General features: G+C 38.9%; 48 protein-coding genes and 1 pseudogene (2 of these 49 cut by a window edge). 18 read left to right on the top strand and 31 right to left on the bottom strand.

Annotated features, from left to right (window positions below; all coding sequences use genetic code 11):
- Positions 1-1,364, top strand: partial view of a phospholipase D family protein gene (locus MKL38_RS03155; RefSeq protein WP_270902455.1) — the 3' portion only. It extends 202 nt beyond the left edge of the window; only the last 1,364 of its 1,566 coding nucleotides appear in the window; the start codon falls outside the window, past its left edge; the stop codon is at positions 1,362-1,364.
- 17 nt (positions 1,365-1,381) lie between these two features.
- Here the strand turns inward: MKL38_RS03155 and MKL38_RS03150 are convergent, their stop codons facing one another.
- The 3 genes from MKL38_RS03150 to adeR form a co-directional block, all read right to left on the bottom strand.
- Positions 1,382-1,969 carry a uracil-DNA glycosylase family protein gene (locus tag MKL38_RS03150; RefSeq protein WP_270902454.1) on the bottom strand — a complete coding sequence of 196 codons (588 nt, stop codon included), beginning with the start codon at positions 1,967-1,969 and terminating at the stop codon, positions 1,382-1,384.
- 116 nt (positions 1,970-2,085) lie between these two features.
- Positions 2,086-3,153, bottom strand: a complete 1,068-nt coding sequence (gene adeS, locus MKL38_RS03145) for a two-component sensor histidine kinase AdeS (RefSeq protein WP_270902453.1) — start codon at positions 3,151-3,153, stop codon at positions 2,086-2,088.
- Positions 3,143-3,874 (bottom strand): efflux system response regulator transcription factor AdeR, encoded by a 732-nt coding sequence (gene adeR, locus MKL38_RS03140; RefSeq protein ID WP_017390702.1) that lies wholly within the window; start codon positions 3,872-3,874, stop codon positions 3,143-3,145. The genes adeS and adeR overlap by 11 nt, the downstream gene beginning before the upstream one ends.
- A 143-nt stretch (positions 3,875-4,017) precedes the next feature.
- On the opposite strand from adeR, the gene MKL38_RS03135 reads away from it, so the two are divergent.
- The gene (locus MKL38_RS03135; RefSeq protein WP_270902452.1) at positions 4,018-5,184 is read left to right on the top strand and encodes an efflux RND transporter periplasmic adaptor subunit; all 1,167 of its coding nucleotides are present in this window, start codon (positions 4,018-4,020) and stop codon (positions 5,182-5,184) included.
- Positions 5,181-8,288 (top strand): efflux RND transporter permease subunit, encoded by a 3,108-nt coding sequence (locus tag MKL38_RS03130; protein WP_270902451.1) that lies wholly within the window; start codon positions 5,181-5,183, stop codon positions 8,286-8,288. The genes MKL38_RS03135 and MKL38_RS03130 overlap by 4 nt, the downstream gene beginning before the upstream one ends.
- A gap of 83 nt (positions 8,289-8,371) precedes the next feature.
- Here MKL38_RS03130 and MKL38_RS03125 read toward each other — a convergent pair whose 3' ends face one another.
- From MKL38_RS03125 to pqqA, 8 genes are all read right to left on the bottom strand, one after another.
- A complete protein-coding gene (locus MKL38_RS03125; RefSeq protein ID WP_209830784.1) occupies positions 8,372-8,608 on the bottom strand; it encodes a hypothetical protein in 237 nt (78 codons plus the stop codon).
- 240 nt (positions 8,609-8,848) lie between these two features.
- On the bottom strand, positions 8,849-9,025 hold the full coding sequence (locus MKL38_RS03120) for a hypothetical protein (RefSeq protein ID WP_003651752.1): 177 nt from the start codon (positions 9,023-9,025) through the stop codon (positions 8,849-8,851).
- A 575-nt stretch (positions 9,026-9,600) separates the two neighbouring features.
- Positions 9,601-10,653, bottom strand: a complete 1,053-nt coding sequence (locus MKL38_RS03115; protein WP_270902450.1) for a dipeptidase — start codon at positions 10,651-10,653, stop codon at positions 9,601-9,603.
- A 17-nt stretch (positions 10,654-10,670) separates the two neighbouring features.
- Positions 10,671-11,825: a pyrroloquinoline quinone biosynthesis protein PqqE gene (pqqE, locus tag MKL38_RS03110; RefSeq protein ID WP_270902449.1), complete on the bottom strand. Its 1,155-nt coding sequence runs from the start codon at positions 11,823-11,825 to the stop codon at positions 10,671-10,673.
- Positions 11,822-12,106, bottom strand: coding sequence for a pyrroloquinoline quinone biosynthesis peptide chaperone PqqD (gene pqqD / locus MKL38_RS03105; protein ID WP_270902448.1), 285 nt, complete (start codon positions 12,104-12,106; stop codon positions 11,822-11,824). Before pqqD ends, pqqE begins: the two co-directional genes overlap by 4 nt.
- Entirely contained in the window at positions 12,103-12,861 is a 759-nt protein-coding gene (gene pqqC, locus MKL38_RS03100) for a pyrroloquinoline-quinone synthase PqqC (RefSeq protein ID WP_092705809.1), read from the bottom strand. Before pqqC ends, pqqD begins: the two co-directional genes overlap by 4 nt.
- Before the next feature lie 8 nt (positions 12,862-12,869).
- Complete coding sequence (gene pqqB / locus MKL38_RS03095) at positions 12,870-13,781, bottom strand: pyrroloquinoline quinone biosynthesis protein PqqB (RefSeq protein ID WP_270902447.1); 912 nt, start codon at positions 13,779-13,781, stop codon at positions 12,870-12,872.
- A gap of 74 nt (positions 13,782-13,855) precedes the next feature.
- Positions 13,856-13,930, bottom strand: coding sequence for a pyrroloquinoline quinone precursor peptide PqqA (pqqA, locus tag MKL38_RS03090; protein WP_001982218.1), 75 nt, complete (start codon positions 13,928-13,930; stop codon positions 13,856-13,858).
- A 248-nt stretch (positions 13,931-14,178) separates the two neighbouring features.
- On the opposite strand from pqqA, the gene MKL38_RS03085 reads away from it, so the two are divergent.
- Positions 14,179-15,954, top strand: coding sequence for a bifunctional metallophosphatase/5'-nucleotidase (locus MKL38_RS03085; RefSeq protein ID WP_270902446.1), 1,776 nt, complete (start codon positions 14,179-14,181; stop codon positions 15,952-15,954).
- A gap of 58 nt (positions 15,955-16,012) precedes the next feature.
- Here MKL38_RS03085 and MKL38_RS03080 read toward each other — a convergent pair whose 3' ends face one another.
- Positions 16,013-16,414 carry a transcriptional repressor gene (locus MKL38_RS03080; RefSeq protein ID WP_127491786.1) on the bottom strand — a complete coding sequence of 134 codons (402 nt, stop codon included), beginning with the start codon at positions 16,412-16,414 and terminating at the stop codon, positions 16,013-16,015.
- 139 nt (positions 16,415-16,553) lie between these two features.
- On the bottom strand, positions 16,554-18,506 hold the full coding sequence (locus tag MKL38_RS03075; protein ID WP_198078509.1) for a TonB-dependent receptor plug domain-containing protein: 1,953 nt from the start codon (positions 18,504-18,506) through the stop codon (positions 16,554-16,556).
- A gap of 217 nt (positions 18,507-18,723) precedes the next feature.
- Here MKL38_RS03075 and MKL38_RS03070 point away from each other — a divergent pair, with 217 nt between their 5' ends.
- Positions 18,724-21,885: a multidrug efflux RND transporter permease subunit gene (locus tag MKL38_RS03070; RefSeq protein ID WP_270902445.1), complete on the top strand. Its 3,162-nt coding sequence runs from the start codon at positions 18,724-18,726 to the stop codon at positions 21,883-21,885.
- 57 nt (positions 21,886-21,942) lie between these two features.
- Here MKL38_RS03070 and MKL38_RS03065 read toward each other — a convergent pair whose 3' ends face one another.
- The 5 genes and pseudogenes from MKL38_RS03065 to MKL38_RS03045 form a co-directional block, all read right to left on the bottom strand.
- Positions 21,943-22,131 carry a phosphopantetheine-binding protein gene (locus tag MKL38_RS03065; RefSeq protein ID WP_371864194.1) on the bottom strand — a complete coding sequence of 63 codons (189 nt, stop codon included), beginning with the start codon at positions 22,129-22,131 and terminating at the stop codon, positions 21,943-21,945.
- 30 nt (positions 22,132-22,161) lie between these two features.
- Positions 22,162-22,812, bottom strand: a pseudogene (locus tag MKL38_RS03060) (isochorismatase family protein); the annotation flags it as partial.
- A 21-nt stretch (positions 22,813-22,833) separates the two neighbouring features.
- Positions 22,834-24,498: a (2,3-dihydroxybenzoyl)adenylate synthase gene (locus MKL38_RS03055; RefSeq protein ID WP_270902444.1), complete on the bottom strand. Its 1,665-nt coding sequence runs from the start codon at positions 24,496-24,498 to the stop codon at positions 22,834-22,836.
- Positions 24,495-25,733, bottom strand: coding sequence for an isochorismate synthase (locus tag MKL38_RS03050; protein ID WP_270902443.1), 1,239 nt, complete (start codon positions 25,731-25,733; stop codon positions 24,495-24,497). The genes MKL38_RS03055 and MKL38_RS03050 overlap by 4 nt, the downstream gene beginning before the upstream one ends.
- A 44-nt stretch (positions 25,734-25,777) precedes the next feature.
- Positions 25,778-26,548: an SDR family oxidoreductase gene (locus MKL38_RS03045; protein ID WP_198495824.1), complete on the bottom strand. Its 771-nt coding sequence runs from the start codon at positions 26,546-26,548 to the stop codon at positions 25,778-25,780.
- A 266-nt stretch (positions 26,549-26,814) separates the two neighbouring features.
- On the opposite strand from MKL38_RS03045, the gene fes reads away from it, so the two are divergent.
- Genes fes through entS form a run of 4 tightly spaced genes read left to right on the top strand, consistent with a single transcriptional unit; the run spans position 26,815 to position 36,673 of the window.
- Positions 26,815-28,017: an enterochelin esterase gene (gene fes, locus MKL38_RS03040; RefSeq protein WP_270902442.1), complete on the top strand. Its 1,203-nt coding sequence runs from the start codon at positions 26,815-26,817 to the stop codon at positions 28,015-28,017.
- A gap of 29 nt (positions 28,018-28,046) precedes the next feature.
- Positions 28,047-28,262, top strand: coding sequence for an MbtH family protein (locus MKL38_RS03035; protein WP_003651732.1), 216 nt, complete (start codon positions 28,047-28,049; stop codon positions 28,260-28,262).
- A gap of 12 nt (positions 28,263-28,274) precedes the next feature.
- Entirely contained in the window at positions 28,275-35,426 is a 7,152-nt protein-coding gene (locus MKL38_RS03030) for a non-ribosomal peptide synthetase (RefSeq protein WP_270902441.1), read from the top strand.
- Positions 35,423-36,673 carry an enterobactin transporter EntS gene (entS, locus tag MKL38_RS03025; RefSeq protein WP_270902440.1) on the top strand — a complete coding sequence of 417 codons (1,251 nt, stop codon included), beginning with the start codon at positions 35,423-35,425 and terminating at the stop codon, positions 36,671-36,673. Before MKL38_RS03030 ends, entS begins: the two co-directional genes overlap by 4 nt.
- A 42-nt stretch (positions 36,674-36,715) precedes the next feature.
- Here entS and MKL38_RS03020 read toward each other — a convergent pair whose 3' ends face one another.
- Complete coding sequence (locus MKL38_RS03020; protein ID WP_270902439.1) at positions 36,716-37,459, bottom strand: 4'-phosphopantetheinyl transferase family protein; 744 nt, start codon at positions 37,457-37,459, stop codon at positions 36,716-36,718.
- Between the two features lie 167 nt (positions 37,460-37,626).
- Between MKL38_RS03020 and MKL38_RS03015 the strand changes: the two genes are divergently transcribed.
- From MKL38_RS03015 to MKL38_RS03005, 3 genes are read left to right on the top strand one after another with little or no spacing between them, the layout of a single operon-like run.
- The gene (locus MKL38_RS03015; RefSeq protein ID WP_270902438.1) at positions 37,627-37,863 is read left to right on the top strand and encodes a hypothetical protein; all 237 of its coding nucleotides are present in this window, start codon (positions 37,627-37,629) and stop codon (positions 37,861-37,863) included.
- Positions 37,860-38,150: a hypothetical protein gene (locus MKL38_RS03010; protein WP_003651724.1), complete on the top strand. Its 291-nt coding sequence runs from the start codon at positions 37,860-37,862 to the stop codon at positions 38,148-38,150. Before MKL38_RS03015 ends, MKL38_RS03010 begins: the two co-directional genes overlap by 4 nt.
- A gap of 3 nt (positions 38,151-38,153) precedes the next feature.
- On the top strand, positions 38,154-39,758 hold the full coding sequence (locus MKL38_RS03005; RefSeq protein ID WP_270902437.1) for a PepSY-associated TM helix domain-containing protein: 1,605 nt from the start codon (positions 38,154-38,156) through the stop codon (positions 39,756-39,758).
- Between the two features lie 46 nt (positions 39,759-39,804).
- Here MKL38_RS03005 and MKL38_RS03000 read toward each other — a convergent pair whose 3' ends face one another.
- The 4 genes from MKL38_RS03000 to MKL38_RS02985 all read right to left on the bottom strand — a co-directional run bounded on the left by MKL38_RS03000 (position 39,805) and on the right by MKL38_RS02985 (position 42,743).
- A complete protein-coding gene (locus MKL38_RS03000; protein WP_270902436.1) occupies positions 39,805-40,425 on the bottom strand; it encodes an ATP-binding cassette domain-containing protein in 621 nt (206 codons plus the stop codon).
- A 4-nt stretch (positions 40,426-40,429) separates the two neighbouring features.
- Positions 40,430-41,122 carry a molybdate ABC transporter permease subunit gene (gene modB / locus MKL38_RS02995; RefSeq protein ID WP_198078522.1) on the bottom strand — a complete coding sequence of 231 codons (693 nt, stop codon included), beginning with the start codon at positions 41,120-41,122 and terminating at the stop codon, positions 40,430-40,432.
- Positions 41,119-41,904, bottom strand: coding sequence for a molybdate ABC transporter substrate-binding protein (gene modA / locus MKL38_RS02990; protein WP_198078523.1), 786 nt, complete (start codon positions 41,902-41,904; stop codon positions 41,119-41,121). Before modA ends, modB begins: the two co-directional genes overlap by 4 nt.
- 491 nt (positions 41,905-42,395) lie before the next feature.
- Entirely contained in the window at positions 42,396-42,743 is a 348-nt protein-coding gene (locus MKL38_RS02985; RefSeq protein WP_270902435.1) for a winged helix-turn-helix domain-containing protein, read from the bottom strand.
- Between the two features lie 222 nt (positions 42,744-42,965).
- Here MKL38_RS02985 and antA point away from each other — a divergent pair, with 222 nt between their 5' ends.
- The 4 genes from antA (at position 42,966) to MKL38_RS02965 (ending at position 47,433) form a co-directional block, all read left to right on the top strand.
- Complete coding sequence (antA, locus tag MKL38_RS02980; protein WP_270902434.1) at positions 42,966-44,381, top strand: anthranilate 1,2-dioxygenase large subunit; 1,416 nt, start codon at positions 42,966-42,968, stop codon at positions 44,379-44,381.
- Between the two features lie 2 nt (positions 44,382-44,383).
- Positions 44,384-44,875: an anthranilate 1,2-dioxygenase small subunit gene (gene antB, locus MKL38_RS02975; protein WP_003651713.1), complete on the top strand. Its 492-nt coding sequence runs from the start codon at positions 44,384-44,386 to the stop codon at positions 44,873-44,875.
- 5 nt (positions 44,876-44,880) lie between these two features.
- Positions 44,881-45,915: an anthranilate 1,2-dioxygenase electron transfer component AntC gene (gene antC, locus MKL38_RS02970; protein WP_132069917.1), complete on the top strand. Its 1,035-nt coding sequence runs from the start codon at positions 44,881-44,883 to the stop codon at positions 45,913-45,915.
- Between the two features lie 465 nt (positions 45,916-46,380).
- The gene (locus MKL38_RS02965; RefSeq protein ID WP_270902433.1) at positions 46,381-47,433 is read left to right on the top strand and encodes an AraC family transcriptional regulator; all 1,053 of its coding nucleotides are present in this window, start codon (positions 46,381-46,383) and stop codon (positions 47,431-47,433) included.
- Between the two features lie 57 nt (positions 47,434-47,490).
- Here the strand turns inward: MKL38_RS02965 and MKL38_RS02960 are convergent, their stop codons facing one another.
- Genes MKL38_RS02960 through MKL38_RS02940 form a run of 5 tightly spaced genes read right to left on the bottom strand, consistent with a single transcriptional unit; the run spans position 47,491 to position 52,379 of the window.
- Complete coding sequence (locus MKL38_RS02960) at positions 47,491-48,438, bottom strand: SphA family protein (RefSeq protein WP_270902432.1); 948 nt, start codon at positions 48,436-48,438, stop codon at positions 47,491-47,493.
- A 53-nt stretch (positions 48,439-48,491) separates the two neighbouring features.
- Positions 48,492-49,022: a flavin reductase family protein gene (locus tag MKL38_RS02955; RefSeq protein WP_014206712.1), complete on the bottom strand. Its 531-nt coding sequence runs from the start codon at positions 49,020-49,022 to the stop codon at positions 48,492-48,494.
- A gap of 26 nt (positions 49,023-49,048) precedes the next feature.
- Positions 49,049-50,287 carry a styrene monooxygenase/indole monooxygenase family protein gene (locus MKL38_RS02950; RefSeq protein WP_270902431.1) on the bottom strand — a complete coding sequence of 413 codons (1,239 nt, stop codon included), beginning with the start codon at positions 50,285-50,287 and terminating at the stop codon, positions 49,049-49,051.
- A gap of 43 nt (positions 50,288-50,330) precedes the next feature.
- Positions 50,331-51,116, bottom strand: coding sequence for an SDR family oxidoreductase (locus MKL38_RS02945; protein WP_270902430.1), 786 nt, complete (start codon positions 51,114-51,116; stop codon positions 50,331-50,333).
- 12 nt (positions 51,117-51,128) lie between these two features.
- Positions 51,129-52,379 carry a dienelactone hydrolase family protein gene (locus MKL38_RS02940; RefSeq protein WP_270902429.1) on the bottom strand — a complete coding sequence of 417 codons (1,251 nt, stop codon included), beginning with the start codon at positions 52,377-52,379 and terminating at the stop codon, positions 51,129-51,131.
- A 367-nt stretch (positions 52,380-52,746) separates the two neighbouring features.
- Here MKL38_RS02940 and MKL38_RS02935 point away from each other — a divergent pair, with 367 nt between their 5' ends.
- Positions 52,747-53,958 (top strand): OprD family outer membrane porin, encoded by a 1,212-nt coding sequence (locus tag MKL38_RS02935; RefSeq protein WP_442866683.1) that lies wholly within the window; start codon positions 52,747-52,749, stop codon positions 53,956-53,958.
- Between the two features lie 17 nt (positions 53,959-53,975).
- A complete protein-coding gene (locus MKL38_RS02930) occupies positions 53,976-55,319 on the top strand; it encodes an MFS transporter (RefSeq protein ID WP_270902427.1) in 1,344 nt (447 codons plus the stop codon).
- Positions 55,320-55,391: 72 nt separating this feature from the next.
- On the opposite strand, the gene MKL38_RS02925 is transcribed toward MKL38_RS02930, so the two are convergent.
- The 3 genes from MKL38_RS02925 to MKL38_RS02915 all read right to left on the bottom strand — a co-directional run.
- Positions 55,392-56,378 (bottom strand): AraC family transcriptional regulator, encoded by a 987-nt coding sequence (locus tag MKL38_RS02925; RefSeq protein WP_005047199.1) that lies wholly within the window; start codon positions 56,376-56,378, stop codon positions 55,392-55,394.
- 323 nt (positions 56,379-56,701) lie between these two features.
- Positions 56,702-57,487, bottom strand: a complete 786-nt coding sequence (locus MKL38_RS02920; protein WP_056479927.1) for a 3-hydroxybutyrate dehydrogenase — start codon at positions 57,485-57,487, stop codon at positions 56,702-56,704.
- 33 nt (positions 57,488-57,520) lie between these two features.
- Positions 57,521-57,671, bottom strand: partial view of a GntP family permease gene (locus MKL38_RS02915; RefSeq protein ID WP_056479924.1) — the final stretch only. 1,271 nt of this gene lie beyond the right edge of the window; only the last 151 of its 1,422 coding nucleotides appear in the window; the start codon falls outside the window, past its right edge; the stop codon is at positions 57,521-57,523.

The raw sequence follows: 57,671 nt of genomic DNA, 5'->3' as shown, positions 1-57,671 counted from the left end.
TTAGCATAGCTTCTCGTATGTATCTCATTAGAAATGCAAAAGAAAAAATCGATTTACAATATTATATTTGGACAAATGATTTTGTTGGAAACTTAATGCTGCATGAGTTACTAACGGCGGCAGATCGTGGCGTAAAAATCCGCTTACTCATCGATGATCAAAATGGAGTAAAGCTTGATGGAGTTCTAAGAAGCCTTCTCCACCATCCTAATTTTGAAATTCGATTATTTAATCCATATAAATTTAGATATTTAAGAATTTTAGACTATATTTTTCGTTTCAAAAAAGTAAACCATCGCATGCATAATAAATTAATTATTGCAGATGGAGCGATTGCTGTAACAGGTGGTCGAAATATCAGTAGTGAATATTTTGATGCAAGTAGTAAGTTTCAATTTACTGACCTAGATATTTTATTTTATGGACATACGGTACAGCATGCCCAGACTGTCTTTAATGATTTCTGGCAAAGCGAGCTAAGCCAAGATGCTACTGAGCTTATCGGAACTTGTGCTGTCCACCACCTACAATCGTTACGACAGCACTATCATGATTTAATTCATGAAAGTGAAAATCATACTCAAACCGAAGATAAGCTTTACGATGCTCAAACCTATTTAAAAGAACTTCTTGAGCACTATCCAATTCAGTGGGCAAAAGCGTATTTTGTTGCGGACTCACCCAAAAAAATCTTGGGAACAGCCTCTAAACAAGACATGCTTTATGGACAAGTTCTGGCCATTATGGGTGAACCGAAGCAGCATATAGAATTAGCTTCTGCTTATTTTGTTCCTACACAACAGGGCGCGTATTATTTAAAACAGCTAAAAGTACAAGGAGTTAAAGTCAGGGTTTTAACCAATTCTTTTGCTGCAAATGACGTGGCGATTGTGCATGCATTTTATAGTCAATATCGAGTCGAAATGCTCAAAAGCGGTGTAGAACTATTTGAGTTTAAGCCATTTTTAGAACGTAGACGTAGAACATGGTATGAAGTTGTGACTGGAAGCGTGATCCCTGCAAAAGGCAAAAATAAATCGAGTTTACATGCCAAGTTTTTTGACGTAGACGGTAAAGTATTTATTGGTTCATTTAATTTTGATCCGCGTTCGACTTACTTAAATACTGAAGTGGGTCTTGTTATTGAGTCGAGTCAATTACAGGCTCAAGTTTCGGTGATGCTTGATCAGCATTTACCACAAGTTGCTTATCAGCTTAAGTTAAATAGTGAAGGAAAAATTATTTGGTTAGATTATCAATCTAATGGAAAAGTTATTGAATATGAAAAAGACCCAGATACCAGCCTTTTCCAACGCACAATGATTAAAGCCGTTTCATATTTGCCAGTTGAATGGATGATGTAACAGCACTTCAATTTTATTTATAAGATACCAATCTCTTTAAAGAATTTTTGATAAGCCTCTGCTTTTTTCTCTAATGCCAATGGATAAGCTCTAGAAGAGGATGGTAAGCGGTATAAACTAATATCCCGCCCTACAAAGCGAGTTGATGTAGATGTTCCTATAAGTGGTTTTTCAGTGTGCTCTGGTAAAACAGAAATTAAAGTATCAGTCGCTTTATCACCTGTGGTCATGATGGTCTGACATAACGGAATCTGCTGAAGTAACACAGCAAGATCTGTCGGCGTTACTATTTCAAGAAACTTATCTGCGGCATTCCCCTTCAATCGCTTAATTTGGTAAGCCGTATCAAAGATTGCAATACCTGTTTCAATCAAGAAATTTCGAATACGTTCTTCATTAAAATTTTTCTGGTTTTCACTTAAAAAGTAGGTTTTGTCTTGGAAAAAGATCAGACCAAAAATACGCCACATGTCATTTTGGAAATTTGGATAGTAAAAATCCATCTTCCATTTATTACGTGGTGGTGGAAAACTACCTAACATTAATAAACGGGCATTTTCGGGTAAAAATGGTTCAAGTGGATGTGTTTCTATCTCAATTGTCATAAAAAATCAGTATTTACTTAAAATTTTATAAATAAATTAACCTATTTTCGAGTTAATCACGAGTCAATAAATGCAATTTCTCTTCATTAAAGCGTTAAGGGAAATTACTAAAGCGATCATTCTTGAGGAATGCTTATTTTAAAAATACTATGTGAATGTTGATTGAGATAGTCGACCTGACCTTTATGGGCAATAACAAGGGCTTGTACAACTGAAAGCCCCAAGCCAGTACCGCCTAACTCTTTATTTCTTGATTGTTCTAACCTAAAGAAAGGGTTAAATAAATCTTTGCGATGCTCCGCTGAAATGCCCGGCCCTTCATCTTCTATTTCAAGAATCCAGTTATATTGGTCTTGTCTTGTTGAAACAAGTAGCTTCCCCGGATTTGCATATCGGGTAGCATTATCAAGTAAAGCAATTAAAACTTGTTCTATACGCCTTTGATCACACTTAACGTCTGGTGCTTGAATGTCAAAAATGACTTCAAGCTGAGCTTTTTCTAATTTTTCTTGAAACATATGCACGACTTTGTGAGCAGTTTCATTAAAATTAATAATTTCAAGATAAAGCCTGAGTTGTTGGTTTTCAAAAAGGCTTAATGTACGTAAGTCTTCAACTAGATTTGACAGACCTTCAACTTGATTAAGTAAGTTCTTAAATAAGATCGGATCTGCTTCAAAAACACCATCAATAATCCCCTGTAACCTGCCTTGCAAAATAGTGACTGGAGTTCGTAACTCATGTGCAATTGCAGCATTCCAGACATGAGCGTTTTCAACGGAGGTTTCGAGCTTTTGAGCCATATCATTAAAATTGTCCATCAACTCTGCAATTTCAGAAGAATGATGCGTCGGTTTTTCTACTCGTGCAGTTAAATCCCCATGGCTAATTTTTTTTGCTGCATCTGCTAATAGATTAATAGGCACAATAAAACGTTGAGCAAGCTTTATGCCTAAAATAATTGATAATGCTGTGCCAAACAGAAGCACAGCAAATAACCATATGCCATCTAAATAGTGGAAAAACTCATCACTTTCTTTGAGTTTTTCAAGAGAAATAAGACCCACTTCAATTGCAATATAATAGGTGCCGTAGCCTAAAATGAGCGAACTCAATGTAACACTTAGACTGGTAAAGCTCAGTGCAATAATAAGTTGTTTACTAATTCCCGTTTTATTTTTCATGAGGATTGTCCAGCCTATAACCTACACCACGAACATTAATGAGCATATTGTGTAAGCCCAGATCTTCTATTTTCTTTCGTAGCTTACTGACGTGGCTATCGACCGTGCGTTCTAATGCATCTCGATCTGGTAAGCATTGATTCATCAGTTCAGAGCGGGTAAAAACTTTATGAGGATGGGGTAACATCAACAACAAAATTTTGTACTCAGTCAGAGTTAAGTTAAGTGCTTGTTGTTTGTCATCCGAATAAATATAGGCTGTATGAATTTCTGTATTCACTTCAATATTTTTATAAATTAAGTTCCGGTTGGGCGTTTGCTGATTTTGTTGAGTACGTCGTAATACTGCTTGTACACGTGCGACCACTTCATTTGGGTTAAATGGTTTTACCACAAAGTCATCCGCACCAATTCGTAAAGCCATGACTTTATCGATTTCTTGATCTAAAGCAGTCAGCATAATTACAGGTGTAGCTGCTTTTTGCCGAATTTTATTCAGGACTTCCCACCCACTCAATTCGGGCATTTTGATATCGAGTATGACCAGATCAATGGGCTGCGTTGCATGTATTTCAATCGCCTGCTTACCATTCATGGCCCGTACAACACGCATGCCTTCGCGCTTAAGATAATGTTCAATAATATCGCCAATATCATATTCATCTTCTACGACAAGAATAAGCTTATCCTGACAGTTGAATGTAAAGCTTGGCTCGAACATATGAATAAAACGCGAGAAAAATTTGATTTATCATACGCGTATTTTTTGATAAATCTCCACACTTTTTCCACATATTCGTGATTTTCGTTACACACATATCAAAAATAATGTCAGCATCTAGAAGTCCATTAGGTGTTATAAAAGTGCAAAAGCATTTTTTAGTTCCATTTGTTTTATCTTTCAGTCTTGTGTTACATGGTTGTGGGACAGAACAAGCAAGTGATCAAACACAGGTATCTACAGCTAAAGTTACCGTTCTTTCAGTTCAACCACAGCTGATTAATTTTAGCGAAAACTTACCCGCTCGCGTTCAAGCTTTTAGGACTGCCGAAATTCGCCCTCAAGTTGGTGGCATTATCGAAAAAGTTTTATTTGCTCAAGGTAGTGAAGTTAAAGCTGGGCAACCGCTATATAAAATAAACTCAGAGACATTTGAGGCAGATGTAAATAGTAATCGAGCTGGGCTAAATAAAGCTGAAGCTGAAGTTAATCGTTTAAAAATACAACTCGAACGCTATCAGCAACTTTTACCAAGTAACGCTATTAGTAAGCAAGAAGTGAGTAACGCCGAAGCGCAATATCGACAAGCGATTGCAGATGTTGCCCAAATGAAAGCTTTGTTGGCTCGCCAAAATCTTAATTTACGGTATGCAACAGTACGAGCACCCATTTCAGGACGCATTGGTAAATCGTTTGTGACTGAAGGTGCATTAGTTAGCCAAGGTGATAGCAATACTATGGCTACAATTCAACAAATTGATCGTGTGTATGTCGATGTAAAACAGTCTATTGGTGAATATGAGCGTTTACAGGCAGCTTTACAAAGTGGAGAGCTATCTGCCAACAATCAAAAAGATGTACAGATTCTAAATAGTTTAGGACAACCCTATAACGTCTCGGCAAAAATGCTTTTTGAAGACATTAATGTTGATCCAGAGACTGGTGATGTCACCATCCGTATTGAAGTAAATAACTCTGAAAGAAAATTACTTCCGGGTATGTATGTGCGCGTCACTATTGAACGTGCTTCGGTTCCTCTGGCTTTACTCGTTCCAGAGCAAGCAATTCAGCGCAATATGAACGGCGATCCGCAAGTCTACGTGGTAAATGCTAAAGGTGGTGCAGACATTCGCGCTATAGAATTAGGGCAACAATATGAGCAATTTTATCTCATCAATAAAGGGCTCAAAGCAGGAGACAAAGTTGTTGTTGAAGGTATAGAACGTATTCAGCCAAACCAGAAGCTGGCGATTTCCGTATGGAAAGCAGCTTCAGCAGAAAATACGGCGAAGCAAGGAGACACGAAATGATGTCTCAATTCTTTATTCGCCGTCCTATTTTTGCATGGGTCATTGCGATTTTTATTATTTTATTTGGTGTACTGAGTATTCCAAAGTTACCTATTGCCCGCTTTCCGAGTGTTGCACCACCTGAGGTTAACATTACAGCAAGTTATCCAGGCGCTACTCCAAAAACTATTAATGATAGCGTCATTACCCTCATTGAACGAGAAATGTCAGGGGTAAAAAACCTACTCTACTATAGTGCGACAACCGATTCATCTGGTACTGCCGAAATTACCGCGACTTTTAAACCCGGTACCGATGTCGATATGGCTCAAGTCGATGTACAGAATAAAATTAAGGCTGTTGAAGCGCGCTTACCGCAAGTGGTTCGTCAACAAGGTTTATCTGTAGAAGCATCTTCATCAGGCTTTTTAATGCTTGTAGGCTTAAATTCACCTAATCACCGCTATTCAGAAGTAGATTTGAGTGACTATTTGGTACGCAATGTGGTCGAAGAGCTTAAACGTGTTGAAGGTGTTGGAAAAATTCAGTCCTTCGGTGCTGAGAAAGCAATGCGGATTTGGGTAGATCCAAACAAGTTAGTGTCTTATGGACTCTCAATAAGCGATGTAAACAATGCAATCCGGAATAATAATATTGATATTGCACCAGGTCGGCTTGGTGATAGGCCTTTAATTAACGGTCAACTAATTACCATACCTTTGTCAGCTCAAGGGCAGCTTGAAAATGTTGAGCAGTTCAAAGATATTAGTCTAAAGAGCAACATTAGTGGTGCCAATATTAAGTTGTCTGATGTAGCCGATGTAGAAATGGGTGCTCAGTCATATAACTTTGCCATTTTAGAAAATGGTAAACCTGCAACTGCTGCGGCGGTTCAACTTAGCCCTGGTGCAAATGCGGTAAAAACAGCGGAAGGTGTCAAACAGAAACTCGAAGAATTAAAAGTAAATTTACCCGAAGGTATGCAGTTTAGTGTTCCATACGATACAGCGCCTTTTGTTAAGGTTTCGATAGAAAAAGTAGTTCATACATTAATTGAAGCCATGGTTTTGGTTTTTATTGTGATGTATCTATTTCTTCATAATGTTCGCTATACCTTAATTCCTGCGATTGTGGCTCCAATTGCCCTGCTTGGTACCTTTACCATCATGCTTTTGACGGGTTACTCAATTAATGTGTTAACCATGTTCGGTATGGTGCTTGCGATCGGGATTATTGTTGATGACGCGATTGTGGTCGTTGAGAATGTTGAACGGATTATGGCAACCGAAAGTTTAGCGCCTAAAGAAGCGACTTCAAAGGCCATGACCGAAATTACTAGCCCGATTATTGGTATTACTTTGGTGTTAGCAGCAGTGTTTTTACCCATGGCTTTGGCGAGCGGTTCGGTCGGCATTATTTATCGCCAGTTTACTATTACCATGTCGTTTTCAATTTTATTCTCGGCATTTTTAGCACTCACTCTCACACCTGCTCTTTGCGCAACCTTATTAAAACCGATTGATGCACATCATCAAAAGAAAGGGTTTTATGCATGGTTTGATCGTAGCTTTGACAAAGTCACAAAAAAATATGAAGTTCTTCTACTAAAAGTCGTTAAACATACTATTCCGACTTTAATCATTTTTGTGGTGATTACGGGACTAACTTTTGCAGGAATGAAATATTGGCCAACTGCTTTTATGCCTGAAGAAGATCAGGGCTGGTTTTTGACTTCATTCCAGTTACCATCCGATGCAACAGCTGAACGAACTCAGAAAATCGTCAAAGAATTTGAAGACCATTTAAACGAGCGGTCAGATGTAAAAAGTAATATTTCAATTATGGGCTGGGGATTTAGTGGCGCTGGACAAAACGTAGCACTCGCTTTTACAACCTTAAAAGATTTTGGTGAACGTGATAAATCCACGACCGACTATACAAACTTCATTAATGCAGAAATGGCGAATAGTAAAGAAGGTACAACGATGTCTGTACTTCCTCCTGCCATTGATGAATTAGGTACATCTTCAGGCTTTAGCTTGCGCTTACAAGACAAAGCAAATTTAGGAATGCCTGCCTTAATTTCTGCACAAGAAAAACTTATGGAAATGGCTGCTCAAAACAAAAAGTTTTATATGGTTTATCCTGAAGGTTTGCCCGACGGTGACAATATTAGCTTGAAAATAGACCGTGAGAAGTTAAGTGCTCTAGGTGTAAGTTTTGCTTCAGTTTCAGATATTATTTCGACTTCAATGGGGTCAATGTATATCAATGATTTTCCGAACCAAGGACGAATGCAGCAAGTTATTGTTCAAGCCAATGCAAAATCACGAATGCACTTAAAAGATATTTTAAGTTTGAAGGTTGCGGGCGCAAATGGACAACTGGTTTCTCTATCTGAGGTTGTAACTCCTCAGTGGAACAAGTTGCCTCAGCAATATAATCGCTACAATGGCCGTCCTTCATTAAGTATCGCTGGTGTTCCTAACATGGGTGTATCTTCTGGCGATGCGATGCGAGAAATGGAAAAACTAATTGCCAAGCTTCCTCAAGGAATCGGTTATGAGTGGACAGGTATTTCTTTGCAAGAAAAACAGTCTGAATCTCAAATGGTATTTCTTATTGCGTTATCAATGTTGGTCGTGTTTTTAGTGTTAGCTGCACTTTATGAAAGTTGGTCAATTCCGTTATCAGTTATGCTGGTTGTTCCTTTAGGAATCTTTGGTGCAATTTTAGCCATTATTTTAAGAGGAATGCCAAATGATATTTTCTTCAAAATTGGTCTAATTACCATTATTGGTCTATCTGCCAAAAATGCGATCTTAATTGTTGAGTTCGCAAAAATGCTCAAAGAAGAAGGAATGAGTTTAGTTGAAGCAGCCGTTGCAGCAGCGAAATTACGCTTACGCCCAATTCTAATGACTTCCCTTGCCTTCACTTGTGGTGTGATTCCATTGGTGATTGCAAGTGGAGCGAGTTCAGAAACTCAACATGCGCTAGGTACAGGCGTATTTGGAGGGATGATATCTGCCACTATTTTGGCAATCTTTTTTGTCCCAGTATTCTTTATATTTGTGTTGGGAGCAGCAGAAAAATTCTTCTCTAAGAAGAAAATTAGCTCTTAGTTAAATGCATTGAGGCGAAACTTATCTGTGTTTCGCCTCAATAACTTAGAAATATAAAACTGTATTAGAGAACTAAGAATCGATTAAGAGTTAAGGACTTTAAAGACCTTGCCTGTTCTTGGATGAGCAAAGGTATTATCTTGATCTAAATTAATGACTTTATCCGAAATCACAATTTTAGAAAGTGGTAACCAGTTTTGCTCTATTCCAGCTTCGACAAAGCTTTTCTCATTAATATTTTCATAAATTTGTTCAACCACAATTTCCATACCACACATACTTTTGGCATTTACTTCTTTTAAAATATGGCGCTTTGACATTCTAGTCTCCATTTTTATTATTCGTATCAAAAATAATAAAGATTCCTCTGATACAATATGTAAATTTTAATAATGAAAGTGTTTTTTTATTTTAATCATACTTTTGAAATAATTAAATGAATAGTTGAGTGATTATTTAATTTAAATATTATATTTAAGTTAATCTATTCAAAATAATTATTAATCTTTATTTTTAATAAAAATTAAAGGGTTCATTATCTGAACCCTTTTTATTTAACTCTAAACTTTTACAGCGTTATCAAGCTGGCCATCATCTTGATTTTTAGCACTGTCTTTACTAATCACTGAGTCAGTATCGCTATCTGTGTTAAAACTCTTACTGTTTTTTTGCTTTTTCTTGTACACACACATCCCAATCGCAATACCTGTTCCCAATACTATAATTGACTTTAACATTTTGCACCTCTTCGACTAACGGAGTATTTTTTGAAAAATCAACTTAAATTAATAGCACATAATTTGTTATTTAACGGCTTTCATTTGCTCCGCTTTTGTAAGGTATTTAATTTTTATGTTAATTGAATAGTGCAATAGTTAAAAAAATAAATTTTGATACAAAGTAAAAAGCCTATTCTGTTTTTGAATAGGCTTTTACTGTATTTCAGGATTAAGCAGTATTATGAATTGCTTTAAGCAATCTTATTATCTTTAAATACACTACAAATGTATTTAATGCTGAACTTTTAGTCAAGATGGGATTGAAGGGTTTTACCAATAATTAGTAATTATTGTGATGGAAATCACGTTTATATAATTTAGATAAGAAAAACCCATTTCTACTTCTCATGAAGAAATGGGTAATGTGAAAACCACAAAAGACCTGAAATACTAAATGTTCTTACATTCAGTAAGGTTGAGTTTAGTGAATTTACCGAATTGTTGACAATTAAACCATTTGTATTTTTTTTAGTCATTTCAGCCAATCAAAAAATGCAAATAATTAGTTATGTTCAATACGTTTAGCTCTAAAACTATTCACCCAGAATCCGATAAAGCACATTTATCCAATTCGTAAAACATAGTTTTTCAATGAGTTCGCTTGAGTAGGCTCGCTGTTGCATGCGATGAATAAGTTTATGTAAGCCCATAACATCTTCAAGCTCAGTCCCGATGAGTGCACCGTCAAAATCGGAACCAAAAGCTACATGCTCTTCGCCAAGTCGATCTAACAAATAATCAAGATGGTCTAAAATGACATCTATAGATGTATTTGCATTACGTTGCCCATCCGACCGTAAAAAAGCGACATCGAAATTCACCCCGACGATACCTTTACTTTCTCGAATAGCTTTAAGCTGCTGGTCAGTTAAATTGCGGGCTTGAGGACATAAAGCATGTGCATTAGAGTGTGTTGCTACGATTGGCTGTTGCAATAGATCTACAGTATCCCAAAAAGCCTGTTCATTCATATGAGAAACATCAATCACCATTTTTTTATCAGCACATCGCTTGATAAAGGCTTTGCCATCTTGTGTGAGGCCTGCTCCTGTGTCAGGTGAGTGAGGAAACTTAGCATTTAAACCATGTCCAAACCGACTGGGCCTATTCCAAAGTGGGCCGATACTACGTAGACCTTTATCATAAAACAGATCAAGTAAATCGGGGTTTTGTTGTAAAGCTTCTGCCCCTTCCATATGCAGCACAATGCCCAGTTTCTGCGTGTTTACACAGCTCTGAATATCCTGAACTGATGTGCAAATTTGAATGTCCGTAGAACGCTGCGCGAGTTGGTGTGCTAAATCGAGTTGTTCTAAACAAATCTGTTCAATTTGCTGCTGGGTAAAATCAGAAGCATTTTGATCAAAAAGTTTATTGGGATGATGTTGTTGCACATAGCTAAATGGAGGTAAAAAAATGGCAAAAATTCCACCAACAAAGCCTGCTTGCTGGCAGCGTTTTAAGTCAAGATGGCCTGCTAAGCGTTCGTGCAGAAAAGCATGTACAGGATCTGCATGATCACTTAGCCATAAACGCGTTAATGCATCATTATGTCCATCAAAAACTGGAATATGGCTAGGCTTCATGAGATTCCCGCTGCTTGCTATTTATCTGTAATCGTGTGGACTGGAATATTTTGTGTAGCACTTAAAGATTTAGAATTTCTACTGTTCCGAAACACAAGTTGTTGTAGTGGAGCTGCTACATGACTTTCTGTACGTGCTTGCTCAATCATTTGATGATACGGCGATTTCCCACATACAGGATCAGCATTGGCAGCATCGCCGGTCAACATATAGGCCTGACAGCGGCATCCACCAAAATCTCGGTCTTTATCAGGGCAACTGCGGCAGCCCTCTGGCATCCATGCATCGCCACGGAAATGATTAAATCCAGTTGATTTGTACCAGATATCGGACAATGTATGTTCACGGACGTTTGGAAACGAAATTGGTAATTGTCGTGCTGCATGGCAAGGCAGCGCCATACCATCTGGAGCAACTGTAAAGAAGATTTTACCCCAGCCATTCATACAGGCTTTTGGTCTTTCTTCATAATAATCAGGCACTACAAAAATGAGTTTGCAAGGATGATTTTGCGCTTTTAATTTTTCGCGATATTCATTGGTAATCCGTTCCGCACGTATCAGTTGTTCTTGTGTTGGTAGCAAACCTTGGCGGTTTAAAAAAGCCCAACCGTAAAACTGACAAATTGCTAACTCGACTGTGTCTGCATTGAGCTCTAGGCAAAGTTCAATAATTTGTTCAATCTGGTCAATGTTATGTCGATGAATTACAAAATTGAGCACCATCGGATAATCATATTTTTTAACTAGTCGGCACATTTCATACTTTTGTTCAAAAGCATGTTTTGAACCTGCCAAGGCATCATTTACCACAGGGTCACTAGCTTGAAAGCTCACTTGAATGTGGTCTAAACCCGCTTGTTTTAGATCGGCAATTCGTTGTTCGGTGAGTCCCATTCCCGAGGTAATTAAGTTGGTATAAAACCCTTGTTGGTGAGCATGTGCAACCAGCTCTTCTAAATCTTGGCGTACCAGCGGTTCACCGCCAGAAAAACCCAGTTGAACAGCACCCATCTGACGTGCCTGATCAAAAACATCGAACCACTCTTGAGTGGTCAGCTCATTTTTATGTTGAGCGTAGTCCAATGGGTTTGAGCAATATGGGCATTGTAGCGGACAACGATAAGTTAACTCCGCTAATAACCATAAAGGTAGGCCAACACCTTCTGTCATACCAAGTCAATCCAGTGCCGCTGCTTTGCGACCAGCATGTAATCTATTACATCCTGATCAATCTCAGCAATATCACCAAATTTTTGCTTTAACTGCGCAATAATCGCGGAAACATTTTGCTGCCCATCAATATATTGCCCGATTGCCCCAGCACTTTCATTTAACTTGATCATGCCTTCAGGATATAAAATCACAAAACCATTTTGAGCTGGTTCGAACTGAAAACGGTAACCTTGTCGCCACGTCGGCACAAGGTTTAAATCAAACTGTTCTTTATTCATTTAAATAATCCTTTGTGCCAAACCCGTTTGCTAGTCACACTGTGATACGGTGCTTCATTGTGAACATATGCCAGCGTTAAAGCATCTAAAATGCTCCATAAAATATCCAGCTTAAACTGCAATATTTCAAGCATTCGTTCTTGTTGCTCATGAGTCGTAAATGAATCAAGCGTAATCGTTAAACCATGTTCAACATCACGGCGGGCCTGACTTAAGCGTGAACGGAAATACTCATAGCCTTTATCATCAATCCATGGATAGTGCTGTGGCCACGACTCTAGACGTGATTGATGAATTTTTGGAGCAAACAACTCAGTTAAAGAACTACTTGCTGCTTCCCGCCATGAGGCACGACGTGCAAAGTTCACATAGGCATCTACAGCAAATCGAACCCCTGGTAATACCAGTTCTTCAGAAATCACTTGTTCACGACTCAAACCCACAGCTTCGGCTAACCGTAACCATGCTTCTCGACCACCGCCATCAGGATATTCACCATCTTGATCGATCATGCGTTGAATCCATTCTTGACGAACGCGTTGGTCTGGGCAATTCGCCATAATGGCTGCATCTTTAAGCGGAATATTAATTTGATAGTAATAGCGGTTTGCAACCCAAGCCTGAATTTGTTGTTGAGTTGCTTTGCCTTCATACATCATCACATGAAATGGATGATAGATATGATAATACTGACCTTTATCAATAATCGCTTGTTTAAATTGTTCGGTCGTTAAAGCTTCAGGTGTTTGAGTCATGGTTCACCTTAGAGTTCAATCTGCATGCCATCATAGGCAACTTCTACACCATTTGCTTTAAGCTCAGCAAACTGGCTAGAGTTTTCATTTAAAATTGGATTTGTATTGTTAATATGAATCAGCACTTTTTTAGGTGTACTCAGCTGATTTAAATAAGAGAGTGAACCACCTTCGCCACTAATATATAAATGACCCATTTCACGACCAGTTTTTTTACCGACCCCTGTTTGTTGCATTTCATCATCTGTCCAGAGCGTTCCATCAATCATGACGCAGTCTGAACTCTGCATAATCTGCATGATGTGATCATCAATTTTTCCAAGACCCGGCGCATAGAACAACTGTTTTTGTGTCTTATGATCTTTGATAATTAAGGCAATGTTGTCGCCGTCATGGGGGTCATTTCGATGTGGAGAATATGGTGGTGCAGCACTTTTAATAATTAAAGGTAAAAATTCTAAATTTTCAAAACCATCAATTTTAAAAGCTTGTTTAGGGTTAATCTCGTGATATTGAAGACCACCATTCCAGTGTTTTAGCATATTAAAAACTGGAAAGCCGCTCGTTAAATCTTGGTGGACCATTTCTGTACACCACACATTCATTGGGCAACCTTCACGTAAGGTCAAAAGCCCAGTCGTATGGTCTAACTGACTGTCCATTAAGATAACGCTCGTTATTCCTGTATCACGCAATTTACGGGCTGGTTGAGCTGCTTTAAATTCGAAAAGCTGCTGACGAATATCAGGCGATGCGTTTAATAAAACCCAGTCTGTTCCATTTTCAGAAATAGCAATTGATGATTGAGTACGGGGTTTGGCATTAATCGTACCTGTACGGACACCATGACAATTTGGGCAATTACAATTCCACTGCGGGAACCCGCCTCCGGCAGCTGAACCTAAAACATAAATATACATAAATTAATATCTTATTAGAAAGAGATAAGCCCTAGAACAAGACTAGGGCTTATGACATATTTGGATGAAGCTGATTAACGTGCTTCGAAGTACATTGTAACTTCAAAACCAATGCGTAAATCAGTGAAAGCGGGTTTAGTCCATTGCATAAATTATCTCCGGTTCATATTAATCTTGTGAAATGAATCACTTGATTAAATCTTATAAGGCAATTAAAAATTTATTCTAAATAAAAAATTGGGGTTTGTAGACAACCTCTGGCTAAGATATTGTTCGATAATTGTGTTTTTTGTCCAAATTTTAATATTTCGAACATATTTGCTTATTGAACGTTTCATCAAATATTCATACTAAAAGCGTATTTTTTATCCGTCTTAATTGATCAAATGATAAAAAAATGACAAATTTAACAACACTTTTTAAAGTAACAACACTTTCTCTGACAATAACGTTATTAGCTGGTTGTAATGACGATGATAATGACACAGCACCCGCCCAAAGAAGCAATCAGACGGTAAATATTTTAGCTTTTAATGACTTTCACGGAAATCTTGAGCCACCTAAGCGTTACGTCGAAGCACCAAATCCAAATGATGCTGCTCAATCTGTTCGTATTCCTGTGGGTGGGGTGAGTTACTTTGCCGATGCAATTAAAAAACTTAAAGCAGAAAATCCAAATAATGCTGTTGTTTCTGCTGGCGATTTAATTAGTGCTTCCCCACTGACCTCTTCTTTATTTTTAGATGAACCGACCATTGAAGTAATGAATGATATTCAAATTGACTTTAATGCTGTGGGTAATCATGAATTTGACCGTGGTACAGATGAGTTACGCCGCTTAAAAAACGGTGGATGTCAGCAATATACCAGCACTGCACCTTGCCAAATTAATAAAAACTTTAGTGGTGCAAAATTTGATTTCCTTGCTGCTAACGTCGCAATGAAAAATGATGCGAGCAAAACGATCTTTCCTGCATATAAAGTTAAAACTTATGGTGGAATTCCAGTTGCATTTATTGGTTTAACCCTTAAAGCAACACCGAGTATTGTTTCCGCAGCTGGCATTAAAGATGTTGAGTTTCGTGATGAGGCCGATACGGTAAACGCCTTGATTCCTGAGTTACAAAAACAAGGAATTGAAGCGATTGTAGTGGTGGTACATGAAGGTGCTGCACCAAGTACTAAGTTTAATGAAAAAACTTGTGACGGCTTAAGCGGCCCGATCGTAGGTATTTTAGATAAATTAAATCCAGCAGTTGATATTGTTGTATCTGGACATACGCATCAATCTTATATTTGTGACTATGCTACAAAAAATCCGGCAAAACCGTTCTTGCTTACCTCAGCTGGACAATATGGCACGCTTATTACGGATATCAAGGTTGAGCTTGATGGTAAAACTGGTGATGTGATTAAAAAGGATGCTAAACAAGTTCCTATACAAAGTGAGGCCTATACGTCTGGCACAACCACGGTAAGTCTTACCGATCTCTATCAAAAATTTAGTAAAACACCAAGCATTGAAGCCATTTTAGATAAATACCGCCAAGCGGTGACCACCATTTCAAGCCGTGTGGTTGGAACTGCAACAGCAGTAGTAAGTCGTACTCAAGTTGAAAGTGGTGAAAGCCCGCTCGGTATTATGATTGCCGATGCTCAGCAAGCGGCTGCCTTAAAAGCAAGTAACCAAGGCTCTGACTTTACACTCATGAACCCAGGTGGTGTACGTGCAGACCTACTGATTAACAGTAGTAACCAGATTACTTTTGGCGATGTGTTTGCGGTTCAACCTTTTGGTAACTCTATTGTGACTTTGAGCTTGACTGGCAAACAGATCAGAGATGTACTTGAACAACAATGGTCTGGTGCAAATGCAAATTCAGCTAGAATTTTACAGCCATCTAAAGAATTCACTTATGAATATACGGCAAATACTTCTGTTTCACCGCGAGCAAGTAACATCATGGTTGCTGGTTCACCGTTGGTTGACAGTAAAGTATATCGCGTGACGGTAAATAGTTTCTTAGCAGATGGTGGCGATAACTTTACGGTATTAAAAGAAGGCCAAAACCGTGTAGGCGGTGGTCAAGATATTGATGCTTTGGAAAGCTATGTCGCTAAGAATTCGCCGTTAATTATTCCAGCTACAACTCGAATTAAAGTAATTAAATAATAAGACTCGTCGAATAAAGGACAGCAAAAGCTGTCCTTTATTTTTCTATCTAAGCTTTTTATTCCGTATATAGATTAAGTTCAATACTGCTAATGTCTGCTCCAGTATTTGCAAAAATAATCTCCATAACTTCATGAAGTAATTCATTAACTTTTTCATGCTCAAAGCTAGAGGCTTCTGATGTTTTAAGACAAATCAGATTACAGCTCATTTTATCTTTTCTAATTTTGTAGATACTTTTGCTTTTACCTAAGAATACTCTTTTGATGAGTTTACGATTTTCAAATTCAGATAAAATTCTATAGATCGTTCCTAACGTTATTTTATATTCATTTTTAATTTGAGCATAAATATTGTCTGCGCTTAAACCTTGTGGATTCTGATTTAAGATTTCAAAAACATGTATTCTCGATTTTTTTATCGGTAGTCCGTTTAATAATGATTTTGAAGTTGTCGTCATGATTAATTAGCCTTAATGTTTAGAAGTATAAGATTTATTAAAATTATTTTGTCGATACTTGCTTGAAAATTATGGGTATTTGTTTATAAAAAAAGCAAAGCCTATTCCCCTATGAATAGGCTTTGAGCTTAGCTTTACCTTAGAAACTATAAGTCGCTTTTACAAAGTAATTACGTCCATAGAGTTTCGTATTGAATGATGCATCTTCATTTTCAAGATCAACATCGGTCAGATTTTTTACGCCATAGTCCAATGTTAAACGTGGTGAAAGTGGTGAAGTAAACGTGACATCGTAAGTTGTATAAGCTGGTAACTCTTTACCACTAGACAACATTTGATTACCTACATAGCTTGCACCTAAATTCATGCGATAATTTTCAACAATAGCCCATGAAAGTGAACTATTAATTAACCATTCAGGGCGTTCTGTGAGGTCTTTACCTGTTACTTCATTTTTAGCATCTAAATAGGTCGCATTAGCAGTTATACCTAAAGCATCACTAAAGTCATATCCTCCGTTGAGTTCCACACCTTTTAGTTTTGCTTTAGCAACATTGTCCCATTTATATGGATATTTGATTAGATTTGGAGAATTAGGATTAGAAACACGTTCAATTAAGTTCTCAACATCATTTTCAAATACTGTAACACCAGCATTCCAGTTTGGTTTTCGAACGATTAAAGATGCTTCGTAATTCGTACTTTCTTCAGGTTTTAAATTTGGATTTCCTGTAATAAAACAGCTACCACCACATGAAATTAATTCATAATTTGCATCTAACTGATATGGCCCAGGGACTTTGTAGGCTTGTCCAATACCACCTTTAAGAATAACTCCGTCTGCCAGTTGATAAGCTAAATATGCTTTACCAGTTGCTTTACCATCAAAATTGTCAAAATCATCATAACGACCACCTAAAGTTAATGTCAGTGCATCGTTAATGTGGGTATCGTTCTGAACAAATACCCCATAACTTTTTTGTTCAGATCCACCTGATGTATACCCCACAGGGTCTGTCACTTTCTGGTCTTTATAATCCACACCAGCAGTGGTGTTATTCATGAGCCAGTCAAAGTTAGCAAAAGCACGTCCTAGTAAATTTTCTTGCTTATAATTACGACTTTGTGGAGCATTGTATTCACTGTCATAGTCATAAATTTTAGCTGTTTCTTTACCAATATAAGCTTCTGTTTTACCCCAGCTCCATTTCCCTCGATGAGTAATACCAAAATTGGTTCGCTCATCTTCACCTTCTTGAATAGAGGTCGCAGCATCTTGAGTCAGTGGTCGCTTATCTTTGCTATAACCTAAATCTAGATCTAAAGTTTGTTGGTCATTGATATCCCAACTTAAAGTACCGTGTACATTCTTAGTATCTTTTTCTACAAAGTAAGCCCCATTTGAATCTGGTTTACCATTTCGATACCACGCATCACGGTTATAAGAATCTCCAGCAAGAGAGAAACTGAGATTATCTGTTAAGCCACCAAAGAGATTAAACCCGTAACGAAATTGATCTTTACCATTGCCACGGTCGGCTCGATTATATTGCCCAAAGATCGAACCATGAAGCTGCCCATCTTCTGCTTTTTTGGTAATGATATTAATTACCCCACCCATAGCATCAGACCCATATAGAGATGACATCGGCCCACGAATCACTTCAATACGTTCGATACTATTTAAAGGGATAGAACTCCAGTCAAAGTCATTGCCTCGCCACATTGCTCCTAAGGAAGATGTCCGTTTTCCATTAAGTAGGATGAGTGTGTAACTACCAGAGGTATCTTGCATCCCTCGAATAATAATTTTGTCCTGCCCACTATTGTAGTTATAAACCCCAGCTTGTTTTTGTAAAACATCAGCAAGACTAAGTGCTGCACTACGCTCAATCTCTTCACTCGTGATCACACTAATCGATGCGGGTGCTTTATCAACATCTTGTTCTTTTAATGCTGCTGAAACCACAATAGTTTTAAGTTTTTGAACTGGTTCGTTATTGCCCTGCTGTTCACTATCTGTATTTGCTTGAACGGCGAATGGAAGCAGTGTTGAGATGGCGACCACCAGCGCCTTTTTAGTTAACGTCATTTCTCGGCCCTTGTTTTGGATAATGATTACCATGTGATAATTATTATCATTTATGATATGCCGAGCATCATATACGCATGACTTTTACTGATCAAGATAAAAATAATTATTAGTTATATAATGATAATCATTATTGTTTGTGCTGTAAAAAAGCGTTACCATTACACATTCGTGTGCCTAAAAACCTATTTAAAACAAGCTTAAAGTAGACATAACAATGCTCTCTCGATTTTTTATATATCACCCTATCTTTGTTTCTGTCATTGCAATCACTATTCTTATTTTTGGTTTTTTTGCCACTTTAGCAATGCCTATTGAACGGTATCCAAACCTTGCTCCGCCCAGTGTCACTGTTGTTGCAAACTACCGTGGTGCGGCTGCTGACACTGTAGAAGAAAGCGTGACCCAAATCTTAGAACAACAAATAAAGGGTCTGGATAATTTGCTTTACTTTACGTCCTATAGTGAATCATCGGGAACGAGTAGCATTGATATTCACTTTAAAATTGGAACAGATATTGATAAAGCACAGTTACAAGTACAAAACCGAATTAATGGTGCGTTAAACCGTTTACCAGAGGAAGTTCAAAGACAAGGCGTAAATATATGGAAAACCACGGGTGATATACTGCTTATTGTTGGGCTATATGATGAAACAGGAAAAGCCAGCAATATTGAGTTGTCTGATTATATGGTGAATCACTTTGAACAGCCTTTAAGCCAGTTACAAGGAATTGGTGAGGTTGATGTCTTTGGTTCGAGTTATGCCATGCGAATTTGGTTAAATCCAAATCAGCTTAGAAATTACCAACTTGTGCCGAGTGATATTGAACAGGCCCTCGAAGATTATAATACCCAAATTGCTGCGGGTTCGATTGGTGCAATGCCTTCCGCTTCTGACCAGAATATTTATGCAAAAGTAAAAGCAGGTTCACGTTTAAAAACAATAGATGATTTTAAATCGGTGGTGGTTAAAGCAAATATTGATGGAAGCCTTGTTTATTTAAAAGATGTCGCGAGAGTCGAATTAGGTGCAGAAAATTATGAAAGCATTAATACGCTTAATGGTTATCCATCGGCAGGCCTAGGTATTTCTCTAAACCCCGATGCCAATGCAATTGAGACTTCTGCTCTTATTAAAGAAAAAATGGCTCAGCTTAGTCAGCACTTACCAGCCGGATATAAAATTGTCTATCCAAGAGACAACACACCATTTATTGAAGAGTCAATTAAGCAAGTCATTATCACTTTGCTTGAAGCAATTGTACTTGTTGTTATTGTGATGTATCTCTTTTTACAAAATTGGCGCGCGACACTTATTCCAACCATTACCGTTCCTATTGTAATTAGTGGCACATTTGTTGTGTTGTATTTGTTTGGAATGAGTATTAACACCCTTACCCTATTTGCATTGGTTTTAGCCATTGGGTTGCTGGTGGATGACACGATTGTCGTGGTCGAAAATGTTGAACGACTTATGCATGAACAACAGCTTAGCGTGCATGAAGCTTGTTTAATGTCGATGCAAGAGATTAGCGGTGCATTGGTCGGTATTACACTGGTATTAACTGCGGTATTTATCCCAATGGCCTTTTTTAGTGGTTCGACGGGTATGATTTACCGTCAGTTTTCTATTACCTTAGCGGCAGCTATGTTGTTATCGCTATTTGTAGCCATGACCATTACACCAGCAATGTGCGCAGTTTTATTAAAAAAGCATAATAAAAAGCCAAAATGGGGACAAGCACTTGAGCTTACTCTTCAAAAAGTCAGATCAACTTTTAGTTTTTTATCCATTCGCCTAATTCAGTTCAAAGTCTTTTCCAGTCTGTTAGTTGTTGGCATAGCGGTTATTTTATTTATGATTTACCGTGGTTTACCTACAAGCTTTATTCCTAATGAAGATCAAGGACTACTTGCTGTTCCCTATAGTTTGCATAATAGTGCTTCGATGAGTCAGACCGAAGAAGTTGGAAAGCTCGTCAATAATTATTTTTTTGAACATGAATCCAAAAATATTAATACGGTACTTGTAGTTAATGGACAAAATTTTTCAGGTAGCGGTCCAAATTTAGGGATGGCGTTTATTTCTCTTAAACATTGGAATGAGCGTAAAGGCGAAGCCAATACGGCAAGCGCTATTCGTGAACGTGCTCAAACTTATTTGCAAAAAAACTTGCCAGCGAAAGTCATGGTAGGAATGCCACCAAGTGTATCTGGTTTAGGACAGTCTGATGCTTTGGAACTTTGGCTTAGAGATGTAAATGGTCAAGGACGCGATGAATTAATCAAACAATATAAAGCCTTAGAAAAAGAATCACAGAATTATTCAGCATTTGAAAATCTAAGTCCCCTTGTGAGTGAAGATAAAGCCGAAGTATTTATTCAACTCGATCAAAATAAGGCAAAAATGCTGGGAATTGATCAGCAAGCGATACGTTCAACACTATCGACTGCTTGGGGTGGAAACTATGTTGGTGATTTTGTTGAAAGAGGTCGAATTAAAAGAATTATTATGCAAGGTGACTCTGAGTTTCGCTCTAAACCCGAAGACTTAGCTTACTGGCATGTGCGAAACAATACAGGAGGAATGCTTTCCCTCGCCCATTTTGCTCAAAGTCAGTGGACTGGTGGACCAGAAGCTTTAACTCGCTTTATGGGACTGGCTGCTATACAACTTGAAGCAAATATCAGTCCGGGCTTTAGTTCAGGACAAGCCATGCAAGAACTTACGAATATGGTTGCTAAACAATCTGGCGTAGACGTTGCTTGGAGTGGCCTCTCGTTACAAGAGCAGCAGTCTAATCGGCAGGCTATCTTTTTATATGTCATTTCTATTTTGTTTATTTTCTTATGTTTGGCAGCCTTATATGAAAGTTGGAAAGTACCATTTATTATTTTATTAGGTCTACCTTTAGGAATTACGGGCACTATTATTTTTGCCAAGGTCTTTAACTTACCTAATGATGTTTATTTTCAAATTGCCCTGTTAACAGGTATTGGCCTGTCTTGTAAAAATGCAATTCTAATTGTGGAGTTTGCGACCCAAGCACTCAAACAAGGAAAAAGTAAAATCGGCGCAGCAAGTGAAGCGTTAAAGTTGCGTTTACGCCCAATTTTGATGACCTCCCTTGCTTTTGGTGCGGGTGTTATTCCTTTAATTTTTGCGACAGGTGCAGGCGCTGCTAGTCGTTATGAAATTGGCATGAGCGTATTTGGAAGTGTTGTGTTTGGTACCTTACTTGTACCGCTATTTACGGTGTTTTTCTTTGTTATGATTCATAGTGCGCCAAGTTTTCAGTGGTCAATGAGCAAACTTAGGTTTACTCGAACTTTGAAATTTAACCGTCGTATTAAAAAGGACAATACATCCTTTTAAAAGTTAAAATAAAAAAATGGCAGATATTAAATCTGCCATTTTTTTTATTCTTTGAATTTAAGCGACTAGCTTATCAATCCACACTTCTAGAGTTGGTTGTTCGGCTAAATCTTCAAAGCTCACCTGTGCACCATAAGCTTGCCATTTACCTACCAGTGTCATGAGGCGTACTGAATCAAGCCCAAGCATGAGTAAATCATCATTTAACTGGATGTCTGATACAGGAATCTGTAGCTGTTCACTCACTGCCAAGACAATACCTTCTTGGGTTAACGGTGATGCGGCTTGTTCAAGTTCCCACGAACGAGTGACTTGTTGAGTCGTCATGACTTGCCCACAACGTGTACTTGCATATTTCAAAGCCATATCGTGTTCTTCACGGCTAAAGTCAGCAAGTGCATCTCCACATAAAAATGGTTGAATATTCAGCATAAATGCCTCTGCTGCGCTCATGAGACAACCAATATGTGCATAGACACCACAAATAATGAGCTGATCTCGGTTTGACTCACACATGAGTTGCTCGAGTGGAGAAAATTTAAATGCGCTATAACGCCATTTTGTTAAAACAGTATCATTTTTCTGAGGCGTAATTTCCGGCAATATTTGGGTAATATTTGGATCATCTTTTAGACCAGTTCCCCAGAAATCAGTTAGTAACTGGCGATGTTCTGGCGTCTGGTTACCAGGTTGTGCTGTATAGACCACAGGGATACTAAACTTGCGTGCAGTTTCAATCAGTTCTTTGGTATTTTTAATCAATTCTGGAATGGGTGCTTGGGTCTGATCATAAAAGTCTAAAAAATATTGCTGCATATCATGCACTAATAAAACAGCACGATTGGTATGTAACTGCCAATGTGTTTTATTCGCCGTAAATTCGTGTGCTTGGGGCATGCTGTAACTGGCAATCTTTGGAATACTCATCAAATTTTTCCTTTTTTATCTTTAAGCAAGAACATTGGTTTTAGTTTCAAGTTGTTGGCGCAATCGTTTTTTGTCGATTTTTCCAAAGGCTGTATATGGAAATTGCTCGATAAATTCCACGCGATCTGGAATTTTGTAGGTCGCAAGTCCATAGTCTTTAAGGTGTTGGCGTACTGACATCGCAAGACGAATTGGACTTGGATCATCGCTTTGAGATTGCCACGCAACAAAGGCACAGCTTTTTTCACCCATGACCTCATCTGGCATAGCAACCAATGCCGCTAAACGAATTTGCGGATGGGTTAGTAGAGCTTGTTCAACTTCTTCGGTCGCAATCTTTTCCCCAGCACGATTAATTTGTTCTTTAGAACGGCCTTCGACAACAATGCAGCCATCTTCTCTGATGCGAACTAAATCGCCAGTACGATAAAAACCGTCGGGAGTAAAAGAGCGCTCATTGTGCTCTGGTGCTTGGTAATAACCGCGAATGGTATATGGACCCCGTGTAAGCAAATGCCCCACTTGCCCTGCTTCTACTGGTTGATCGTTATCATCTAGCACTAAAATTTCATCATCTTCAGAAATTTTTAAACCTTGTGTATGGATGATTTGGTCTTTCGTCATATCAAAACGGGTGTAGTTCACAAGCCCTTCAGCCATTCCAAAGACTTGTTGCAGATTGACCTTAAACTCATCAATTAAACGTGAAGCAACTGCATCAGGTAATCGTGCCCCACCAACTTGTAAGCAACGTAATGTCGATAAGATTGGGTCTTGATCTTTTGCAGCTTTATCCATCCAAGGTCGAACTAATGCGGGAACTAGGCAGGCATCAGTAACACTATGTTTTTTTATTAATGGAAATGCCGTATCAGGACTTGGATCAGTTCCTAAAACAACCGCACCACCTGCATAAAAAACACCTAAAGAACCAGCTGAGCTCATTGAGAAGTTATGTGCCGCAGGTAAAACCATGAGTAAGCGTGATGACTGGTCCAGACAACAGATTTTGGCACTCTCACGAACACTGTAGAGGTAGTCGTCATGGGTACGTGGAATAAGCTTAGGAACCCCGGTACTTCCACCAGAAAGTTGTAAAAAAGCAACCTGATCTGCCGTAGTCGGCGAGATGGCTTCATCAAAAATATTGGTTTCTTTTAACAGGTCTTGAATGGCAACAAAGTTACCTGCATTTCCAAGTACAAATACATGTTGTAAGCAAGAAGCTGTTTGCTGAAGCTTTTCGGCAAGCTCTCGGTAGTCAAATTTTTGTGCACCAAAATCAGCACAGAAATAAGCTTTTGCTTGAGTTTGTTTGAAGAAACTGCTGAGTTCAGCATAGCGATGTGCAGGTAAAGACATTACCGGTAGTGCACCAAGCCGAATAAGTGCAAAAAATAAAACGTAAAACTGATAGTGGTTCGGCATTTGTACAACTGCCTTGTCACCCGCACGTAAGCCTTGTTGATATAAATGGCTGGCACAGCAATCGACTAAATAATCAAACTCAGAGTAACTAATGGCTTTTTCACCATCATAGATTGCAATATTTTTCGGGTACTTTTGTGCACTTTCTCGCAAGAAGTCACTTAAGTTTTGCCCAAGCCAATAACCTTTTTTACGGTAAATCTCAGCGAACTCTGCTGGATATGGCACGGCACCATCCAAATAAACCTGTGTTGTCATATGTTTGATCCCTGTATTGGCAATTGGTTTGGTGAAATGTGGAATCCGTCCAGCACAGTACGGAATTTTGCGGCAGTTTCAGCATGTTCAGCTTGCGGACGAGAAGCCTCCACAATGCCTGCACCAGCAAATAAACGGGCAATATTTTGATAAATTCGGACACAGCGGACAGTCACAGACCATTCGCCATTACCTTGTTCATCTGCCCATCCCATCGTTCCTGCAAAGAGTTCACGATTAAATGGTTCAAGTTGCTGAATTAAATCTTTGGCTACTGAGCTCGGTTCACCACAAATTGCGGGCGTTGGATGTAAACGTTCAATAAGATCAAAAACATGAGTATCAGCTTGTTTTAACTCACCAGTAATATGGGATGCTAAATGCCAAAGACGTTTGGTACGAATAAGAGAAGGTTGTTTAGGTACTTGTAGTTGTTTACAAAAAGGTGTGAGCTCATCGGCAATCATTTCGATTACGAGCGCATGTTCATGCTGATCTTTTTGTGAAGCAAGTAATGCTCTGGCGTTGTTTTGGTCTATGGTTGGATCATCATCACGAGCCAATGTGCCCGCAACGGGTTTACTCCAGATTTTTGTATTTTGCTTTGCAATTAATAGTTCTGGACTTGCACCAACAAACCAACCTTCACTTTGAGGATGTCTCGCAACAGCGTAGTTATAACCTTCAGGATTATGCTTAGCCAAGTTATAAAATAAGTCTGAGACTGGAATATTTTGTTCATATTCAAGTTGTAAAATGCGGGCTAGAACAGCTTTATCCAGTTTCTTTGCCTGCATTTGCTGAACAAGATATTCAACTTGCTGCTGGTAATGTTCACCTAACGGGAAATAATCGGCCTTGTTTAATCTTAAAGAACTAAGATCGAGATCAGATTGCGCATAGAGTACCTTCTGACATATTTTTGCATTTTGCATGAGCATTAAATTGACATCTGCTGCCGAGCAAAACGGCAGTCCGCCCATAATCTTGACGTCTTTATAACCGTCGGTAATCGCTTGCTGTAATTGAATTCGAGCTTCTTGTAGCCAATCTTTTAAAAGGCTATTTTTAGCGACCTGAATGTCTTGTAATTTCTGATGACTATTGATTGTGTATTCTGGCGTGGTAAAAATAAAACCAGCATCATGTCCACACTTTAGAACCTCTTGAGCAAGTGCAACGTGGCTTTCAGTAAAATTTTCTCGTTGGATAAAATACGGATGCTGTGCCGACATCTCGTGACTCCTTATACCGTTATTTTGTTGTAATGAATGAATGTTTAAACGCCTAAAGTGGCTCCCCCATCAACCACAATTTCTTGCATGGTAATTTGTGCTGCTTGATCGGAAAGTAAAAAGCTGACTGTATTTGCAATGTCTTCAGGCTGGGCTAATTTTCTTAAAGGAATGCCTGTCCGGTATTGGCTTAAATCGCCATCAATTACCGCTGGCGGCGGCGCATTGTCCGTCCACAACTGTTGCTGCATTTGAGTTAAAGTTGAGCCTGGTGAAACAATATTGAGCCGTACCTGATGCGGTGCAATTTCAAGCGCAAGATTACGACAGTAGTGGCTGAGCGCAGCTTTACTAGTTGCATACATGCCAAGTTGTATCCGTGGCATACGTGAACTATTTGAGCTAATCGTGACAATACTTCCCTGTTTTTTCTCGCAAAAATGTTTGGCCAGTTGTTGACTAATCGCAATAGGAGCCATGACATTTACCGCAAAAAGTGTTTCCCAGTCTTCTGTTTTTGCTTCAAGCATAGAACGCATAATCAAGACACCTGCGGCGTTCACTAAACCTGTAATGTTGTGCTTTTCTAAAAGATCAGCAATAAGCTTTTGAGTGGCTTGTTGCTGTGTAATGTCCTGTGAAATGCCTTGCCAACGTAAACATTCATCTGATGTCAGGTTTTTGCTGATTTCCCATTGTTCTGGGTTTTCCTGCTGATCAATACCGATCACTTGATATCCTTGTTGCAATAATTGCTTTGCAATAGCAGCTCCGATACCTCTTGCAGCACCTGTGACTACGATGGTAGAGCTCATGTTTTACTCCCGTCTGATTTGATCACTAAATTGCGCAACATAATTGCAAATAATTATCATTATTATCAAGAGCGATAAATATCAAACATAAGATTACAATCTAAATTAAGTTATTTATTAACCATATTCTCAATCTAAATTATTGTTTTTAATTGATATTAATAAAACTCATCTTTTTTTATTGATTATAATGATAATTGTTTTCATTTACTAATGAGAATCATTCTGATAATTTGACCGCGCTTTCTTGTCGAGATGGACTCAAAATGAAGCCATTTTCTCATCCTTTACATCCACTATTTCAACAATCAAATGTTGGATGCGAAACTTGGTGGAATACCGTTAAAAAATTAGGTAATCCCCTTGTTACTGTGCAAACAAATAATAAAACTTCTTGCACTTTTGTTTGGCGTAAGCCCAAGCACGAAGAGTGTTGCTTCGTTTATATCGATGTCTATTCACAAAGCCCATCTATCTATCAAAAGTGGAATCGTTTTAGCCATATAGCTGGGACAGATGTGTACTTTTTTGAAATAGAACTCCCTGTGGCTTGGGCTGGTAGTTATGTTGTAGTTACAGCGAGTGAGGAAGCACCACAAACAAACTGTGCGGCAACGCGACGCTCATGGTGGCAAACCCAGCTTAAACACAATGCTCAGATTGATTCATTAAGTCATCAGCAGTTTTATAGCGGACACTTGGCTCGTTACATCAATCAAGTTCAACTCGAAAAGACAAAACAATTACCCACCACCTTTTGCCCTATTACAAAGACATTTCAGTGGTCAAGCGTGTTATGTCAACAAGATTATTTAGTTGATGTTTTTATTAGCGGTCAGGCAGTTCAAAAAACATTACCACTCGTTATTTTTCTTGATGGCCAAATCTGGAGTCGAGAGCTTTCAATTTTCCCCGAAATTCAACATTTGACTGATTCAAATAAGATTCGTCCAGCAGTTTATGTTTTTGTTCATAGTTTAAATAGTCAACAGCGTCGACAAGATTATGGCTGCCATGATGCGTTTAGTCAGGCGTTGGTTCATGAACTCATTGAAACGCTATTAGAAGAATATTCTTATATTTCTAAAACAGATATTACTTTATGCGGTCAAAGTTTAGGTGGTTTATGCGCTTTACATAGCGCACTGCTTTTCCCAAAAGTTTTTACATCGCTGATTTTGCAGTCTGGCTCTTATTGGTGGTCAGATTTTTCTAACAGCGCGTTGGGACGAAACCATACGGGTAACTTTTTAGAACTACTAAATTTATCTCATCCATTACCAAAAACAACTCAAATTTATATCAGTGCAGGCACGTATGAAACCGATATGCGGGACGATGCCCACCAGCTTTATCAACAATTGCAATCATTCAATCAAGTGAGTTTTCGAACTTTTTCAGGCGGCCACGATGCGGTGAACTGGCGTGCTGACTTGCTTAAGGCATTGCAAAAAATTCTTTCACTATAACCATTTGTTTCATCAAGGATAACAATATCATGAGCAACTTACAGGAAAACTATATTAATCCTTTCGATAATGAAAGTTTGTCGTTTCAGGTTTTAAAAAATCAGCAAGGTGAGTTCAGTTTATGGCCGGCCCAACATCAGGTGCCATCAGGTTGGGATGTTCAACATGGTCCAGATACACGGGCTTCATGTATTGCGTATGTAGAAAAGCACTGGGTTGCAATTAACCCCTTTCAGCAAGCATAAAGGAGTATTGTCATGAATCAGGCATTAAATAATGAATTTACTTCCGATATTTCACAACCAGCTCGCTTTGAATTGGCTTCTACCCAGCTTGGTATTTTTCTTGCCGATCATTTAAGTTCTATTGAAGATTTATATACGATTGCACACTGCTTAGAGTTACCAAAATCTATTGATATTTCAATATTTAAGCAAGCAATTCAAATGGGGTTAAATGAAGCTGATACTGTGATTGCTTCATATTCATCGGATCCGGCACAGCCATTTATTGAGCTTAATAACCAACTACAGATTCGAATCGAAGAATTTGATTTTTGCCATTTAACCCCTCAAAAAGCTCAGCAACGCTTATGGGATTGGATGCCATCTGACCGCCAATGTGCTAAATCGCTTAAAGCTGGTGAATCTCAACTGTTCCGTCAAGTACTGTTTACTACACACGACAAAGTGTATTGGTATCAACGCTATCATCACATCATGCTTGATGGTTTTAGCATGATTAACCTCACAAAACGAATTGTTGAGTTATATCAACAATTACAAGCAGGAAAAGACCTTAGTTCTTCACCTTTTATTGATGTTAATGATGTCATCTTAGAGCGTCAGGCTTATGAAAATAGCCATCAATTTAAAATAGACCAAGCTTTTTGGAAGGCTTACTGTGAAGACTTGCCTAGTCCTATTAGTTTAAGTACACACCACTTAGCCTCGAAAACAACAGCCCAATTTGTTAAGCATCAGCTGCGTTTTTCTACAGGAATTTTAGAGCAAATTCAGGCTTTAGCTGCGCAATCTAAATTAGCTTTGAATGACATGATGATGTCATTGTCATTACATTATATTTACAAAATGACAGATAAAGCCGAGTTGGTTAATGGCATTCCATTTATGCGCCGTTTAGGCTCAAAGGCGATTCGCTCAACATTACCGACAGTAAATGTACTGCCTGTGAAGTTTAATGTGGCTGAAAAAGACAGTTGGGTGAGCTTGGCTCAACATGTTCAAAAACAATTACAACAAGTTCGACCACATCAAAAATACGATGCTGAACAAATTTTAAGAGATTTAAACAGTATTGACATTCATGAACGAATGTATGGTCCAATTTTAAATTATAAAGCTTTTGATCAAGACTTGATGTTAGATGGTGAAAAGGTCAAAACACATCATATCTCAACAGGACCAATTGATGATTTTGAGTTTTCTTTTATTGTTCAAGATCATGAACTCATTATCGAATTACGTGCAGATGCGCAGCGTTATACTCAAGATGAGTTACTCATGCATGGTCAGCGCATAACGATACTATTAGAGCAGACTTTATTACAACCAGATCACCCATGTAGCAGTTTTAATATTACTACACCACAAGAACTTAGTGCGCTCACAAAAAGTGGCATAGGCCCTCGCGTTAACCATCCTGAACAATATAATAATGTTCTAGATATTTTTTATGAACAAGTTCAAAAGTATCCGGAACGTATTGCAATTATTAGTGGTGAACGTCCGCATCTACAACAACTTAGTTTTTCTGAACTTGCAATTCGGGTGAACCAACTTACCCGTTTTTTACAGGAAAATGGCGCAAAGAAACACACAGTTATTGCTGGTGCTATTCCCCGTTCTATCGATTCAGTGGTTGTGATGCTATCGGTGTTAAATTCCGATGCAAGCTTCTTGCCACTCGATTTAGATTATCCAATCGATCGTATGCAAATGATGTGTGAAGATGCCAATCCATTATTTGTTCTTACAACGCAGGCTCTTTCAACCCAATTGCCTCAAAATATTCAGCAGTTATATCTTGATAATGAAGACGTCCAAACACAAATTCAGAAGCAAGATGCGAGTGATATTCCTGCCGAAAATCGTAAATTTGATTTCCAAGACGTCGCTTATGTAATTTTTACCTCAGGAAGTACTGGTCGTCCTAAAGGTGTGATGAATACACATGGTTCTTTACTTAACCTGATTTTATCGCATAAACCTACAATTTATTGGCCTGTACTTAATGCTGTAGAGCAGCGTTTTCCTGATCGTCCATTACGCGCAGCACATACTCACTCTTTCTCATTTGACTCTTCTTGGTTGCAAGTTTTCTGGATGTTATGGGGGCAAGAGCTACATATTTTTGATGAAAACATGCGCCGCGATGCATTTGGCTTAGTTCAGGAAATTCAACAACGACAAATCGATACATTAGATTTACCACCGTCTTTTTGCGCACAAATGATTACCAATGGCTTATTTGCGGATGGTAAGCATCACCCAAGCCTGATTTTAATTGGTGGTGAAGCTGCGCCTTTAGCTTTATGGCAACAGCTTAATGCTCAGCCAGAGCTTTTTGCACATAACTTATATGGCCCAACAGAATATACGGTTGATACTTTCCGAGCAGAATTAAAACAGACCGCTCGCCCTGTCATTGGTAACCCTATTGGTAATACACAGGCCTATGTGCTTGATCGACATTTACAGCGATGTGCCACTGGTGTGATTGGTGAGCTTTATATTTCTGGCTTTGGTATTGCTAATGGTTATTTAGGTCGTGCTGACTTGAGTGCTGCTCGTTTTGTTGCCAATCCATTTGAACATGGACAGCGCATGTACCGTACAGGTGATTTAGTGCGTTGGAATACGGCTGGCAAGCTTGAGTTTATGGGACGCTGCGATGACCAAATTAAAATTCGTGGTTATCGGGTTGAAATTGGTGAAGTAGAAAATGCGCTTTCCGTTTTACCAAATATTGAAAGTGTTGTCGTCATTGCAGAGCCAATTAATAACAGCCATCGTTTGCTCGGTTACTGTGTTGTCAAAGACATCGAACTCGATGAAAAAATAAGTGAGCAGTTAAGTCAGCAATATTTAAGTCAGTTACGTCAAAACTTACCTGAATATATGGTGCCTTCAGCCCTCACAGTCATGGCTGAATTTCCCCGAAATGTAAGTGGTAAGGTTGATAAAAAGGCCCTACCGCGTCCGAAAGTTCGCAGTCATAGTCGTATGGCCGAAACATCTGAACAACAGCTTTTATGTCAAATTACTGCATCTGTTCTTAAGCTTGATGCTATCGGGATTGATGACGACTTCTTTATGACAGGTGGAGATAGTATTTCGGCCATTATGCTTTGTACTCAATTGCGCCAACGTGGTTACGGCTTAAGACCAAGTGATGTATTTCAATTTAAAACAGTCGCCGCTATGGCACCGCAACTCGCCCGTTTAGATGAGCAACAAACGGCCATTTCAAAACCGTTATTTTCACCAGACCTAGAACAAAAGGTTCAAGAAAAATATGGAAAAAACAGCACGATTTTACCTTTGCTTCCTTTGCAAAAAGGTATGCTGTTCTTATCTCAAGTAGAAAATCAATCGAATTATAATGCCTTTACTCGTCTTAGCTTAAATGGAGACATAGATCCGGTACGTTTGCAGCAAGCGCTGATTGCCGTACTAAAACGTCACCCTCAATTAGGTGGACATTTTGATAGCGAATCAGCTGAAGAACCTGTTTTTATCTATTCATTACACCCTACTCAAGCTTGGCCAGTTCAGTTTTGTTCGGTTACTTCCGATTTGCTTGAGCAAACTATTCAAGAGGTATTACAACAACCGATTCACCTTGACCAACCCTATGGTCTGATTCGGGCAGCTTTAATTCAACATGCTCCTGAACAATCAGAACTATTGATTATGGTGCATCACCTGCTAACTGATGGCTGGTCAACTCCACTGTTCTTACAAGACTTTATTAAGGCCTATCAGCAAACTAACCAGCAACTGCCAGTGCTTGAATATAGTTATGAAACGGTGATTAAAGCTTTATCTGGACGTGACCATGAAACCTCAAAAGTAATATGGCAACGTGATTTAGCTGATTTGCAGCCACTTATTTTATTTAATCAACCACAGCAAGCTGTACAGGAAACTTCCTATCGTTTAAATGCTGAGTTGGGTGCGAAACTTCAACACAAATTACGCCAACAAGGCATCACGCTAAATGTCTTCATGCAAATGATTTGGGCAATGACTTTAAATATTTATGCCCACAGAGAAGATATTGTGTTTGGTACCCCTGTTTCTGGGCGTTCAGCGCCAATCAATGGCTTAGAGCAGCAGATTGGATTGTTTTTAAATACGATTCCAGTACGTGTAAAGCTCAACATGCAGCAAACACTTTGGGAACAATTAGGTCAGTTACAGCAATTGCATGTTGAACATTTAGAACACGATGGTTTAGGGCTAGGCGCAATTCAGCAATTGATGGCTCAGGGCAATCTTTTCGATAGTTTGTTAGTCGTAGAAAACTATCCAGATAACCAATATTTACAGCAAAAACTTGGCGATGCCTCTATTTCTAAGCTTACAAATCGCGGTTATAGCCATTATCCGCTTGCGTTGTTAGTCATCCCTGATCATCAAATTGAATTACTACTCGAGCAACGTGGTGTAATCGATCAGCCTGAACATTTCTTAGAGCGAATGGTTCAATTTATTGAAATTGCATTAAATGAACCAGAGACATCTTTAGGTCACTATCGCTTACAACTGGCCAAAGAACGTGAATTAATCCAGAAAACAAATCAAACTCAATATTATGTTCGCCCAACAACATTACAGCAATTACTGAGAGAGCAAGCTCGAATTACTCCTGAACAAACGGCGTTATGTGATGAAACTCATCAGCTCAGTTTTAGTGAAATCCGATTACAAGTTTGTGCTTTAGCACAGCAATTGCAACTTGCAGGTGTACAGGCAGGAGATATTGTTGCAGTTGCCCTACCAAGGTCGGTCAAACTGAGTATTGCTATTTTAGCGGTGGTTGAAGCAGGTGCAGCTTATTTGCCACTCGATTTGCAACATCCGACTGAACGTATCAAATTTATGTTGCAAGATGCTAAATCTAAACTTTTGATTGGTGAACAAAAAGATCTAACCGCTATTGCTCAACCATCAATAGCCACCTTTGCTTTCGATCACCTGTTTGATGAAACCAAAGTTGATTTAAGCAGCTATAAAACCACAGTCATTACCCCACAACATCCGGCATATTTAATCTATACCTCAGGTACAACAGGTCAGCCAAAAGGTGTCATGGTTTCTCACCAAGCCATTGTGAACCGTATTTTATGGATGCAATCGGAGTATCCACTCTCAGCAGCCGATACGATACTGCAAAAAACGCCATGTACTTTTGATGTTTCGGTATGGGAGTTTTTCTGGTCATATTTAGTAGGTGCACGACTAGTGATGGCACCTGTGGATGCACACCGTGATCCATTGGCATTATTAAGCCTCATTCAAAAATATCAGGTAACAACATTACATTTTGTACCATCAATGTTGGCTGTTTTTGAAAATGCTGCTACCGAAATTTTATCATCTGCTCAGCGTCAAAGTTTACCAATCCGCCGAGTGTTCTGTAGTGGTGAGGCTTTACCAACGGCTTTAGCAAAATCATTTACCGAACACTTTAGTTGTGAGTTGCATAACTTATATGGACCAACTGAAGCTGCAGTAGATGTGAGTTATATGGATGCAACGTTGGGATTACATCCTGAAGAAAATAGCATTGCGATTGGTTATCCGGTTTGGAATACCCAGCTTTATATTTTAGATCAATATTTACGTCCAGTACCTGTTGGAGTGGACGGTGAGCTTTATTTGGCAGGCCATCAACTCGCCATGGGTTATTTGCATCGAGCAGACTTAACAGCAACTCGTTTTGTGGCAAACCCGTTTGTCGCAGGTCAAAGAATGTATCGCACTGGTGATATTGCCCGTTGGCATGCAGATGGCAGTATCCAATATATAGGCCGTGGTGATGATCAGCTAAAAATACGGGGTCAACGTATAGAACTGGGTGAAATTGAACAGCAATTACGCTTAATCAGCGGTCTAGATGTGGTGGTACACCCTATTCCTTCTGAACAAAATAAAGCTGATGTTCAGTTGGTTGCTTACTTGCAAACAACAGCATCTGTGGATATTGAGCGGTTAAAGAAACAATTGGCGAAACAGCTTCCTATATATATGGTGCCTACACACTATGTATTAGTTGAGAAATTTCCTCTAAGTCATAATGGCAAGCTGGACCGTAAAGCACTACCGCGACCACAACTTGATACTTCAAACACAGAAAAACAGTACGCCACAACTGCCTTTGAACATGAACTGACACGTATTTTCCAACAAGTTTTAAATACGGATCAGAATATTGGTGTGAACGAAGATTTCTTTGCCATTGGTGGACATTCCATTTTGGTCATGAAGCTTGCAATTGAAATCCGAAAAGTATTTAAGCGGACCATTCCAATTGGTCAGTTAATGAGTCATGTGACTATTCAGCGTTTAGCGGCTTTGCTTCTTTCACAAGAACGTTTGGAAGAAGTTGAACAAACTGGTATGCAACCTGTTTTACCAATCCGTTCTGGCTCTGGGCATTCATTATTCTGTTTCTTCCCTGGTTCTGGTTCGGCATGGCAATACACTGTGCTTAATCGTTATCTGCATTCTGACTTACCAATTATCGGGTTGCAGTCACCTCGACCAGATGGCCTATTGGCAAATAGCACTGATATGGATGAGTTGGTTGAAAAACAACTTGAGATTATTCGTAAGCAACAACCGACAGGACCTTATACCTTATTAGGTTATTCACTTGGTGGCACTGTAGCCTATGCGGTTGCAGCGAAGCTCACTGAACAAGGTGAACAGGTTGATTTTCTCGGCTTGTTAGACACTTACCCTGCCGAAATTCATCAGTGGTTAGATTTATCTGTAGAAGAAATGAATGCTGAAGCCGAACAGGAACAGCTTCAATTCTTCAATGATATTTTAGCCGATGCAGATACGGCGCTAAACGAAGAAACTCGCCGTTTACAAGAGGATATTTTCGCAAACTATCGCGATGCAGTCCGTTTATTAAAACCTTATAAGATGCCGAATTTTGAAGGTGAACTACATTTAGTTGTTGCTGAAAAAGATTTACTTCCATATATCCAACCAGAACAACAATGGTCACCTTTAGTTAAAAAGCTCAATATCGTTCGCCTAAGCGATGCAGACCATACCGATTTATTGTCTCCGCAGCAGCTTGAAACCCTTGGCCCAATTTTAAATCGCATGATTTGTCAGGCGCGCGATTTAGAGGAGCAAATGCCATGAGTTTTAAATCAATATTGACCGATTTCAGTCTTTTAAAACGTAATGCTCATTTTCGACATGTATTTATTGCACGCACGTTGTCACTGCTAACTATTGGTATGCTCGTGGTTGCCATTCCCAAACAAGTCTATGACTTAACTGGTAGTTCGTTAAATGTTGCTGTTGCAATGGCCTTTGAAGGCGTTGCCATGTTTATTGGTTTGCTGCTAGGCGGTTTGCTCTCAGATCGAAAAGATCGAAAATGGCTGATTTTATTGGCACGTAGTGTTTGTGGTTTAGGCTTTGCTGGCCTAGCCATTAATGCCATGTTTGAGCAACCTTCTCTGTATGCTATTTACTTCCTCTCAGCATGGGATGGTTTCTTTGGTGCTTTGGGTGTAACCGCAATGATGGCAATCATGCCTGTGATTGTAGGACGTGAAAATATTGTACAAGCCCGTGCGATCAGTATGGTATCCGTACGACTTGCTACCGTTATTTCACCAGCAATCGGCGGTATTTTAATTGCGTTCAGTGGCGTTGCAACCGTGTATTGGGTCTCAACGGTGGGTACTTTACTCACCGTGTTCTTATTGATGGGGCTACCTGCGCTTAAACCACAACATGCAGCTAATGGTGAGAGTCCACTTCGCCAATTAGTTCAAGGGTTTAAATTCGTTTTTAAAAATAAAGTGGTCGGCAGCACAATTTTAATTGGAACATTGCTTAGCTTTAGCAGTGCTATTCGCATTATTTTTCCACAAATGGCAGATGAAATCTTTCACGGCGGTGCATTTGAGCTCGGTCTTATGTATTCAGCAGTGCCTTTAGGTTCGACTTTAGGTGCCTTACTCAGTGGCTGGACAACACGATTACTGCGACCAGGCTTAGTCATGCTCTACACCTGTTTAGGCGTCTTTAGCTGCATGATTATGATTGGGCTTTCACCATGGTTAATTGTTACTTTGCCAATTTTATGTGTTTTCGGATATTTGATGTCGATTGCCAACTTGCTTCAATACAGCATTGTACAAGGACATACGCCTGATGAATATTTAGGACGTATTAATGCAATCTGGCTCGCACAAGATGCTTTGGGTGATTCGATTGCCACAACAACTTTAGGACTTTTAACGCGGTTTTTACCAATATCAGGAAGTATCCTCTTCTTCGGTATATTAAGTTTTGCGGTAGGATTTATGTTCTTATTCAATTCTCAAGATATGCGTGAAACAGGATTCCAAGATCCTAAATTACAAGAAAATTAAGCCATAATTTAAAAGAAGGCAATTCGTTGCCTTCTTTTGTTTTTAAGCAGATCTATTAACTTTAAAAACCCAAGTCAAAATACAGTCTTGTTCCTCTTTCCAGCCGCCTTGATAGTGTTCTAAGATTTGATGTCGATTTCGTATTTCTGATGTAAAAGCCAAAGTTAATGTTTGGTTTTCAAAATCAATATCGACTACCGATGCTTCTAAAAAGTCGATGTATTGTTTAGCTATAGGATATACAGCTTTATATAAGCTTTCTTTAACAGAAAAAATTAAGCTCACAAATTGAGAAAAATCAAAAAACTCAGAGGCTTTAACCTTCCAAAGTTCAAGTTCAGAAGGCGTTAAAATAAGATGTGTACTCTCTTGAGCAAATTCTGAGCTTACCCAGTGCTCGATATCAATTCCTAAATAACCGGCTTTGTCGGATAGCGCAACGATCAACTTATTTTGTGAATGACTAATACTACCCAAAACATGGGAGGGCCAAATGGGTAAATGTTCGTGCATAGATGTTAGTGGCTGATCTAAACCGAAATGATGTTTTAAAACAGCTTGAGCCAATATCCTGCCACATAAGTACTCATTTTTACGTTCGACACGCGCTTGAGCAATTTTTAGTGGATGCTCTAATTGTTGATCTATATGCAAATGCGTTGTTTGCGATAAATCTAACCCATAACAATAGAACGGCATTTTAAATAAAATTGGTTTAGAAATTTCGAAAATCAACCCACAAAGAGACTCAGGAATATATAAATAATCACTTACAGCATTTGACATCAAATAAAGAATTTTTAACGAGTTATCTCCTATCTTATCGCATGGCAACACATCGATAAATAATTATACTTATCATTTGATAATAATTATTATTTACTTATACTATTGGATGAATTTTCCTCTTAATTTATTTAAAAATATTGATCATGAAACTTATAGGACTTTTTTTGACCCTGTTGGGAGCGGTCAGTGTCTATTGTAGCCATAGCAACCAAAACCTGTTATCTCAACATCTCCCCACTCTATTTAAGTATTTAGGCCTATTGTTTTTGGTCGTTGGATTAATTGCACTCTTTGCCAGCTTACCCAAAGTTGTTGCCGCTTTTTGTTGGTTCATGCTCATCATTTTTGCATGGTCGTTCCTTCCTTTTGTGGCGCTTTTTAAACGGAAACTGGTTTCATGAAAGCTAAAATTCAGTCTCCTATTCAGCCAGACTGGTGGAGTAAAACCTTTGCTGGTGGTGTTCTAGGGTTAAGCCTTGCCATTGCTTTTGGCAACCTGATTGTTTTATTGGGTCAGCCTTATATTTCGATGGATCTTTTGGCCCAATTAGGCATGTGGAGTGTTCCTTGGGTTTGGATGCCAATTATGTTTGGCACCTATTTCTTTGTGACAGGAAGACAAGCAATGGTTTATTTATTTGTTGCCAACGTACTGGCTTATAGCTGTGTGTTTCTAATTCGGGGTTAAACAATGAAAGTACGTTCGGATATCATGAAACTTGCAAAAAGCATGCATACTTGGGTGGGTGTGTGTGCTGGGATTTTGCTTTTTATTTGTTTCTTTGCTGGTGGGCTCAGCATGTTTCAGCACCATATTAGTAAGTGGGCTACGCCAACGCAGCAAGTTTTACCTAAAGTCTCACCCGACCAATATAATGAACTTATTCAGAAACTACAGGCTGCCTATCCTGCTGCACAAAAGAACTTCACACTGAATTTATCTTCGAATGAATTTCACTATGCGCCCATTACATGGAGTGAACATGAGCGTGGAGATGGTTTTAATGCTGCTCAGTCCACGTGGATGGCCAGCTTAGATGAAAAAGGTCAGTTAATTGTTGCTCAAGAAAACTTATCTAAAGCAGGTTGGCTCATCGAACAGTTGCATGAAACCGCAGGCATAACGGGCATGGCAGGCCATCATGGTTTAGGTCTCTATGTGATGGGTGTGGTTTCAATTTTATATTTTCTTGCCTTACTTTCAGGAGTCATTATTCTTTTACCGACCTTGGTAAAGGACTATTTTGTAATTCGCCCTGGTAAGAATAAAAAGCGCTTTTGGTTAGATGCCCATAACGTAATCGGAATTACCAGCCTACCTTTCCACATCATTATTAGTATTAGCGTGATTGTCTTTGCTTTTCATGACTTTTTTTATGATGCGATTGGACAACTTGCACTCAAAGGACAGCCTGTTTTTCAGCGTTCTCCTCCAGCGCTTATTCAACCTAAACAAACACAGATTGATGTGCAGCAAATATTAGCTCAAGCTAAAAAAGTTGCACCTGAATATTCAGTTGACTATATCCAGTTCAGTGGCTTAGATAAACCCGAAAAAGCCAATGCACGTATTGCCCTCTATAGTTCAGATCAGATGTTGCGCGGTGCGAATCAAGACTTTATGCGTATGAACCCTTACGCGGTTGAGCACTTTAATCATAAAGGTATTAACACACAGACTGATGCTGGTAATAAGTTAATCAATGCAATGTTTAGCCTACATTTTGGGAGTTTTGGTGGCGCAGGCGTACGTTGGATCTATTTTGTTTTAGGTGTTGGTGGTGCTTTTTTATTTTATACAGGCAACATTCTTTGGGTTGAAACTCGTGCACGTAAACAAAAGCGTGCTGAAGATCCTGTTCCAGTGCAGCGTAAAGATGTGGTGTTCCTTGCGAACTTAACCATTGGTGCGTGCTTAGGATGTGTTTTAGCAGTAGTGGGCACAATGTTGGCCAGTCGTTGGCTTTTCGTAGCATTCAATATTGAAAGTATGAATCACTTCTTTATGTATGGTTATTATGCAATTTTCCTACTGACTTTGATTTACACCTTTGTCATTGGCTATGCAAAAGCTTTACCTCAACTACTGTTAACCTTGGTTTTGGTGTTATTTGCGATTCCTCTTACGTCTCTTGCGGCCTACTTAATTCCACAAAGCGGCTTATGGGTACATGGTGGAGAAATTTTGCTGGTTGATTTCTTGGCTGTCATTTTTGCTTTCGCCTTCTGGCGTTTTTATCAGCAGGCTCAAGATCGTCTAAAATCTGCTCCAACTGGCAGTTTATGGGCTAGCTAACAACCATAAAGCGACAAGACTGAAATAATGTGTGAAATATGAAAATTTATAAAATCCACATTGTTTCGGTCAGTTGTTTAATTTCTTGAATATCATGACTCACATAAATCATCGGAATTTTTATTTCCTCTTTTACTTTTTGAAAAAAAGGAATAATTTCAGCTTTATGGTTCGCATCTAGTGCTGATAAAGGCTCATCAAGTAATAACAGCTTAGGTGAATATAACAATGCTCGACCCAGTGCCACGCGCTGTTTTTCCCCTCCTGAAAGTTTGTTAGGCATACGTTGTAATAAGTGCCCTAACTTTAATAACTCAATAATGTAATCTGCTTCAAAGTGACGTTCTTGTTGGGACAGGTGCTTAAGACCGAATAATAAGTTTTGCTTTACCGTTTTATGAGGAAAAAGCTGAGCATCTTGAAAAACCAATCCAACATGGCGTTTTTGCGTGCTGAGATTAATTTTTTGATCGGAATCAAACCACGTTTGGCCCTGTATCTTAATGAGTCCACTGCGCGGAGTGTTCAGGCCAGCAATGGCATGTAATATTGAAGTTTTACCAGAACCAGAGGCACCAAATAAGCCAATAACAGAAGCATCTGACTGGAAACTAGGTTCAATAAGAAATTGACCCATTTGTAGCTGAAAACGGCAATCAATCAACATAACTCTACCGCCCTAACCGCTTTTTTTGATAACGATGAAACCACTGTGCAAACCATAGCGCTAAAAATGCTACGCTTAAAGATAAGACAATCAGCCTTTGAATCGCAGTCTCAGTATCGGGTTGTTGCATCAGGCTATACATGGCCAAAGGTAAGGTTCTTGTTTCATCAGAGATATTGCCAACAAAAGTAATGGTGGCCCCAAACTCACCTAAACTACGACAAAAACATAAAATGGCACCAATTAAAATACCACTACTAGCGAGTGGTAAAGTGACATTAAAAAATGCTCCTAAAGATGAAGCACCTAATGTCTTTGCTGCCATTTCTAAACGTTGATCGACTAACTCAATCGCTAGGCGAATTGATTGCACTAAAAGTGGAAAACCCATCACTGCCGAAGCAAGAACTGCCCCTTTCCAGTTAAATGCGAACTCTAATCCTAAAGGTGCTAAGTATTGCCCAATAATGCCGCGGTTTCCAAAGACTTGTAATAGCAAATAACCCGGCACAACTGGAGGCAATACCAATGGTAAAAAGACCAATGTTTCAATGAATGACTTACCCCAGAACTCTTTACGCGCCAAAACCCATCCCACACAAATTGCAGGAATAAGGCTGATAATCAGGCAACTTGCTGCAACCTTACAAGAGAGTTGAAGAACGCTGAGCTCTTCTGGGGTTAAAGAAAACATCATGGTTTAACTGGAGCTAGCACACTAAAGCCATATTTTTTAAAGACAGCTTTGGCTTGATTGCTTTGTAAAAATTGATAAAACTTTGCTGAGTTCCGATTCTTTTTAACCATCCCTACAGGATAAATAATTGGCGAATGGGTATTTTCTGGAAATACGCCCACCACAGTTACGTCTTTACTAATGGCAGCATCTGTTGCATAAACAATGCCCACCTGACATTCACCACGTGCCACAAAGTTTAATGCAGCTCGCACATCTTCTGTTTCAACTAATTTTGGCTCAATACGATTCCACCAACCTAAATTGGTAAATGCTTGTTTAGCATATTTGCCTACAGGCACACTTTTGGTATCCCCTGTACAAATCTTCCCTGTAAACGCTTTATTCGGATCGGTAGTTTTATCCAATTTGATCTTTAATGATCGTCCTTTCGGGGTAATCAGTACCAATCGATTACCTAATAAATTTAAACGATCATTTGCTGCAACTAATTTTTTATTTTGCAGATAATCCATCCACTGTGTATCAGCAGAGATAAATACATCGGCTGGTGCTCCAGCTTCAATTTGTTTAGCTAAGGTTGATGAGCCTGCATATGAAGTCTTAACTTCTACTTTATTCTGTTTTTCGTAAATTTTTTCTAAATCGTTAATCGCGTTGGTCAAGCTTGCTGCTGCATAAACAGTAACCGATTCAGCATTTACAGAGAGACTGATTGATAACCCAAGACTTATGATTGAACTGACTATAGCGATTTTTTTTATCTGGACAGGACTTACCATTATTTTTCCTTTTTTTATCGATTTATACAGCGATATATATCCTAGAATATAGCGATATACGTAGATGATGAAAAGCAGAAATCAGTTAAATATTAAAGGACCTAAATGCAGGTAGATGGTGCATTTCTCATTTTAAACTTCATTTTGGTGCACTATATTGAAAGTTTATCTATCGAGATACCCTATTTTTAAAACCCATTTTCTTTCAGTGTCGGTTAATAGCTTGATTAGTTTTATGGCCATCACCATGCCAAGAAGCACATAGCGATGACCATAAAGATCTGTAAACAGATCAGTCGTTTATGCCAGCCACTTTTTCGGATACACAATAAAAAACGCCTATCCCCGACCATCTTTTACGATAGTACAGAATAGACGCCATTGTCTGTGTAACTGAAAATTGCAGCAGTGCTTTTTCAGCGTGCACTTTTTATTAAGCAAAAGCTATACCAAATTAAAAGATTCAGTCACTACAAAGTCTTTTAATTTAGCTATTTTAAATACCTACTCATAATTTGATAATCATGTTCTAAGGCTTGTCGAGCATTGATTTCCATTTGGCGATAGTGTTGTAAGACTTTCTGGCCTAAAGCTGTGACCGCAGCCCCACCACCATGTGTTCCACCCGTTTGAGTTTCAACTAAGGCTGTTTCGAAGCACTGATTCATGGTGTCTACCAATTGCCATGCACGGCGGTAGCTCATATTCATAGATTTTGCCGCTTGTGAGATCGAACCAGTTCTCTCAATTGCCTCAAGTAAGTCTGCCTTTCCAGGACCAAATGCAATATTTCGCTCTGAAAGAATTCTGATTTGTAATTTTAATTTGTGTTCTTTCATAGGCTTAACTCACAAGGTTTCACTTTATGCTCTTTAGGATTATAGGGAAGTTTAAGAAGATAAGACACCATACAAATTTAGAATCCTCATTACTCCCTTGAAAATAATTTTATTAAAAAATCAAAACTGCACAAAGTGGATAAAGATCTGGAAAAAACGGATAGAGGTAAAGGTCTAATCGCGGTTCAATCAGTTAAAAGCTGAATGAATAGGATTGAGCAAATGACCTCATCTAATTTAAAACAATGGAATGATTTTGTAGATGGATGTATCGACTTCCGTCCTAAAGATGGCGTGTTTCGTATTGCACGCAATATGTTTACCGAGCCTGAGCTGTTTGATTTGGAAATGGAATTCATTTTTGAAAAGGTTTGGATTTATGCATGTCACGAAAGTGAAATTCCAAACAATCATGATTTCCTCACTGTTCAAATTGGTCGTCAGCCGATTATTGTGAGCCGTGATGGTAAAGGCGAATTACACGCCATGGTCAATGCTTGTGAGCACCGCGGCGCGACATTAACACGCGTTGCTAAAGGCAACCAATCTACATTTACTTGTCCATTCCATGCGTGGTGCTACAAGTCAGATGGCCGTTTGGTCAAAGTAAAAGCACCGAGTGAATATTGCGAAGATTTTGATAAATCAAGCCGTGGCTTAAAGCAAGGCCGTATTGCTAGCTATCGTGGTTTTGTATTTGTAAGCCTTGATACTCAAGCAACAGATTCTCTAGAAGACTTTTTGGGCGATGCAAAACTGTTCCTTGATTTAATGGTTAATCAGTCGCCAACAGGTGAACTCGAAGTATTACAAGGCAAGTCATCTTATACCTTTGCAGGTAACTGGAAGCTACAAAATGAAAATGGCCTAGATGGCTACCATGTAAGTACTGTTCACTATAACTATGTCTCTACAGTCCAACATCGCCAACAAGTCAATGCTTCTAAAGGTGCAGAACTCGACACACTCGATTACAGCAAGTTAGGTGCGGGTGATTCCGAGACTGATGATGGCTGGTTCAGCTTTAAAAATGGTCATAGTGTGCTGTTTAGCGATATGCCGAATCCAACAGTTCGTCCGGGTTACAGCACAGTTATGCCTTATTTAGTCGAAAAATATGGCGACAAATATGCTGAGTGGGCAATGCATCGTTTAAGAAACTTGAACTTGTACCCTAGCCTATTCTTTATGGACCAGATTAGCTCACAACTTCGTATTGTTCGTCCTGTGGCATGGAATAAAACCGAAGTCATTAGTCAGTGTATTGGTGTTAAAGGCGAATCTGCTGAAGCGCGCCGTAACCGTATTCGCCAGTTTGAAGATTTCTTTAACGTATCAGGCCTTGGTACACCAGACGATTTAGTCGAATTCCGTGAACAACAAAAAGGTTTTCAGGCACGACTTGAACGCTGGAGCGATATTTCTCGCGGTTGTCAGTCTTGGGAATATGGAGCGACCAAAAACTCACAAGACTTAGGCATTCAACCTGTCATTACTGGCCGTGAGTTTACCCATGAAGGACTCTATGTGAATCAACATGGACACTGGCAACGTCTAATGCTCGATGGCTTAAATAAGAAAGCGCTGAAAATGCAGGATATTACTTTCGAAAACAATGCTGTAATGGATGAGGTGTAACCATGTCACAAGAACTATATTTTGCTGTATCTCAGTTTTTGTACAAAAAAGCAGAACTTTGTGATGCTTATGACTGGGATGCCTATTTAGAACTTTACGATGAAGATAGTGAATATCATATTCCGCAATGGATTGATGACCATAACTATGTTCAAGATCCGAATCAGGGCTTGTCTTATATTTATTATGCGGACCGTACCGGACTCGAAGACCGTGTATTCCGTATTCGTACAGGAAAAGCAGCTTCGGCAACGCCATTACCACGTACGTTACACAGCATGAATAACATTCGAGTTAAAACACTGGATGATGGTCTAATTGAAGCAAAAGTTGCATGGCAAACACTGTATAACCGTCAAGGTTTAGAAGGCTGTTTTTACGGACACGCTACTTATCTTTTACGCCAAACAGCAGATGGTTTCCGCATTCGTCGTCAGCACAGCATTTTGCTCAATGACAAAATTGATTCCGTTTTAGACTTCTATCACGTTTAAGGGGAATGAAAATGGGACATTCAGTTGCACTTAACTTTGCCGATGGCAAAACCTTTTTCATTTCGGTAAATAACGACGAATTGTTGCTTGATGCAGCAGTTCGTCAGGGAATTAACTTACCGCTAGACTGCCGTGAAGGTGTTTGTGGTACATGTCAGGGACAGTGTGAAACAGGAATTTATGAACAAGAATATGTCGATGAAGATGCATTAAGTGAACGTGATTTGGCCGAGCGAAAAATGTTAGCTTGCCAGACGCGTGTGAAATCCGATGCAGCTTTTTATTTCGATCATGATTCTGCCATTTGTAATGCTGGCGATACCTTAAAAATTGAAACCAAAGTTACCGCGGTTGAGCTGGTTTCTGAAACGACAGCAATTTTGCATCTTGACGCAAGCAGTCATGCTGAGCAACTTCAGTTTTTGCCGGGACAATATGCTCGTTTGCAAATTCCTGAAACTGAAGATTGGCGTTCTTATTCTTTTGCCAATAGACCGAACGCGACCAATCAATTGCAATTTTTAATTCGTTTATTGCCAGACGGTGTTATGAGCAATTACTTGCGTGATCGCTGTCAGGTTGGACAAACTCTATTCATTGAAGCGCCACTTGGTAGTTTCTATTTACGCGAAGTACAGCGACCATTGGTTTTTGTTGCTGGTGGAACAGGATTATCAGCTTTCTTGGGAATGCTTGATAACTTGGTTGATCAACCAAACTCACCTGCAGTTCAGTTGTATTACGGCGTAAATAGTGAAACCGATTTGTGTGAACAACAGCGTTTACATGCCTACGCAGAACAGCTTCCAAACTTTAGTTATCACCCGATTGTGACTAAAGCAACCGAAGCTTGGCAAGGTAAAGCGGGTTATATTCATGAGCACTTAAATAAAGATCAATTGGCTGAACAGGCTTTTGATATGTATTTATGTGGTCCGCCGCCAATGATTGAAGCCGTAAAAAATTGGTTAGATGAACAAGCTCTGCAAAACTACCGGATCTACAGCGAGAAGTTTTTACAGAGCAATACATCACATTGAAAATATAAATAGCTTAAGTGCAAATAATTTAAAAACCACTAAACCTGAAATGATTCAATATACTCTGTAAAGGGTATATTGAATTTTTATTTAAAAAATTAAAAAACCTTTATATTCAATAGTATAAAATAATAAATTCCGACAAAATAAATTGACCAGTTCGCTCGGATTTGCTATAAATTTTGATAGATCTTAAGGAATAAGATCATGATGAGATTAACTTATAGCACCTTTTATATCCCCCTATTCTATTTCTCGAATTTACTAAATTGATGGACGAAATCCGAATTAAAAATTTGAGAAAATCACATTAATTAGCGGTTAAATTGGTCTGTATTTTGCTTATATCTCATTGTAATTTGCGAGTAACTTAATTTTTTAAGTGCCGTATTTACTTGCTGCACAGCGAAGTTTTAGAGCTTCTGCAACATAAGTAAATACAGGAGTGAGCCAAAAGGGATAAATATGAACCAAGCCAACTCCCCAGAACTCAGTGGACGTCATTTTCAAAATGAGTCTATATTTACCAATCATAATTTGGTGTTTGATCATCACGATTTAAGCGAAACCTGCCGAAATGTTGGGCAAATTTTTAAACCGCATGATCTTAAAATCTCTCATCAGAAGCGAGATTTCAGTGCAACCATGCACCATGTTAAAACAGGCGCACTGTCTATTAGTCGCTTGGAATATGGCGCGGATGTCATTATTGAACCAGATCATCTGGATAACTTTTACCTAATTCAAATTCCAACTCAAGGCTACGCAGAAATCGAGTTTGGTTCACAAAAGTTTATTTCTTATTCTCAAGTTGCTTCTCTTATTTCTCCTCAGCAATCTTTACGTATGCGCTGGCACGCGAACTCACCGCAGCTCATTTTAAAAGTTTCAAAGGATGATTTTACTTATCATTGTCGTCAGCACATTGCCGATTCAGATAACAACTTACTCATTTTTGACCCAAAATTAGACTTTTCTACACAAAGTGGAGCCTATTTTTTACAGCTCGTTAGAACCTTGATGGATGCCTTAGCATGCGAGCAACATCCGCTTCATCATCCTCTAGCCTTTAAACAATTTGAGTCAAATCTGTTTAATGCACTGATTTATGGTCAACCTAATAATGCATTACATAAAATTGATCATTATAAAGAAAAAACAGTCTCTCCTTATTTCGTGAAGCGTACAGAAGCCTATATTAAAGAACATTTACATGAACCGCTTAATGTCGAAATTTTGGCTGAACATGCAGGTGTGAGCGTAAGAACCTTATTTACTGGCTTTAAAAATTATTTGGGGACCACCCCCATGTCTTATCTAAAAGAATTACGTTTTGAGCAAGCCCATTTAGAGCTTATGCATAATGAAAATCTATCGGTAACAGATGTGGCATTTAAGTGGGGATTTAGCCATTTAGGCCGTTTTTCACAAGAATATAAACGTCGTTATGGTGAATTACCTTCTTCTACTCGCCGCTCGGGTCAAAGTGAAGGCTTAATTACTTCAATTTTTTCTTAAGCTTAAAATAGATAAAAGCCTTTTATATTTATTGATATAAGAGGCTTTTTTTATGATTTAGAAATGATGGATATAGCGAACTTGTAGTCGTGTGCCCTCTGGGCGGTTTTCAGCATCTTGCTCAAAATAAGCATTTGCAACTAAGTGATCATTTTTAGAAAAACTGTACATCGCACCGGGACCAATTGCCCAAACTTGTTCACGTCGACCTTTGACTTTTTCACCATCAACTTCGGTGTCCGTGACTTGTTTTAACCAATAGCCATTGAGCCCTAAACGGAACTGTTCGGTAATAGCATAGTCTGTTGCAAAGTTTGCATGAATTGCTTGCCCTGCCTGCATGTCATTAGCTCCAGCAAAAGCATAGCTTGGGTCATCATTTTTAAAGTTATAGAGGTAATGGATGCGTGTTGAAGCTGTCCACTTTGGATTGAACCAATATATTGCTGCCCAATAAGGATCAAACGAAACAGCGTTATTACTTGGGTTAATATCTTTTTGCCGATCGTATTCGCCAGTAGGTAAATTGACCTGAAACTCAAAACGATGTACAAACTTCGGCCCTTGTGCACCCATGACTGGATCAAACTGAATAAAAGGTCCAATCATAATGTCCCCAAAGCCACTTTGGGCTTTAATGGCAGCATTATTCAAGCCATCATCCATGTCCATTTTACTGACAAAAGGAATTAGAAAATTCATACCTAGGCTGGCTTTATCTTTTACTCGGATATTCGATAAATAACTAATCTGCTCAACCAATACTTGATAATTTAAATCTGTTTTAGATAAACCGAGTTTTTGTCCATTGGCATCGACCAGTTTATTGCTATCGTAATTTTGAAAGTAGGTTTGAGCATACCAGCCGGGCCCTGCGGGTAGACCGCCATCGAGAAAGCTGGTCATACCTAAGTTTACGGTCGGTAAATCATAGGCATGAGAAACTAATGGCAAACCCAGCAATGTCCCTGCTAAAAATCCATGTTTAATTAAAGTGCTTTTCATCTTCTTATTTCCTATAAAAAAATCACGACCGGATTGATCGTGATTGTGGTGAATTAATGTGCTAATTCTGGATGCTCAGCAGCAATCCGATACTTTCCTGCGTGGAATACCAATGGTTCACCTTGGCGTTGTTGGTATTGTTCAATTTGACCAATAAAAATCAGGTGATCTCCCCCTTCATACTGATTTACATTGCGGCAAACTAAGGTTGCGAGTGCATCGGACAAAATTGGAACGCCTGCATTGCATTGTTGATGGGCAATACCTGCAAATTTATCTTCAGCACCTCGAGCAAAATGTCCCGAAAGCTGGTGATGCTCCTGTGCCAACATGTGAATGGCAAAATATTCAGCCTCTACAAAATCTGACAAACTTGGCGCTGTTTTTGAAAGACTCCACAAAATTAATGGCGGATCTAAAGACAGCGATGAAAATGAATTGGCTGTCATGCCTATTTTCCGGCCATCTTTACCACGAGTTGTAATCACGGTAACGCCAGTTGCAAACTGTCCAAGTAAGTTACGGATTTCTCTTGGATTTTCAGCATTAATTGCTTGTAAAGCTAAAGTTTCAATTGTGTCCATTTTTCATATCTCCCTTTGACTATGACCTAGGCTACTTTTGCTGCGGTTTTTGAAGCCAAGAATGCCTGAGCCTGATCTGCATCAAACCACCAAGGGGCAAAAGAGCGCGGGTCATCAAAGTTATTGGCCATAATTGAAGCAATGCTTTGGTTTTGGCTTGCAGCTGCTAATAGTTCAACAACATGTGGCTGCGGTGGAACTAACAAGCTATTGGTCCAAGCTACGACTTTTTCTGCATAAGCCCAATAACGTTCAAAAGTTTGAACCATCCATTGTTCGCTAAAGCTTTGATTATCATTGGCTAAAATGGCATCGAAATAGATCTTGCTACACTTAGCCGCATTGTTTGAGCCTTGACCAGTAATCGGGTCATTTACCACTAAGGCATCTGCCATGCCAAAAATTTTCTTGCCAGACGGTAATGTCAAAACGGGTTTGCGTACGGTTGGTGGGAAACGTCCTGCCAAATATCCACCAGCATCGGTCAGCTCAACATTTGCGCAACGTTCATATTCCCAAGGCAGAAATTTCTGGAGTAAGTCCAAACTACACTGCAAATGCTGTTCCGGTGTTTTGACATCTTGCCAGCAGTCCATTGGACCGTTTGGAATACCTTCAAACACCATGATGTCGCAAGGCCCATTCACGGTAAGTGCTGGAAATGAAAAGTATTCGCCGACTTCAGGAATAATGTTAAAAGTCACACGTGAATAAGGTGAAATTGGCTTCATGTTTTTGACGTAGGTCAAAGCCAAAGCGCGTTGAGGCTTATCAAAAACACTGCGCACATCATCACGTTCAAACTGTTTAACGACTTCACCTTTACCAGCCGCGAGTAATACAAGCTCGTAGTCGTTTGCGAGTTGTTCTAACTCTTCTATTCCAACATCCTGAATTACCAATCGACCGCCACGGCGTTCAAATTCTTCCATCCAATATGGCATTTTGACGCGTTGATCGACCGATTGAGCGTAACGCTCAAGACGAGCACTCCATTCAAATGCTTTACCACCATTTTCAGGATTGACTAAAGCTAGCCCAATGCCTTCTACTGCTGGGCATTGTTCTTCCCAAAAATTTAGTCCCAAGTCACGTTCAGTTTGTAAAGCGGTATGAAACATACACTGGCTTGACATGACTTTACCTTGGCGGATTTCATCGGCAGTTCGGTTGGTGATCATTGTCACGTCATAGCCTGTATCTAATAAGCCTAAACCAAGCTGTAAACCAGACTGTCCTGCTCCAACAATTGCAATACGGCGCATAATATTCTCCATAATTTTCTAAATGTGCTTTTAAAACGCTGTGCTATTCGGCTAAACGCGGAATAGCGGGCTGTGATCCTTCAGGGCCCATCACTGAATAGCCACCGTCGACTGCATAATCTGCTCCGGTCACAAAGCTCGCAGCAGGTGACAATAAAAACAAAACAACATTGGCGACCTCTTCGGGATGACCCAATCGGCCTAGTAAGTGATAATCGGCTGCCACGCTATCGGCTTTTTCACGGTTATTGCCACTGACTTCTGCAATGACACGAGACCATGTCCAACCCGGTGAAACTGAGTTGACGCGAATACCATCGCCAGCAAAATCCATTGCCATGCTTTGTGTGAGTTGACGTATTGCGGCTTTGGAAACTGGATATAACCAGCGCCCTGTTTGTGCTACTTTGGCCGAGATTGAAGTAAAGTTAACGATTGAACCTTGCTGCTTTTTTAGGTCATGGTATAAAGCACGGCTCAGCTCAACTGTAGAGACCAAATTAATATCGAGTGCTTGTAACCAGTCCTGACGTGAAGATTTAAAACCATCATCTAAATATGTACATGCCAAATTCACCAAGTAACTCACTTCACCTAAATGTTGGTGAATATCTGCTACAGCTTGTTGAATAGCCGCATCACTGGTTAAATCGGTTTGAATAAACATCACATCATGATTAAAGCTTTCTGCAATTGCCTTGCCTTTGGCATCGATATCTAAGATAGCGACATGAGCACCTGCACTTACCAAAGCTTGTACAACAGCTTTACCAATCAGTGTTGCACCACCGCTCACCACAGCGACTTTTCCTTTTAAATCTATATTCATTGCAGATACTCCTTAATTAACTGGCTTGCCTTCACTACTTGACCAAGATGGCATCAAAGTATTTGAAGGAAGATCTTCATCAAGAAGTTTTCGCGCTGTCTCGACACCTGCAACGGGTAAGCCTGCTGGGTCTAATAAACCAATTTGAACCAGTACCGATGCTTGGTCCCAGTAAATATGCTCATGGCACAACTTTGAACCTCTGAACTGAATTACACCCAACATTGGAATTTCTACATATTTACCAGTCGGTTTTACACCCGGTAATAACCAGTCAATTTCAGCGTCGTGGGTAAAGCTCATAATGAATTCGTCCACCACTTGCGTTGAGCCAACGGTACGAGAGATCGAAGTGATCTTCATATCTTTTGGGTTTTGATGAACAAAATGATATTGATAAAAACGAGCAAGCTGGCTTTGGCCTACGCCACCCGTCAAAGTTGGAATGTGGTTAACATACGGCTCCGCGACCATCGTTGCCATGGTTGCTGGTACGTCACGTGTATCGAACTCATGGCGTATATGCTCTTCCCATAAGGCAACTAAGTCATATCTCGGCCCAATGGTTTCATGTAGAGCGGTTACTGTACGCTCGTGAGCAAAGCGTGCTGAAGGTTTGTGGTAATGATTGCTTTTTGGTCGTGCAAAAGCATGATCAACACCTTCGTAAACATAGGCTTGTACATTTGAATATTGGTTAGCTGCATCGACAATCGCTTGTCTCGCATCTGACGGTGTAAATTGGTCTAGTTCTGCAATATGTAAAACCAAACGCCCTTTTACGTTAGCTAACTCATCTAATGCTTTTTCGATTCCTACACCGTAATAACCTACGGCACATGCCACGTCAGAAAGTCGGCAGCCTGCTAGATAAGCAAGCTTTCCACCTAAACAATAGCCCACCACGCCGAGGCCTGTAGAAGTGTCACATTCTGGTCGAGTCTTTAAAAAAGATAAGCTGTCTTGAATATCTTCAACACCTAGGTTTTCATCATATTGCTGATAAAGTTCAAAAGCTTTTTGAAAAGCTTCTGGTGTATAACTCAGTTCAATATTAGGTGCTACACGCCAAAATAAATCAGGAACTAAAACGGTATAGCCTTCTTCCGCAAGAAAATCCGCTTTTTCCCGCATGGCGGCATTCACTCCAAAGATTTCCTGACAAAGCACCACTCCAGGTCCTTTTCCTGTTTCTGGTGTCGCTAAATACGCACTGAACTGCTTTCCAGATGCAGTTTTAATTTGAATGGTTTGACCTGCCATAGTGTCAACTCCTGACATTGTTATGGCTTTATCTTCTATCCAAATTTTTTTTTAGACTGTCCAAAAGCTGCAAGCACTATCCAATCTCTGCGCAATTATCAAAATCAATCAAACTGGATAAAAAATTAAAAACAAAGAAACACCTATATTTCAAAACTTTAAATTAAAGATGAAATGAATGCTTTTTATCTAATTTGGAAAAAATGGATGAAGATTAGGACTTATTGGATAGTGACAATTGGCTAAAAATAGTTCAATCAAGTCATGTAATTCGTTTGATTACATAAAAAAAGCCCAGTCATTTTCTAAATTAAGGCGTTTATTTATGCATCGACCATGGCCAATTTATGGACAACAAAAAACGTTAATGCTCATCAATATTTTATGTTGTAGTGCATTTTCTACTCAGGCTTATTCAGCGGATGAAGAATGGAAATTTACATCAAAAAATGCATATATAGACAGAAACTATGACAACCCAGATGTAAAGGACACAGGTAGCTGGTCACAATCAGTTTCTCTATTTTACAACTCAAGTATGCATGATACGCCGTTAGAAATTGGTGGAACCTCAATTCAAATTGGCGCAAATGCTTCAGCACAATATGCAGTTCGTTTAAGCCAAGATAAACATGTTGCAGATACGGTATTGCCTTTTGATAAAACCACGCAGTCCCAAGCACCTGATTATCTAAAATATGGTGCGACCTTAAAATTAGGCTATAACAAGATGCTACTAAGCATTGGTGAACTATGGCTGGATTTACCCGTAACAACTGTAGATGCAAGCCGACAACTTCTGACGTCTTATTGGGGAACCAACCTTAAGTCTCAATTGAGCGATAAGCTTTTTGCTGAAATTGGCCGTATTGAAAAAGTATCTCCGCGAAATGAAGAAGACTTTCACAGATTTTCTTTTACTTCAAAAGGTGTGACTGGCTACTCCGATGGACTTAATTATATAGATCTGCGTTATCAATTTACGCCTACATTGAAGGGTGAATATTACTTTGGAAATATGGAGGATTTATATAACAAACATTATGTCGGCATTGACCACCTATGGAAAAACGCTAATTTTTCAGTTAATTCAAAATTCAAATATTTCAATGCCAAAGATAATGGACACCTTTTTGACATCGATGCGCAAAATGTAGGTTTATTAGAAACGCTCAAAATAAAAAATCACAGCTTTGGTGTGGGTTATCAACAAATTATTGGCGAGTCTGCCTATCCACTACCTGATGGTTTCTTGCCTGAAACTTATTTTATTAACTGGAACACGACCGGTTTCTTCAAACAAGATGAAAAGTCTTATCACTTCATCTATGGCTATGACTTTAAAGATTATGTACCCGGTTTAAATACCACTTTCAAATATGTATATGGCGATCACTTTAAAACAGCAGATGGCTTAAAAAACAAAGAAAGTGAAGCAAACGTTATTGTCAATTATGCCCTTCAACAGCCTTTTCTCAAAGGTTTAGCCCTTCAGTACATCTTTATCAATTACGACGTTAAGCATGGAAACGATTTTTCGGAAAACCGTTTCTTTGTTAATTACAGCAGAAAATTTTAATGAGTTAAGGAATACATATGAAAACGATAGATGCAAATTCGGTAATCAACCGCGAAAAATTGTCCCCATTGCAGTGGATGGTTTTTATACTCGGCTTTTTTGTCTTCTTCTGTGATGGCTTAGACACAGGAATTATTGGTTTTATTGCTCCAGCATTACTGGATGACTGGGGAATTACCAAGCCTCAGCTTGCGCCTGTTTTAAGTGCCGCTTTAGTCGGTATGTCAATCGGTGCCATTATTTCAGGCCCTATGTCCGATAAGTTTGGGCGTAAAGGCGTCATTGTTTTTACGAGCCTTTTGTTTTCAATATTTACCATTTTGTGTGGCTTTGCCGACTCTACTCAAGATCTCATGATTTACCGCTTTATTACAGGTATCGGTTTAGGTGCTGCCATGCCAAACATCAGTACCATTGTCTCTGAATATATGCCTGTAAAACGTAAAGCATTCCTAACAGGATTAGCAGGTTGCGGTTTTATGCTTGGTATTTCTTGTGGTGGTGTGTTGTCAGCTTATCTATTAGAAAGTTATGGCTGGGCTAAAGTGATTATTATTGGTGGAAGTATTCCCCTAATTTTAGTGGTTGCTTTATTACTTAAATTACCTGAATCGACTCAATACTTAATTACGCGCCAACAACAAGATAAAGCACAACGAATTTTAGAAGATATTCAAGGGCATCCATTCCAAGAACCAGTAAAACTTGTCTTAGCCCAAACAGAAACAGCATCAGAGGAAAATCCGGTTAAAATCGTTTTAGGGAAATACCTCTGGGGCTCAAGCATGCTTTGGCTGTGCTGCTTTACGAGCCTTTTAGTGTTTTATCTTTTAACAAGCTGGATGCCAACAATTTTAAAAACAGCTGGGTTTACGACGCAACAATTTAGTTTAATTGCAGCTATTTTCCCTTTTGGTGGTGTGATTGGTGCAACCATTATGGGTTGGTACATGGATAAACTGAACCCGACCACAGTCATTAAATATTCTTATTTAATTGCTTTTGGGCTATTCATTGTCGCCGGCTTAGTTAGTTCAAATATTTTCTTATTGGGTATTACCATTTTCTTAATTGGTGCATTACTTGCTGGTGCTCAATCTTCTTTACTTCCACTTGCAGCTATTTTCTACCCAGTGGTGTGCCGCGCGGTTGGCGTTTCGTGGATGCATGGTATTGGTCGTATCGGCGCAATTATAGGTGCTTTCTTTGGCTCACTCATTTTCACGTTTAACTTAAGTTTAAGCGGTATTTTCTTTATTCTTGCTTTACCAACCTTCATTTCATTTATTGCCCTTAGTCTTAAAGTCATTTATGAAAAATCTAAAAGTAAGCAAGTATTGAATCTTGAAAATAGTATTTAAAATATAGAGATAAATAAAAACCCTGATTGAGTTAATTCAATCAGGGTTTTTATTAGTTAAGAGGTTAAATGCTTAAAAAATTTTGCCCTTCGTTTCACTTGGTTTTTCACCAAACTCTTCGCGGTATTCTTGAGAAAAACGACTTAAATGATTAAAACCCCAGTCATAAGCAAGCTTAGAAATAGATACTTTTCTATCCGCTCCCGTGGTGCTCAAGATTTTATAAATTTGTTGTAGACGATACTTTTTCAAATAGGACATTGGGCTTGTGCCGTAGTATTGTTGAAATTCATCATACAATTTTGATTTTGAAACCCCAGCTAGGCGTTGCAAGTCTTCTGCACAGATTTCTTCATGCGCATGTTCAATAATGAAATTCCGCACCTTTCGGATATAGGCTGGTTCATCCTGATGCGAAAGTAACTTTAAACTTTCAGAATAATTATTTTCTTGAGATAACAATAACGCTTTAATTACAAAATTTTCATAGTCTTCAGACAGCATCTGCAAACCATAAAAATTGCTATATTGAGATTTTAACTGTAAAAAATTCTGAATATTTTTCCACCATGCACCAATCAGTTGTTCCGAGTCCAGATGCATTTCTGGATTAAAAATGATGGGTGCATCTATCGGTTTATTCAGTAGATCTGCAAGAACAATTTGCATGCTTCGTTCTGGAATAACCACCTGAAATTTTCGACAATCTTTATCAATAATCAAATCTTGCTGATCGTTATTTGAAACAATAAGGCCTCTGTTTTCATCAGACTGATAATGAGCGCCACGAATGTTGAGAGCTTGTCTGCCTTGTATCGGTAAGCTAATGCTATAAGCTTTTAGATTAGAGATGTTAATGGCAACATTTGCACCATAACTGATTGTGCCAATTGCCATTTTTTTATTAGGCAGGCGCATTCCATCATAGTGAAAATCGAGAGTGTCTTTGTAAATTGTGTCTAGACGGTGTTCACCACAAATTGTGGACATCAAATTCTGCGCAAATTCAGCTTTACGTGAATAATGATTGAGTTCCGTCTGTTGGCTGAGTGATATCATATCCTTTTCACCTAGCTAAATAACTTATTGCTTAAAAAGCAACTTGTATGCCAATTAATATCCTTTAATTGACGAATTTTCCTGAAAATATCTAATCAAGAAAGAGAGTAAAGATTACTTTCTCATACTCTATTAGATTTTAAAATTGGAAATAAGTTAAATACCTTTAAAGTATAATTTCATACCTTAACAAACTTATTTTATTAAATTTTTATAAGCAACTATAGTTGAGATAAATCATCGTTTTGAACACTAAACTTACATATCTTTTATTTATAAAAAACCGCCTATTAAAAAATAAGCGGCTTTTATAAAACTCTAAATTATTGTGCGGTATAACCACCATCCATAACCACAGCCTGACCCGTTACCCCACCTGCTTTGTCACTCGCAAGGAAAATTGCATAATTAGCAATTTCTTCAACAGATAACAAACGTTTTTGAGGAACCATTGCCAGAATTACATCTTCAAGTGCACTGTCTAGACTAACATTTCTGGTTTTAGCCAAGTCTGCAATTTGACCGCGAACCAATGGTGTGTCGACATAACCTGGGCATAAGGCATTTACCGTAATACCGTCACGTGCACATTCTAATGCGGCAACCTTTGTCAAACCGATTAAACCATGCTTCGCGCTGTTATAACCTGCTTTACCTGCAAAGCCAATCAAGCCATTAATTGAAGCCATATTAATAATACGGCCCGATTTTTGAGCTTTCATGATTGGGAAAACATGTTTAATGCCAATAAACGAACCAGTAAGCATGACTTGAACGAGCTTTTGAAAAACAGCGGTTGGAAACTCTTCAATAGGTGCAACGTGTTGAAAACCAGCATTATTAATTAAAATATCAACTGTTCCAAAGGTCTGTTGAGTTAACTCAATTGCTTGTTTATAAGCATCTTCCTCAGTTACGTCACATGGTGCAGATAATGCTTCAAAGCCTTGTCCTGTTAGCAGTTTTGCCGTTTCTTGGCACTTTTCAGCATTCATATCAGAAATGACAACTTTTGCACCTTCTTGAGCAAATTTCTTGGCAATTTCTAGACCGATCCCGCTTGCAGAGCCTGTAATAAAGGCTACTTTTCCGTCTAAAAGTTTAGTCATCTATTCACTCCTTAATATTTTTAACTTGTTGGTTTAAACAATACCAGTCACTGTAAAGACCGTAATCACCACAAATACCGCTAACGTTTTAATTACTGTGACTGCAAAAATATCCTTATACGACTGTTTATGGGTTAAACCTGTAACAGCAAGTAAGGTAATGACAGCACCATTATGTGGAAGT

The organism is Acinetobacter sp. AOR14_HL, assembly GCF_027855175.1.
Taxonomy (GTDB): domain Bacteria; phylum Pseudomonadota; class Gammaproteobacteria; order Pseudomonadales; family Moraxellaceae; genus Acinetobacter; species Acinetobacter calcoaceticus.
The sequence above is the reverse complement of the archived record's forward strand: the minus strand, read 5'-3'. Positions and strand labels throughout refer to the sequence as shown.

Coding starts and splice junctions, on each gene's coding strand:
- MKL38_RS03150 (WP_270902454.1), bottom strand. CDS start 1,969: ATGACAATTGAGATAGAAACACATCCACTTGAACCATTTTTACCCGAA.
- adeS (WP_270902453.1), bottom strand. CDS start 3,153: ATGAAAAATAAAACGGGAATTAGTAAACAACTTATTATTGCACTGAGC.
- adeR (WP_017390702.1), bottom strand. CDS start 3,874: ATGTTCGAGCCAAGCTTTACATTCAACTGTCAGGATAAGCTTATTCTT.
- MKL38_RS03130 (WP_270902451.1), top strand. CDS start 5,181: ATGATGTCTCAATTCTTTATTCGCCGTCCTATTTTTGCATGGGTCATT.
- MKL38_RS03125 (WP_209830784.1), bottom strand. CDS start 8,608: ATGTCAAAGCGCCATATTTTAAAAGAAGTAAATGCCAAAAGTATGTGT.
- MKL38_RS03120 (WP_003651752.1), bottom strand. CDS start 9,025: ATGTTAAAGTCAATTATAGTATTGGGAACAGGTATTGCGATTGGGATG.
- MKL38_RS03115 (WP_270902450.1), bottom strand. CDS start 10,653: ATGAAGCCTAGCCATATTCCAGTTTTTGATGGACATAATGATGCATTA.
- pqqE (WP_270902449.1), bottom strand. CDS start 11,825: ATGACAGAAGGTGTTGGCCTACCTTTATGGTTATTAGCGGAGTTAACT.
- pqqD (WP_270902448.1), bottom strand. CDS start 12,106: ATGAATAAAGAACAGTTTGATTTAAACCTTGTGCCGACGTGGCGACAA.
- pqqC (WP_092705809.1), bottom strand. CDS start 12,861: ATGACTCAAACACCTGAAGCTTTAACGACCGAACAATTTAAACAAGCG.
- pqqB (WP_270902447.1), bottom strand. CDS start 13,781: ATGTATATTTATGTTTTAGGTTCAGCTGCCGGAGGCGGGTTCCCGCAG.
- MKL38_RS03085 (WP_270902446.1), top strand. CDS start 14,179: ATGACAAATTTAACAACACTTTTTAAAGTAACAACACTTTCTCTGACA.
- MKL38_RS03080 (WP_127491786.1), bottom strand. CDS start 16,414: ATGACGACAACTTCAAAATCATTATTAAACGGACTACCGATAAAAAAA.
- MKL38_RS03075 (WP_198078509.1), bottom strand. CDS start 18,506: ATGACGTTAACTAAAAAGGCGCTGGTGGTCGCCATCTCAACACTGCTT.
- MKL38_RS03070 (WP_270902445.1), top strand. CDS start 18,724: ATGCTCTCTCGATTTTTTATATATCACCCTATCTTTGTTTCTGTCATT.
- MKL38_RS03055 (WP_270902444.1), bottom strand. CDS start 24,498: ATGACAACACAGGTTTATTTGGATGGTGCCGTGCCATATCCAGCAGAG.
- MKL38_RS03050 (WP_270902443.1), bottom strand. CDS start 25,733: ATGTCGGCACAGCATCCGTATTTTATCCAACGAGAAAATTTTACTGAA.
- MKL38_RS03045 (WP_198495824.1), bottom strand. CDS start 26,548: ATGAGCTCTACCATCGTAGTCACAGGTGCTGCAAGAGGTATCGGAGCT.
- fes (WP_270902442.1), top strand. CDS start 26,815: ATGAAGCCATTTTCTCATCCTTTACATCCACTATTTCAACAATCAAAT.
- MKL38_RS03035 (WP_003651732.1), top strand. CDS start 28,047: ATGAGCAACTTACAGGAAAACTATATTAATCCTTTCGATAATGAAAGT.
- MKL38_RS03030 (WP_270902441.1), top strand. CDS start 28,275: ATGAATCAGGCATTAAATAATGAATTTACTTCCGATATTTCACAACCA.
- entS (WP_270902440.1), top strand. CDS start 35,423: ATGAGTTTTAAATCAATATTGACCGATTTCAGTCTTTTAAAACGTAAT.
- MKL38_RS03020 (WP_270902439.1), bottom strand. CDS start 37,459: ATGTCAAATGCTGTAAGTGATTATTTATATATTCCTGAGTCTCTTTGT.
- MKL38_RS03010 (WP_003651724.1), top strand. CDS start 37,860: ATGAAAGCTAAAATTCAGTCTCCTATTCAGCCAGACTGGTGGAGTAAA.
- MKL38_RS03005 (WP_270902437.1), top strand. CDS start 38,154: ATGAAAGTACGTTCGGATATCATGAAACTTGCAAAAAGCATGCATACT.
- MKL38_RS03000 (WP_270902436.1), bottom strand. CDS start 40,425: ATGTTGATTGATTGCCGTTTTCAGCTACAAATGGGTCAATTTCTTATT.
- modB (WP_198078522.1), bottom strand. CDS start 41,122: ATGATGTTTTCTTTAACCCCAGAAGAGCTCAGCGTTCTTCAACTCTCT.
- modA (WP_198078523.1), bottom strand. CDS start 41,904: ATGGTAAGTCCTGTCCAGATAAAAAAAATCGCTATAGTCAGTTCAATC.
- MKL38_RS02985 (WP_270902435.1), bottom strand. CDS start 42,743: ATGAAAGAACACAAATTAAAATTACAAATCAGAATTCTTTCAGAGCGA.
- antA (WP_270902434.1), top strand. CDS start 42,966: ATGACCTCATCTAATTTAAAACAATGGAATGATTTTGTAGATGGATGT.
- antB (WP_003651713.1), top strand. CDS start 44,384: ATGTCACAAGAACTATATTTTGCTGTATCTCAGTTTTTGTACAAAAAA.
- antC (WP_132069917.1), top strand. CDS start 44,881: ATGAAAATGGGACATTCAGTTGCACTTAACTTTGCCGATGGCAAAACC.
- MKL38_RS02965 (WP_270902433.1), top strand. CDS start 46,381: ATGAACCAAGCCAACTCCCCAGAACTCAGTGGACGTCATTTTCAAAAT.
- MKL38_RS02960 (WP_270902432.1), bottom strand. CDS start 48,438: ATGAAAAGCACTTTAATTAAACATGGATTTTTAGCAGGGACATTGCTG.
- MKL38_RS02955 (WP_014206712.1), bottom strand. CDS start 49,022: ATGGACACAATTGAAACTTTAGCTTTACAAGCAATTAATGCTGAAAAT.
- MKL38_RS02950 (WP_270902431.1), bottom strand. CDS start 50,287: ATGCGCCGTATTGCAATTGTTGGAGCAGGACAGTCTGGTTTACAGCTT.
- MKL38_RS02945 (WP_270902430.1), bottom strand. CDS start 51,116: ATGAATATAGATTTAAAAGGAAAAGTCGCTGTGGTGAGCGGTGGTGCA.
- MKL38_RS02940 (WP_270902429.1), bottom strand. CDS start 52,379: ATGGCAGGTCAAACCATTCAAATTAAAACTGCATCTGGAAAGCAGTTC.
- MKL38_RS02935 (WP_442866683.1), top strand. CDS start 52,747: ATGCTCATCAATATTTTATGTTGTAGTGCATTTTCTACTCAGGCTTAT.
- MKL38_RS02930 (WP_270902427.1), top strand. CDS start 53,976: ATGAAAACGATAGATGCAAATTCGGTAATCAACCGCGAAAAATTGTCC.
- MKL38_RS02925 (WP_005047199.1), bottom strand. CDS start 56,378: ATGATATCACTCAGCCAACAGACGGAACTCAATCATTATTCACGTAAA.
- MKL38_RS02920 (WP_056479927.1), bottom strand. CDS start 57,487: ATGACTAAACTTTTAGACGGAAAAGTAGCCTTTATTACAGGCTCTGCA.